This is a genomic window from Anabaena subtropica FACHB-260, from assembly GCF_014697105.1.
GTDB lineage: Bacteria > Cyanobacteriota > Cyanobacteriia > Cyanobacteriales > Nostocaceae > Trichormus > Trichormus subtropicus.
Genome location: NZ_JACJRF010000023.1, coordinates 1 through 57,671, shown reverse-complemented (window position 1 = coordinate 57,671; position 57,671 = coordinate 1). Strand labels below are relative to the sequence as shown.

The 57,671-nt window shown below is 39.8% G+C and carries 50 protein-coding genes (1 of these 50 running past the window's edge); 33 read left to right on the top strand and 17 right to left on the bottom strand.

What is annotated here, in order from left to right; genetic code table 11:
• The 8 genes from H6G18_RS14440 to lpxD form a co-directional block, all read left to right on the top strand.
• On the top strand, positions 1–1,210 hold the 3' portion of the coding sequence (locus H6G18_RS14440; RefSeq protein WP_190407797.1) for a lipopolysaccharide biosynthesis protein. It extends 62 nt beyond the left edge of the window; the window shows 1,210 of its 1,272 coding nt (coding positions 63–1,272); the start codon falls outside the window, past its left edge; it ends in the stop codon at positions 1,208–1,210.
• A gap of 47 nt (positions 1,211–1,257) precedes the next feature.
• Positions 1,258–2,454, top strand: coding sequence for a polysaccharide pyruvyl transferase family protein (locus tag H6G18_RS14435; protein ID WP_190407796.1), 1,197 nt, complete (start codon positions 1,258–1,260; stop codon positions 2,452–2,454).
• Positions 2,455–2,669: 215 nt separating this feature from the next.
• Positions 2,670–3,746, top strand: a complete 1,077-nt coding sequence (locus tag H6G18_RS14430) for an acyltransferase family protein (protein WP_190407795.1) — start codon at positions 2,670–2,672, stop codon at positions 3,744–3,746.
• 90 nt (positions 3,747–3,836) lie between these two features.
• A complete protein-coding gene (locus H6G18_RS14425) occupies positions 3,837–4,814 on the top strand; it encodes a glycosyltransferase family 2 protein (RefSeq protein WP_190407794.1) in 978 nt (325 codons plus the stop codon).
• A gap of 50 nt (positions 4,815–4,864) precedes the next feature.
• Complete coding sequence (locus tag H6G18_RS14420) at positions 4,865–5,827, top strand: glycosyltransferase family 2 protein (protein ID WP_190407793.1); 963 nt, start codon at positions 4,865–4,867, stop codon at positions 5,825–5,827.
• A gap of 65 nt (positions 5,828–5,892) precedes the next feature.
• Complete coding sequence (locus tag H6G18_RS14415) at positions 5,893–7,167, top strand: lipopolysaccharide biosynthesis protein (RefSeq protein ID WP_190407792.1); 1,275 nt, start codon at positions 5,893–5,895, stop codon at positions 7,165–7,167.
• A gap of 28 nt (positions 7,168–7,195) precedes the next feature.
• A complete protein-coding gene (locus H6G18_RS14410) occupies positions 7,196–8,317 on the top strand; it encodes a glycosyltransferase (protein WP_190407791.1) in 1,122 nt (373 codons plus the stop codon).
• Positions 8,318–8,405: 88 nt separating this feature from the next.
• Positions 8,406–9,461 carry a UDP-3-O-(3-hydroxymyristoyl)glucosamine N-acyltransferase gene (lpxD, locus tag H6G18_RS14405; protein WP_190407790.1) on the top strand — a complete coding sequence of 352 codons (1,056 nt, stop codon included), beginning with the start codon at positions 8,406–8,408 and terminating at the stop codon, positions 9,459–9,461.
• 99 nt (positions 9,462–9,560) lie between these two features.
• Here lpxD and H6G18_RS14400 read toward each other — a convergent pair whose 3' ends face one another.
• Both H6G18_RS14400 and psbP read right to left on the bottom strand, forming a co-directional pair.
• Positions 9,561–10,166, bottom strand: coding sequence for a nucleoside triphosphate pyrophosphatase (locus H6G18_RS14400; RefSeq protein WP_190407789.1), 606 nt, complete (start codon positions 10,164–10,166; stop codon positions 9,561–9,563).
• A gap of 203 nt (positions 10,167–10,369) precedes the next feature.
• Positions 10,370–10,915, bottom strand: a complete 546-nt coding sequence (gene psbP / locus H6G18_RS14395) for a photosystem II reaction center PsbP (protein WP_190407788.1) — start codon at positions 10,913–10,915, stop codon at positions 10,370–10,372.
• 110 nt (positions 10,916–11,025) lie between these two features.
• Here psbP and H6G18_RS14390 point away from each other — a divergent pair, with 110 nt between their 5' ends.
• The 4 genes from H6G18_RS14390 to H6G18_RS14375 all read left to right on the top strand — a co-directional run bounded on the left by H6G18_RS14390 (position 11,026) and on the right by H6G18_RS14375 (position 13,713).
• Positions 11,026–11,649, top strand: coding sequence for a hypothetical protein (locus H6G18_RS14390; protein WP_190407787.1), 624 nt, complete (start codon positions 11,026–11,028; stop codon positions 11,647–11,649).
• Positions 11,650–11,778: 129 nt separating this feature from the next.
• Positions 11,779–12,783, top strand: a complete 1,005-nt coding sequence (locus tag H6G18_RS14385) for a DUF2278 family protein (RefSeq protein WP_190407786.1) — start codon at positions 11,779–11,781, stop codon at positions 12,781–12,783.
• 150 nt (positions 12,784–12,933) lie between these two features.
• Positions 12,934–13,497, top strand: a complete 564-nt coding sequence (gene def / locus H6G18_RS14380) for a peptide deformylase (protein WP_190407785.1) — start codon at positions 12,934–12,936, stop codon at positions 13,495–13,497.
• A gap of 12 nt (positions 13,498–13,509) precedes the next feature.
• Positions 13,510–13,713: a hypothetical protein gene (locus H6G18_RS14375; protein ID WP_190407784.1), complete on the top strand. Its 204-nt coding sequence runs from the start codon at positions 13,510–13,512 to the stop codon at positions 13,711–13,713.
• Between the two features lie 184 nt (positions 13,714–13,897).
• Here the strand turns inward: H6G18_RS14375 and H6G18_RS14370 are convergent, their stop codons facing one another.
• From H6G18_RS14370 to H6G18_RS14355, 4 genes are all read right to left on the bottom strand, one after another.
• Positions 13,898–14,335, bottom strand: a complete 438-nt coding sequence (locus H6G18_RS14370; RefSeq protein ID WP_190407783.1) for a hypothetical protein — start codon at positions 14,333–14,335, stop codon at positions 13,898–13,900.
• Positions 14,336–14,905: 570 nt separating this feature from the next.
• Complete coding sequence (locus H6G18_RS14365; protein WP_190407782.1) at positions 14,906–16,762, bottom strand: alpha-amylase family glycosyl hydrolase; 1,857 nt, start codon at positions 16,760–16,762, stop codon at positions 14,906–14,908.
• A gap of 141 nt (positions 16,763–16,903) precedes the next feature.
• Complete coding sequence (locus H6G18_RS14360; protein WP_190407781.1) at positions 16,904–17,563, bottom strand: response regulator; 660 nt, start codon at positions 17,561–17,563, stop codon at positions 16,904–16,906.
• Entirely contained in the window at positions 17,560–18,765 is a 1,206-nt protein-coding gene (locus tag H6G18_RS14355) for a sensor histidine kinase (protein WP_190407780.1), read from the bottom strand. Before H6G18_RS14355 ends, H6G18_RS14360 begins: the two co-directional genes overlap by 4 nt.
• Before the next feature lie 557 nt (positions 18,766–19,322).
• Here H6G18_RS14355 and H6G18_RS14350 point away from each other — a divergent pair.
• The 4 genes from H6G18_RS14350 (at position 19,323) to H6G18_RS14335 (ending at position 21,080) form a co-directional block, all read left to right on the top strand.
• Positions 19,323–19,835 (top strand): Spy/CpxP family protein refolding chaperone, encoded by a 513-nt coding sequence (locus H6G18_RS14350; protein WP_190407779.1) that lies wholly within the window; start codon positions 19,323–19,325, stop codon positions 19,833–19,835.
• Positions 19,835–20,020, top strand: coding sequence for a hypothetical protein (locus H6G18_RS14345; RefSeq protein ID WP_190407778.1), 186 nt, complete (start codon positions 19,835–19,837; stop codon positions 20,018–20,020). Before H6G18_RS14350 ends, H6G18_RS14345 begins: the two co-directional genes overlap by 1 nt.
• Positions 20,021–20,213: 193 nt before the next feature.
• Positions 20,214–20,465, top strand: coding sequence for a regulatory protein SipA (gene sipA, locus H6G18_RS14340; RefSeq protein ID WP_190407777.1), 252 nt, complete (start codon positions 20,214–20,216; stop codon positions 20,463–20,465).
• Positions 20,466–20,522: 57 nt separating this feature from the next.
• Positions 20,523–21,080, top strand: coding sequence for a peroxiredoxin (locus tag H6G18_RS14335; protein WP_190407817.1), 558 nt, complete (start codon positions 20,523–20,525; stop codon positions 21,078–21,080).
• A gap of 94 nt (positions 21,081–21,174) precedes the next feature.
• Here H6G18_RS14335 and H6G18_RS14330 read toward each other — a convergent pair whose 3' ends face one another.
• Positions 21,175–22,413: a glycosyltransferase family 4 protein gene (locus H6G18_RS14330; RefSeq protein WP_190407776.1), complete on the bottom strand. Its 1,239-nt coding sequence runs from the start codon at positions 22,411–22,413 to the stop codon at positions 21,175–21,177.
• A gap of 174 nt (positions 22,414–22,587) precedes the next feature.
• On the opposite strand from H6G18_RS14330, the gene H6G18_RS14325 reads away from it, so the two are divergent.
• From H6G18_RS14325 to H6G18_RS14295, 7 genes are all read left to right on the top strand, one after another.
• Positions 22,588–23,556 carry a glycosyltransferase family 2 protein gene (locus tag H6G18_RS14325; protein ID WP_190407775.1) on the top strand — a complete coding sequence of 323 codons (969 nt, stop codon included), beginning with the start codon at positions 22,588–22,590 and terminating at the stop codon, positions 23,554–23,556.
• A gap of 210 nt (positions 23,557–23,766) precedes the next feature.
• Positions 23,767–24,612, top strand: a complete 846-nt coding sequence (locus H6G18_RS14320; RefSeq protein WP_190407774.1) for a transcription factor RcaD — start codon at positions 23,767–23,769, stop codon at positions 24,610–24,612.
• A 53-nt stretch (positions 24,613–24,665) separates the two neighbouring features.
• A complete protein-coding gene (locus H6G18_RS14315; RefSeq protein ID WP_190407773.1) occupies positions 24,666–26,786 on the top strand; it encodes an ATP-binding protein in 2,121 nt (706 codons plus the stop codon).
• Positions 26,787–26,813: 27 nt separating this feature from the next.
• A complete protein-coding gene (locus tag H6G18_RS14310; RefSeq protein ID WP_190407772.1) occupies positions 26,814–29,405 on the top strand; it encodes a DNA translocase FtsK in 2,592 nt (863 codons plus the stop codon).
• Between the two features lie 138 nt (positions 29,406–29,543).
• On the top strand, positions 29,544–29,801 hold the full coding sequence (locus tag H6G18_RS14305; protein ID WP_190407771.1) for a type II toxin-antitoxin system ParD family antitoxin: 258 nt from the start codon (positions 29,544–29,546) through the stop codon (positions 29,799–29,801).
• Positions 29,798–30,100, top strand: a complete 303-nt coding sequence (locus H6G18_RS14300; RefSeq protein WP_190407770.1) for a type II toxin-antitoxin system RelE/ParE family toxin — start codon at positions 29,798–29,800, stop codon at positions 30,098–30,100. Before H6G18_RS14305 ends, H6G18_RS14300 begins: the two co-directional genes overlap by 4 nt.
• 213 nt (positions 30,101–30,313) lie before the next feature.
• Positions 30,314–31,198, top strand: coding sequence for a ParA family protein (locus H6G18_RS14295; protein WP_190407769.1), 885 nt, complete (start codon positions 30,314–30,316; stop codon positions 31,196–31,198).
• Positions 31,199–31,480: 282 nt separating this feature from the next.
• Here the strand turns inward: H6G18_RS14295 and ileS are convergent, their stop codons facing one another.
• Positions 31,481–34,363, bottom strand: coding sequence for an isoleucine--tRNA ligase (ileS, locus tag H6G18_RS14290; protein ID WP_190407768.1), 2,883 nt, complete (start codon positions 34,361–34,363; stop codon positions 31,481–31,483).
• Positions 34,364–34,610: 247 nt separating this feature from the next.
• Between ileS and H6G18_RS14285 the strand changes: the two genes are divergently transcribed.
• From H6G18_RS14285 to H6G18_RS14275, 3 genes are all read left to right on the top strand, one after another.
• Entirely contained in the window at positions 34,611–35,330 is a 720-nt protein-coding gene (locus tag H6G18_RS14285) for a rhomboid family intramembrane serine protease (protein WP_190407767.1), read from the top strand.
• Positions 35,331–35,628: 298 nt separating this feature from the next.
• On the top strand, positions 35,629–39,255 hold the full coding sequence (gene smc, locus H6G18_RS14280) for a chromosome segregation protein SMC (RefSeq protein ID WP_190407766.1): 3,627 nt from the start codon (positions 35,629–35,631) through the stop codon (positions 39,253–39,255).
• Between the two features lie 58 nt (positions 39,256–39,313).
• Positions 39,314–40,294: a PRC-barrel domain-containing protein gene (locus tag H6G18_RS14275; RefSeq protein ID WP_190407765.1), complete on the top strand. Its 981-nt coding sequence runs from the start codon at positions 39,314–39,316 to the stop codon at positions 40,292–40,294.
• Positions 40,295–40,351: 57 nt separating this feature from the next.
• Here H6G18_RS14275 and H6G18_RS14270 read toward each other — a convergent pair whose 3' ends face one another.
• A complete protein-coding gene (locus H6G18_RS14270; protein ID WP_190407764.1) occupies positions 40,352–40,921 on the bottom strand; it encodes a hypothetical protein in 570 nt (189 codons plus the stop codon).
• A gap of 186 nt (positions 40,922–41,107) precedes the next feature.
• On the opposite strand from H6G18_RS14270, the gene H6G18_RS14265 reads away from it, so the two are divergent.
• The gene (locus tag H6G18_RS14265; RefSeq protein ID WP_190407763.1) at positions 41,108–41,341 is read left to right on the top strand and encodes an EF-hand domain-containing protein; all 234 of its coding nucleotides are present in this window, start codon (positions 41,108–41,110) and stop codon (positions 41,339–41,341) included.
• A 599-nt stretch (positions 41,342–41,940) separates the two neighbouring features.
• Positions 41,941–42,414, top strand: coding sequence for a hypothetical protein (locus H6G18_RS14260; protein ID WP_011321348.1), 474 nt, complete (start codon positions 41,941–41,943; stop codon positions 42,412–42,414).
• A 134-nt stretch (positions 42,415–42,548) separates the two neighbouring features.
• Here H6G18_RS14260 and H6G18_RS14255 read toward each other — a convergent pair whose 3' ends face one another.
• Positions 42,549–42,830, bottom strand: a complete 282-nt coding sequence (locus H6G18_RS14255) for a hypothetical protein (protein WP_190407762.1) — start codon at positions 42,828–42,830, stop codon at positions 42,549–42,551.
• 94 nt (positions 42,831–42,924) lie between these two features.
• Between H6G18_RS14255 and H6G18_RS14250 the strand changes: the two genes are divergently transcribed.
• A complete protein-coding gene (locus H6G18_RS14250; RefSeq protein ID WP_199311695.1) occupies positions 42,925–45,867 on the top strand; it encodes a pentapeptide repeat-containing protein in 2,943 nt (980 codons plus the stop codon).
• A gap of 100 nt (positions 45,868–45,967) precedes the next feature.
• Here the strand turns inward: H6G18_RS14250 and uvrB are convergent, their stop codons facing one another.
• Positions 45,968–47,965 carry an excinuclease ABC subunit UvrB gene (gene uvrB, locus H6G18_RS14245; RefSeq protein ID WP_190407760.1) on the bottom strand — a complete coding sequence of 666 codons (1,998 nt, stop codon included), beginning with the start codon at positions 47,963–47,965 and terminating at the stop codon, positions 45,968–45,970.
• 371 nt (positions 47,966–48,336) lie between these two features.
• On the opposite strand from uvrB, the gene H6G18_RS14240 reads away from it, so the two are divergent.
• From H6G18_RS14240 to H6G18_RS14225, 4 genes are all read left to right on the top strand, one after another.
• On the top strand, positions 48,337–48,825 hold the full coding sequence (locus H6G18_RS14240) for a hypothetical protein (RefSeq protein WP_190407759.1): 489 nt from the start codon (positions 48,337–48,339) through the stop codon (positions 48,823–48,825).
• Between the two features lie 294 nt (positions 48,826–49,119).
• Positions 49,120–49,302, top strand: coding sequence for a CsbD family protein (locus H6G18_RS14235; protein ID WP_190407758.1), 183 nt, complete (start codon positions 49,120–49,122; stop codon positions 49,300–49,302).
• Between the two features lie 248 nt (positions 49,303–49,550).
• Complete coding sequence (locus tag H6G18_RS14230; RefSeq protein ID WP_190407757.1) at positions 49,551–49,991, top strand: hypothetical protein; 441 nt, start codon at positions 49,551–49,553, stop codon at positions 49,989–49,991.
• Positions 49,992–50,025: 34 nt separating this feature from the next.
• Positions 50,026–50,547 (top strand): hypothetical protein, encoded by a 522-nt coding sequence (locus H6G18_RS14225; protein WP_190407756.1) that lies wholly within the window; start codon positions 50,026–50,028, stop codon positions 50,545–50,547.
• A gap of 249 nt (positions 50,548–50,796) precedes the next feature.
• Here the strand turns inward: H6G18_RS14225 and coaE are convergent, their stop codons facing one another.
• The 6 genes from coaE to ftsY form a co-directional block, all read right to left on the bottom strand.
• On the bottom strand, positions 50,797–51,390 hold the full coding sequence (gene coaE / locus H6G18_RS14220; protein ID WP_190407755.1) for a dephospho-CoA kinase: 594 nt from the start codon (positions 51,388–51,390) through the stop codon (positions 50,797–50,799).
• Positions 51,391–51,434: 44 nt separating this feature from the next.
• Positions 51,435–51,833 (bottom strand): hypothetical protein, encoded by a 399-nt coding sequence (locus H6G18_RS14215; RefSeq protein ID WP_190407754.1) that lies wholly within the window; start codon positions 51,831–51,833, stop codon positions 51,435–51,437.
• Positions 51,834–51,948: 115 nt separating this feature from the next.
• A complete protein-coding gene (locus H6G18_RS14210; RefSeq protein ID WP_190407753.1) occupies positions 51,949–52,764 on the bottom strand; it encodes a DUF3598 family protein in 816 nt (271 codons plus the stop codon).
• 182 nt (positions 52,765–52,946) lie between these two features.
• Positions 52,947–53,849, bottom strand: coding sequence for a cell division protein FtsX (locus tag H6G18_RS14205; RefSeq protein WP_190407752.1), 903 nt, complete (start codon positions 53,847–53,849; stop codon positions 52,947–52,949).
• 40 nt (positions 53,850–53,889) lie between these two features.
• A complete protein-coding gene (locus tag H6G18_RS14200) occupies positions 53,890–55,281 on the bottom strand; it encodes a PP2C family protein-serine/threonine phosphatase (protein WP_190407751.1) in 1,392 nt (463 codons plus the stop codon).
• Between the two features lie 563 nt (positions 55,282–55,844).
• The gene (ftsY, locus tag H6G18_RS14195) at positions 55,845–57,452 is read right to left on the bottom strand and encodes a signal recognition particle-docking protein FtsY (protein ID WP_190407750.1); all 1,608 of its coding nucleotides are present in this window, start codon (positions 57,450–57,452) and stop codon (positions 55,845–55,847) included.
• Positions 57,453–57,671 lie beyond the last annotated feature (219 nt).

The following is a 57,671-nucleotide window of genomic DNA, read 5'->3' as shown; positions in this document are numbered from 1 at the left end:
AGGAACAGCAGAACTAGTAAACCGTATTTTTCGCTTAGGAACAACTGTCACTCTATCTCGAATGTTTAGCTCCCAAGATTATGGAGCAATGGCGATAATTTATACAATCTTTGAATTTGCCAATGCTTTCACCTTAAGAGGGGGGATTGGTGCAAAAATTATTCAAGCAGATCAAGAATACCTCGCAACTATATGTAATACATCCTACTGGCTAAATTGGATATTGGGTATTTCCCTTTTCTGTATTCAATGTTTATTAGCTTTTCCTATTGCTAATTTTTATGAAAACAACAGTCTTGTTTTACCAATTTGTGTAACTGCTATATCCTACTTAACTTTACCTTTATTCACAGTTCATGCTGCTCTAATTGAAAGAGAAAATCGGCTAAAAATTATAGCAATTTGTAATGCTGTCCAGTCATTTTTAACAAACCTAATAACTGTATCCTTAGCATTGTTAGGTATGGGTATCTGGTCTATAGTCTTGGCAATAGTATTATCTAATGTACCTTGGATTATTATCACAAGAAAATATGAAAAATGGAAATTCCCCAAACAGTTTTCCCTCGAAAAATGGGAAATTATAGTGAATTTTGGTAGAAATATATTAGGTATAGAATTATTAAATAAAATCAGACTTAACTCTGATTATTTAATAATAGGAAAATTTTTAAGTATTGAACAATTAGGACTTTATTATTTCGCCTTTAATGCTGGATCTGGCATTACTTCTAATGTAGCCTATTCATTTATATCAGCTTTATTCCCTCAAATTTGTGCTGTGCGGCAAAATTATCATGAGATGAAAAAAACTTATATTCATGGTCTTAAATTAATGCTTTTTGTGATCACTTTTATTGTGACTCTACAAACATCCTTAGCACCATTTTATGTACCCATCATTTTTGGTGAAAAATGGATAAAAGCCATACCAATTTTAATTATTATATGTATTTCTGTTGTTCCTTTAACATTTAGATGGGCAAATTCTACCCTCCTAAAAGCTACAGATAGAACAAATTTACTATTGTCATTTGATATCATTTATACTTTCATTTTTGCTGCTTCTATACTTGTAGCCGTCCAATGGGGTATATTTGGTGTCGCTATAACTGTTCTCGTAGTTCACTCTGTAATGGCATTAGTTTTTGGTGTTTGGGCTGCTAGAAATGTTTTTGTGAAGGATGTATCTGTTTCCTATCTCAAGTAATTCGGAAAGTTAGCTAAAAATTTTGTAAACTCAATAAGGTGTTGAACATGAGAATTGTAGTTGAAAATGGTAGCCATCACCTCAAAAATATGGGCGATTTAGCTATGTTGCAGGTTGCTGTACAAAGGCTAAATAAAATTTTCCCCACAGCGCAAATTAAAGTATTCACAGATGTACCTGCGGAGGAATTAAACAAATATTGTCCAGGTGCAATTCCCATTGAAAACAAGTATCATGGTGACTATTTTTCAGCTATCAAAAGGAAAACAAGTGACTTTTTAGTAGGACACAAATATCAGTTTAACCAAGCAATCAAACAGATTATTGATGAAGCTGACCTGATTGTAACAGCAGGTGGTGGATATTTAGGTGTAGACGCATTTAAATATCACGCTATATCTGTTATAGACTTAGTGAAATTAGCTAATAATGCAGGAAAAACTACTGCTATTTTGGGTCATGGCTTTAGCCCAACAAAAGATCAATTGTTTCGTAAAAAATTAACAAACCTACTTTCTGAAGTAGATTTAATTGCAGTTCGAGAGCAAATTACTAGTGTTCCTTTACTGAAGTCTTTCGGTGTGACTAAGAACCAGATTGCTATCACGGGTGATGATGCAGTTGAACTTGCCTATCAAAATCGCAGAGATAAACAAGGAGATGCTATTGGTGTCAATATTAGAATGTCTAACTATTCAAATATTGAGCGCGAAGCATTTAATTGTATCAAAGAAGCATTAGTAGAAGCTTCAAAAGCTTTCAATACTAAGCTAATTTCTACACCAATTTCATTGGTTGATGAGGAATCAGATGTGGCTACAGCCAGAGCTTTGAATCTGGATGAAGATGGACAAGGATTAGATTCACCATTGAAAGTTATTCAACAAGTAGGGCGTTGCCGTGTAGTTGTTACTGGTAGTTATCATGCAGGTGTTTTTGCATTATCACAAGGTATACCTGTGGTGGCTTTAGCTAGCTCTAAATATTATCAAGAGAAGTTTTTAGGATTAGCAGATCAGTTTGAAGTCGGCTGTAAAGTTATTCTTTTTAGTAATTATCCAAATACCTTAAAAGAGGAAATTTCACAGAGTATTCAAGACGCTTGGGAAAAAGCAGAATATTTACAAATTCCACTTTTGAATTCAGCGCAAAAACAAATTGAATCCGGCTATCTTGCTTATGAGACACTTGCTGATTTAGTAGAAAGACAGAATAAGAGTAACTATATTTTACCTAAAGTTTGATTACCACTTATGGTAAATTTTTCGTAATATTAATCGGTGTGTTACGCTTTCAGTCTAACATACCTCTTATGGTATAACTTTTATTTTATTGCTTCACTTTACATAGCAGTAGCTGCTTGGATTAGTACCAAATACAAAACTCTAGATGACTGTACAGTCCTAAGAAATTGCCCAATCTTCATCACAGATAAACATTAATAAAATGAGGGGAACCAATGAATAATCATCCCAAATCCAAAAAAAGGCTTTATACTATCCAAGTTTTACGTGGAGTAGCCGCCATCTTAATAGTCCTAGTCCATTGCAACTTAATATTTAATCAAAACTATGAACAAGATTTTTTCTTTAGAATATTTAATTTTGGTGGCTCTGGGGTAGACTTCTTTTTTGTATTAAGTGGATTTATTATGTTGTATATTCACCAACATGACATTGGACATAAAAACAAAATTCAATCATTTTTATTTAAAAGGTTTACTAGAATATACCCTATATACTGGCTAATTCTATCACTCAAATTATCTTTAAATCTACTTCCCAGTTATGAAGCTGATATCAACCAAAGAAATATTGTTGAAGTAATTAAAGCTTTTTTATTATTGCCCCAAGATAGAAATATTCTTTCCGATAGTTTTTTAGGGGTTAGCTGGACTTTAAGCTTTGAATTGTTATTTTACCTAGTGTTTACTTTATTAATTATTTTGCCACGAAAATTTTCTTATCCAATAGTTTTTGCTTGGTTATTAATGACAATTAGTAATTTCATGGATGTGATTAATATACCAGAAGAAAGCTTGTTACTAAATTTTTTATTTAATTCTTATAACTTAGAATTTGCACTAGGTTGTTGTGCAGCATATTTATTTTCTACACGTAAAATTAATTTGGGAATGCCTCTGATTTTTCTAGGGGCTTTCTTATATACTTTTTCAGCAGTTAATTCTTACTACGGCATCATAAAATTATCAACAATAATTTCTTTTGGTATTCCGTCCACTTTCTTGGTACTAGGATGTGCATCCTGGGAAAATAGAAACAATATTCAAATTCCTAATTGGCTTGTTTACATTGGTGATGCCTCATATTCTATCTATTTAGTTCATGGATTTATTATTAATAATCTCACAAAAATTGTTTTGAAAATTTATCCAGCAATTACACAAGACATTTTAAGTTTGAATATTTTAGGATTTCTTCTTGTCTTTGTGGCTACCTTTATTGGATGTATTTTTTATACTTATATAGAAAAACCACTGTTCTTAATTTTTAAGCCTAAATTAGCTAAAGCCTAGAATCACAATTATTCCCAGTCATCATTTGTCTTTATAGGATTTGAGTGTTTTCATGATGTTACCAAATTTTAAACATTGAGATTAAAATCTATGCCACAAGTGTCTGTAGTCATTCCAGCATATAATGCCATTACTTATCTTCCCGAAACTATCAAATGTCTTGCCAAACAGACCTTTGATGACTTTGAAGTAATAATCGTTGATGATGGTAGTTTGGATGAAACTGCACAATGGGTATCTCAATTACAAGACCCACGTATTAAACTTATTACTCAAGTAAATCAAGGCTCGTCAGGAGCTAGAAATACAGGTATAAAACACTCACAAGGTGAGTTTATTGCATTTATGGATGCTGATGATTTTTGGCAACCAACTAAACTAGAAAAACAAGTAGAAGCTTTGCAAAAAAAACCAGAGGTAGCTTTAGTTTACACCTGGGTAGCTTACATAGATGAGGCTGGAAAACCAACAGGTAGAATTGTTAAACATAATGCAGAAGGCCAGGTATGGGAGAAATTTACAGAGCGTAACCTCATCGAATGTGGCAGTGTACCGATGATTCGTCGCCATTGTTTTGAAAATGTAGGTTTATTTGATACTAGTATTGATGCTGCACCAGATTGGGATATGTGGCTGCGTCTTGCAGCTTGTTATCCTTTTGCAGTTATTAAAGAGCCTTTAGTTAGTTATCGTCAGCACTCTAATAATAAGTCCAAAAATTATCCTAAGTTGCTGCACGACTTTCGCACAATTATCGAAAAAGCATTTCAATCTGCACCCTTTGAAGTTTTACACCTCAGAAACCGTAGTTATGGTAATCTGAACTTACTAATAGCCTGGAAATGTATACAGAGCAAAGATAAAGATTATAAAAAAGCAGACTTATTTCGTCGCCAAGCTCTTAAACATGATTTTAAAATAATCTTTTCTAAAGAGTATATTCGTCTAAGTGTAGCGATCGCTATCATGAAAAGGTTTAGTCCTAATGGATACAACCAGTTTGTCCAGTTAATGTATGCTCTACGTCGGCGTGTTTCATCTGTTTCACAACCCACCAACAAATCTTAAATTAGCTGTTTGATTGCTAAGTCAAAAATTTTGTATTTAAGAGATGTAATATGCCAAAAGTTTCTGTTGTTATTCCTGCCTATAATTCTGTAGCATATTTGCCAGAAACAATAAATAGTGTATTATCCCAATCATTTAAAGATTTTGAAGTCTTAGTTATTAATGATGGTAGTACAGATGCCACAGAAGAATGGTTTACTCAAAACGTAAAAGACCCGCGAGTAAAATTGATTTCACAAGAAAACCAAGGCTTATCCGGCGCACGTAACACAGGAATTCAATATGCTCAAGGTGATTACATAGCTTTATTAGATGCTGATGACCTTTGGGAACCGACTAAATTAGAAAAACAAGTGCTTTGTTTAGAGGCAAATCCAGAAGTTGGGTTAGTGTATACATGGACAGCATTAATAGATCAGTATAGTAAACCCACAGGTCGGATTGTTGCACACCATGCAGAAGGTAATGTTTGGCAAACCCTCTTAGAAGTTAATGTAGTTGCCAGTGGTAGTAATCCTCTAATTCGTCGTGATTGTTTTGATAATGTCGGATTATTTGATATAAATTTGTCTTCAAATGAAGACAGAGATATGTGGTTAAGAATTGCCTCTAAATATCTTTTTGCGGTAATTAAAGAACCTTTAGTACTTTATAGACAGCATCAAGGAAATATGTCTAAAGACTTTAGTGTGATGCTAAAAAATTGTCGCATAGTTATAGAGAGAGCTTTTGCTTCTGCTCCCACCGAAATACTACATTTAAGAAATCGTAGTTATGGCTCTCTAAATCTTTACTTAGCTTGGAAAGCAATTGATAGTAGAAACTATCAACAAGCAATTCATTTTAGACAACAAGCGATCGCACATCTTCCACAATTAGTATTTTCGCGCAATTATATCCGACTTTCCATAGCTATTTCATTAATACGGTTGTTTGGTTTTCAATTCTATAAAAATTGCATTAATTTATCTCATTTCATATCAGGCTCAATGCTCAGAAAAGTAGCAAAATAATTTCATCGATACAACCAGAATAATTATTCAATATCATCCACTGGGAAACACAGGGCTACAATCAGATGCTTATCGGTAAAGTAAAACAGAAATTATCTAGCCAATTTGTCCGTAACATTGGGTGGTTATGGATAGCAGAATTGGTTAATAGAATATTCCGACTAGGGACAACAGTTACACTAGCTCGGATGTTTAGTCCGCAAGACTACGGTCTAATGGCAATTGTTTATACAGTGTATGAATTTGCTATTGTTTTTACTCTCAGAGGTGGAATCGGTGCGAAAATTGTTCAAGCCGAAGAAAAAGATGTCAAAACTATCTGTGATACATCTTATTGGCTGAACTGGATTCTCTGCATATCTGTGTTTGTTGTACAATGTTTAGCTGCTTTTCCCGTAGCTTATTTTTATGGCAACCAACAGCTAGTTTTGCCAATTTGTACCTTGGCTTTAGTTTACTTGATGTATCCATTTTTTTTGGTTCAATCTGCCATGATTGAACGAGAAAATCGTTTAAAAATTAGAGCTTTGGGTAGTGCCATACAGTCATTTGTTAATAATCTTATTACCGTAGTTTTAGCCCTGTTGGGTATGGGCTTATGGTCTATAGTATGGGCTATGGTCTTATCTACCCCCATATTAATTATAATCAATCAAATAAATTATTCTTGGCAACCTCCTAAATCTTTTAAGTTAGAACAATGGCAACAAGTTTCTAGTTTCGGTACAAATATGCTTGGTGTTGAATTACTAAACAAACTTAGATTCAACATGGACTACTTAATAGTAGGAAAGTTCTTGAGTATTGAACAATTAGGAATTTATTATTTTGCATTTAATGCTGGTGTAGGAATTACATCTAATATTGTATATGCTTTTATGTCAGCTTTATATCCCCATATTTGTGCTGTCAAAGATGATTATCAACAATTGAAAAAGCGCTACTTCAGTAGTTTAAAATCACTAAGTATATTTGTAGTTATAATAGTTTCTCTACAGACATTTTTGGCTCCATTCTATGTGCCAATTATATTTGGAGAGAAATGGGTAAAAGCAACTCCCGTCTTGATGATAATTTGTGTTTCAGTTATTCCACTTAGTTTTAGATGGGCATCAAGTACTCTTTTTAAAGCAATAGATAAAACTCATCTCATGCTCTATTTTGATGTAATTTATACAGCAATATTTGGCATCGCTTTAATAGCAGCAGTGAAATGGGGTGTCTTGTGGGTAGCTATCACTGTGTTAGTTACTCATTCTCTAATGTCATTAGCATTTAATATCTGGGCTGTTAAATGTGTGTTTAGCAAGGATAAATTTTTCGCATTTTCCAAAAGTTAGTCAAAGTCAGTAACTGAGATTGCTAAATATGTCTAAATATCAGCCTCAAATTGCTTTTTATACCTACAATCTTCATGGTGGAGGCGCAGAAAGAATATATGTCAACTTAATGCAAGACTTTGTAAAACGGGGTATTAATGTTGATTTAGTGCTGAACAGTGTATCAGGTCCTTACCTATCTCAAGTGCCACCAGAAGTGAGGATTACTGATTTGAAAGCGAAACTACCATTTAAAAATGGAATTTTGCCATTAATCCGTTACTTAAGAAAAGAACGTCCTTCCGTATTAATGGCTACTGTGCATCCTCACGTTGAGGTTGCTTTACTAGCTAAATTATTAGCGTTTACTTCTACCCGAGTCTTTGTACGCGAAGATAACACTCTGTCTTTGCATTCAGCAAAAGCAACTGATAAATTACGTTGGATTCCTTATTTCTCTAAATTTTTGTATCCTTTAGTGGCTGATGGTATTGTTGCCATATCCCAAGGTGTAGCTCAAGATGTAATGCAAATAACTGGTTTAGATCAGCAAAGAGTATCAGTCATCTATAATCCTGCCATAACTTCTAGTATATGGGAGAAGTCTCAAGAACCGTTAAATCACCCTTGGTTCCAACCAGGTGAACCTCCAATAGTTTTAGGAGTGGGGAGATTAAAATTACAAAAAGATTTCCCTACTTTAATCAAAGCTTTTGCTCTTGTAAAACAAGTTCACCGATGCCGATTAGTTATTTTAGGTCAAGGTGATGAGGCGGATAAACTAAAGAATTTGATAACTGAGTTGGGACTAGAAGATGATGTAGCAATGCTTGGTTTTGCAGAAAATCCTTATGCTTATATGGCTAAAGCATCTGTGTTTGTTTTATCCTCGGCTTGGGAAGGTTTTGGCAATGTAGTTGTTGAAGCTTTAGCCGTGGGTACACCTGTAGTTTCTACCAATTGTCAAAGCGGCCCTGGGGAAATTCTTGATTATGGTAAGTATGGGCATTTAGTACCTGTGGGTAACTACAAAGAAATGGCTGTAGCAATTTCTAGTGTACTATCAGGTGATTTTAAAACTGTAGATGCAGATTGGTTGCAGAAATTCACCATAGAAACTGTTGCTCAACAATATCTTGATGTATTGGGAATCGGTGCAGTTGAAAATTAAACATAAGTTTTTACAGAAATTTGCTAATGAATGTGTTGCTTCCTACATCTCTATGTTTCAATCTTGTTAGATTAGAACACACTAAGCAATGAAATTCAGTAAAATAATAGGTCAATTAAACCCTACAACTAACGATCATAGCCTTACTTTTAACCCAGACTATGATCCAGAGATCACGGGAGTAGCTGCTATTGATGAAGCTACAAGTGGTACTCTTAGCTATGTAGAAGGTGGGAAATTTGCATTTTTGATAGGTGAGACTAGTGCTAGTGCTTTGATTTTGCCACGAGATGAAGCAATGCAAGCCCAAGCCCAAGAGCGGGGTATTGTTTGGATAGCGACATCAGAACCACGATTGTTGTTTGCTCAAACGATCGCCCTATTTTATCACCCATACATCCCAACCCCAGAAATTCACCCTACCGCCGTCATTCACCCCACCGCCAAAATTGGCAATGATGTTTATATCGGCCCTCACGTAGTAATTCAGTCAGGGGTAGAAGTTGGTGATGGTGTAATTATTTATCCCAACGTAGTCATTTATCCTGACGTGAAGATAGGCGATCGCACTATCTTACACGCTAACTGTACTATCCAGGAACGTAGCCAAATTGGTGCAGATTGCGTCATTCATAGTGGTGCTGTCATTGGTGCAGAAGGTTTTGGTTTTGTCCCTACTCGCACTGGTTGGTACAAAATGCAACAATCAGGCTACACAGTTTTAGAGGATGGTGTAGAAATAGGCTGCAATACCGCAGTTGATCGCCCATCGGTTGGTGAAACACGGATAGGACGCAATACTAAGATTGATAACCTCGTGCAGATCGGCCACGGTTGTCAAATCGGGGCTGGCTGTGCGATCGCTGGTCAAACTGGTATGGCTGGCGGTGTAAAATTAGGTAATCGCGTCATCTTAGCTGGACAAGTGGGAATTGCCAATCAAGCGAAAATGGGTGATGGAGCGATCGCATCTGCTCAAACAGGTATTCTGCACGATGTCAAGCCAGGCGAAATTGTCTCTGGGACTCCAGCTATCCCTCACAAAATCTATCTCAAAATGGCTGCTATTTATAGTCGATTACCAGAGATGTATCAAGCTTTTAAACAATTACAACGTCAATTAGGACAGGAAAAAAAAGAGTAAGAAACCGAAAAATTCTAGTTTTTGGCAAGATTTAAGTTATTACAATAAGAACTCCTGTAGAGACGTTGCATTTCAACGTCTCCACATCACCCATAATCCCTATTCCCTCGCGTTTTGCCAAAAATCAGTAACATCGTAATTTAATTCCTCCAGCATTTGCCGCAGCAAAGGTAAACTTAGACCAATAACATTGCTATGACAGCCGGCGATTTTTTCAATAAATAAACTACCAAAACCTTCTAAGGCAAAAGCACCCGCACATTTGAGGGGTTCACCTGTGGCAACATAAGCTTGAATGGTGCGATCGCTAATATCTGCAAAATAAACTTTTGTTACTTGGCACTTTACTAAAGTAGTATCTTGTGTATTATCAATCAAAACATGACCAGTGTAAAGGTTGCCAACCTGACCCCGCATCAATTTCCAACGAGCGATCGCTTCATCAGCATCTACTGGTTTACCGTGAATCTTACCATCAATAGCTAATACGGAATCACACCCCATCACCAACCCTGATGCAAACTGTGGGGCTACCGTCTCCGCCTTGCATTTAGCTAAAATTTGCACCAACTGTCCCGGTTCAGTTTCTTCAATTTGCGACTCATCAAAATCACTCGGACAAACTATTGGTTCAATACCCACAGTTTGTAGTAGACGACGACGCGCCGGGGAAGCAGAAGCGAGTACAAATTGAGGAGTTTTCATACGCTGTTAAGCATTTCACTTGTACATTTATCTGATAACTAATAACTGTCAACAGCCATTAGTCAACAGTTATCAGAAAACCGGGTTGAAAACCCCGTCGTTTTACGAAGGCTTTATAAGTAATAAGTAAATACTCATTACTCCTTACTCATTACTCCTTACTCATTACTCATTACTCCTTACTCAAATTCGTTTATTCTCCATCAATACACTGAAAAAGAACTTACAACATCTTCCATAGTTCGTTTAACCTTGCGCCAACGTTTTTCAGGAATCGACGCGTTAAAGGTAAAAAGTTTGCCACGACTAACAGCCACACTGGCAATGTTATGTCTTTCTTGCTGATTAGGCAACTTCACTAAATACTCAAGATTATAGTATGTTTTACCATCTACTTCTCGCTCTGAAGCGTTGACTAGTTCAGCCGAACGACCAGAATCAGGAGGTGCTAAAGCGGCTTTTCCCAATTTGTAGCCTACTTCTGTTGGTGTCCCCAGTTCTTTTAAAGTTTTGTCATCGGGAACGGGACTAATCACCACGGAGACATTTTCAGAAATTTCAATTAAATCGTGAAACACCACATCGGGGCCGTTAGCAACTTTTACCTGCAACCAGCCATTAGGGTATAAAAACTCATAGCCATCAGCAGTGTCTACAAAGCTCTTAAATCCCGCCGCCTTGGCTACATCAGGATTACTTAAGCTAAAGGTCAACACCAATAGCAACATCAATGCAATTCTTTTCCACATCTTTACAGATTCCTTTAGGCTGGAAGCAATATTAAGGTAAGTATGATTTCTCATGTTTATTCTCCCATCAACTGGCTCGCTTCGCATGACCAAAAAGAACTCACAATATTATGCTCACAAGTAACGAATTGCGCTGGTTTTATCCTGGTAGAATACCGGAAGATATAAAAGTTTGGTTTCAGCAGCATTGTTTAATTAACCAGGAGCAATCACCAGAAAAACGAGACGATGTGTATCTCTACGTCCCTGAATCTGATTTTTTGGGAATTAAACTCCGACAAGGTAACTTAGAAGTTAAATGGCGGACAGCAGAATTAGGTGTATTGAGTTTTGGGGAATTAGTAGCCGGAAAAGCCGAAAAATGGGCTAAATGGACTTGTAGCGATTCCACAGGAGAAATTTTTCAGCCTGCAACAGTTTTAGACAAATCTTCCTGGGTAACTATGCAGAAAGTTCGTTATTTACAGCCTTATCAAGTTTTACCTGATTTTTCAGTGCAACCAGTGGTTAGTGATGAAAATATTGATAATGGTTGCAGTCTGGAAATTACTGAGTTGCTTATTCAAAATAATACATGGTGGAGTCTAGCTTTAGAAGCAAATGGCGAGGATTTCCGGTTGATGACAAATCTTCAAGTGACCGCCGAATCGATATTCACTACTTATAGAGGCGCAAAATTATTAGCTATTAATTCTTATGCTTATCCTCATTGGTTAAGTATATTAGATTACTGATTCACTACCCAATCTACAAAAATCACCCTATCGGGTACTAGCCAATTCCAGTAATATCTAGTAATTATCTTAAATATCCAGCAACTATCCAGTTGTAGCATTTTGCACCTTGAAAACTAGGAGAAATAGATGCCCTTAAAGAATTACGGTGTACTGAAAAGTCGTGCTTTAAATCGTAAATTGGGCGAAGGCCCTAGTCCCCATTACCAAGTACTTGTCACCGACAACAAACAGAAACACCGGATTGCTATCAACGTTAAATCAAAGCAAAGCCCTTCAGAATTGCTTTATTTAGTGGATGAAAATTTCTCCCATCCCATTACTAAAGAATTGCTAGAGTTAGATTTCGGCTTTTATGAATTGCCCCGAAAACCAGGAGGGATTGCTTTAGATTATATTCGGGGGAATTTGTTTGACCCCAAACAGATGAAGCCATTGCCTTATGATGTACCAGGGCCTGACAACGACCTGAATGAATTGTTGGAATTATACATTGCCAGAGCGATCGCCTCTACTGACGCAATCCTCTATCCCTTTGGTGAAAGGTGGGGGCCAGAAATAGATATCAAAGACAAATATTTCGGTTTTCTCCCTGGTAACGGTATTCATGACATCCACATGAACCAGGGGAACGCCGCCCAATTTAAAAAAGATAACGGTGTTTGGCAAGATGGCGGACTGTTGATTCACTACCCAACACGGAATCAATGGGTGGGTATTTTCTTAGCCTTCCAGTCTCAAGCATTCCATACCGACGATATTACAGGTAACAGAATCGATGATACAGATACAATCACACCAATTGTCACAACTGGGGCAATTCGGATTATAGCTGCATTAGTAAATCCTCCAGGGGATGATGTAGGGAAAGAGACAGTTACTTTAATGAATATTTCACCCGAAAAAGTAGACTTGAATGGTTGGTCATTAGCAGATAAAGTCAAGCGCAAACAAAGCCTGAATGGGGTTATTCATCCTGGTGAAGTTCTCAGAGTAATTATTGATAGCGATAGTATTCAATTAGACAATAATGGTGGTATTATTACCCTCTTAGATGCCAAAGGCATCAAAATTGACGGTGTTGCTTATACCAGGAAAGAAGCTCAAAAACAAGGTTGGACAATTCTGTTTTGAGGGAGTAGAAGAATCAGGCGAAGAAAGCAGGGGAAGCAAAGAATAACTAATGACAACTGACAACTAACAACTAACAACTGACCACTGACTAATAACTAAATTGATAGAATTAGGTTAGTAGGAATTTGCACAATCTAGCCGACAAAAGTCATGCCTTCTGAAATTGCTGTTGAGAAAAAAAAGTTAAAAAATCCACCTTTGCAACTCCACTATTTAGGCGATCGCGTGCTGCGTCAACCGGCAAAGCGGATCACAAAAGTAGATGATGAAACGCGGCAATTGATCCGCGATATGCTACAAACTATGTACAGCAATGATGGCATTGGGTTGGCTGCACCCCAGGTAGGAATTAATAAACAACTAATCGTCATCGATTGCGAACCCGATAACCCAGCGAATCCACCACTGATATTAATTAACCCCACAATCAAACAGGTAAGCCGAGAAATTTGTACTGCTCAAGAAGGCTGTTTGAGCATTCCGGGGGTGTATATGGACGTTAAACGCCCGGAAGTCGTAGAAGTTGCCTATAAAGATGAAAATGGCCGTCCCCAGACATTAAAAGCTACTGACTTACTCGGACGCTGCATTCAACACGAGATGGATCACCTCAACGGTGTAGTATTTGTAGACCGTGTAGATAATTCCTTGACTTTGGCACAGGAGTTATCTAAAAATGGCTTCTCGTATCAGGCTGTGAAACCAGTAGCATAGGGTGGACTAGTAGTGTATTTAACTCCAAAAAGCGGTTTATTTCTCCTTGGCTCTTGCATAAGTGCGATCGCAGCTGTTGGCTCCGTGTTTGAACTCAGTTATGGACAACCAGATTTAGGCTTCCAAACCACAGCAATTATCCTGGGTTTGAGTATTCCTCTCACAGGATTATTTTTTCTTGCCGCAGTGAGGGACGCAAAGGCTAACATTAAATAAGCATCAGGTACATAAAAAAGGTGAAAGGATGAACCAAAAGGCAAAAGTCATTCTTTCACCTTTTATTTTTGGATGAATGTTTGATACTCGTGAATGAATCATCAAGTCATTGCAAGTGTTCGCGGTAGCGTCTCGGAGAGAAGCAATCCCAGTTGATCGTTTCTCTCTATGTGCTTTAAGACTACTAAAAATTTAGAGTGAAATTGTCACTTTTACATTTTCTGAAAAAACAAGCTTCTGCTTTACCTTCCATTCGCAATGGCTGAACTTTCATACAACCGCGAATTTGAGCGCGAGTACCAGCAAGATCCACTGTGCCGAAAGTGGCACAACCACCGTCTTTACCGATGTATTGCTTTTGGCTGGTAACAGGCCCTAACTTGGAGTAAATCTCATAGCCTTGTCCTCTAGACTCGGCACACACAGATACACCTTTAATTGTTTTCACACATCTTACAGTTCCAGCATTAGCCATACTATCGGTAGAAGTAACCGCCAAAAAGGGAAGGGTAGCAGCGATTAATGCAGTCACGATTTTTAAAGGTTTGCGAGCCATAAATTTCTTGGTTTGAGTTGCTTGGTTGGACTGAGAAGTTGATACTAAGTTTTGAGTAACTGACATAATTGAATCTCCTTAATAAATAGTTGAGAATTTCAGTCATATTTGTGAAAGAGCATGGCAATATCAGCCAAGTGAACCACGCTAGGCATAACTTGCATTTACAAGTCAGTGCATGGATTCAGTCGCTGCGATCGCAGATATCATGCTTGAGTTTTAGTTCAAGCTTTAATGAATGCTCTGTCCTGTTTGTCTGGTGCGAGTCCATCCGTTTTTCAGGACTCCTATACTTTATGCGTTAATCCCAGTCGGGTCGATTGGGATAAATTGAGGAAAGTTAAGGATCTAAATTAAGTAGAGTTCGACGGATACAAAAAACACCTCTCCCCTGCAAGGCTAAGGTGTACACACATCTCTGTGCTAGGTGAAAATGTGGTTTGATCCCCATTAAAAAGGGGGACTTTGATTCTAGTAGGCTGTCAAGTTAGTTTTGAAGGTTCGTAGTAAGGACTTTAGTCCTTACTACAAACTTACTTATCCATCAATTCAAACTTGATGATCTACTAGGGCGTAGGCGAGGGCGTCCTGCCATTTCCCCCCCTGCCCAATTCCTAATTCTTCCCCACTCCCCACTCAAACTAAAATCGCCATTCCAGAAGGTGGTAAATCAATCCTGACTGTTGCTCTGCCATCATCTTGATACTGCACTACTACAGTTTGCTCATCTGGTGGGTAGTGCAAGTTTTTCTCACTCCAATCGCTCTTATATAAAAAGCTCATGGTTGAGCCTTGAGGATGGATGGAAGCATCAACTGTCACTTCTGCACCACGGTCTTCTAAGCCGTGGGTATTGAGTGCCATCAATACTTCAGTGTTAAATAATATCTGTGACCAAGCAACTAACTCCCCTGGGCCGGGTATGGAGAATGGGTAGCCACAAAATGAAGTTTCACGCGGATAGTGATTTCCACGGCGCAAGGCTTTGCCAATTCTATCGTGACTATTACGGATGCGAGCGATCGCGGCTATTCGCAAATAGGTAGGATGTTCGTGATTGAAGAAATGACAGTCTGCGGTTTGGAATGCACCAAACGCACCGCCAAACATGGCTTCTCTGATATATCGGTCTTTCCCATTGTGTCCAGGTTCTACACTGTCATCGTGATAGCCTTCATTGCCATCAAAAGCTTGTTCTGTCCCATAGTAAATGCAGGGAATTCCTGGCATAGTTAACTGTATACCAACAACATGAGCTACCTGTTCATATAGGTTCGGGATGTTGTTATGTGCAGCAAACCTCTGTTTCCAGCCACGGGATATCATGTCATGGTCATCCAAAACTGAGACGTGATGTAGACCTATTTGCCGATATTTCCCCGCCAGTTGATGTTCGTTATACAGGTCAAAAAAGACGTTGGGATGTGCTAAACCCTTAGCCATTGAGGTCAAAGCATTAGGTGCGCTGACGATATCGAGTACAGAACTGAGGTTGCGACCAATAATATCTATGTAAGCTTCCGCCATCGTCTCTGAGGTGATTTCCCCAGCTAATAAGAAATTATCTTTACCTATAGATTGGGCATATTGACGAATGGCGCTACAGAATTTGCGGGAATGTTCTGGCGAAACGTGTTTGACTGCATCAATGCGAAATCCATCACAATCAGAAAGAGCTATCCAATATTGATAGACTTTCGCCAAAGCTGCAATTACTTGGTCATTTTCTAGATTTAAGTCTTTTAAATCATAGAAGTCACCCCGGCGAAATTCTGCATGGGGACTTAGTGGGTCTTGTTCTGGTGGGACATCCCAGTTACCAATCTCACCTGCACGAGTGTACCAGTCAAGGTTTTGAAATTCTTGCGGCCAAACACCATCTTCAGGGTTAGTGATTTCTGGAATCGATTCACCTGTTTGAGAGCGCCAACCATGAACGGGATAGTGAGGCCAGGAACGATAAGATAAGGTATTTCTGGGATTACCACTTTCATCAGAGTAAAACCAGTTGTTGCCGCTATGATTGTAAATCACATCGAGGATGACATACATCAGGCGATCGTGAGCAGCATCGATTAAATCTCTTAAATCTTGAAGCGTACCAAAGCGGGGGTCAATATCCAAGAAGTTTTGAATACCGTAGCCGTGGTAAGTTTCTAAATCTTTACGTTGTTTCCAAGGGGGGTTAATCCACAGTGTAGTTACTCCTAACCCTTGCAAATAATCCAACTTACTCCTGATACCCTTGAGAGTTCCACCTACAAATTTTTTACCGGCTCTCATCCAGCTAGCTTTGTCTTTAACTTGGAACCTTAAGGGGTTGGTGCGGTCAAAAAGTTCTCGTTGAGATTCATTACCATCACTAAATCTATCTGGTAGCAGTTGGTATAAAACTTGGTCTCGCCAACTGACTGGACTTAGCTGGATTCTACCTCGTGGTTTCAGGTCTGCATCAGAGAGGTATTGCGGTGCAAATTCTTCAACTTTAGCCATGAGGATTGACGCATCGATATTAATGCGAGAAGATGCACCTTTAATTTTGATACTACTTAAGTGATATTTTCATTTATCCACGGAGGTATTTGATGACCTTAGGTGACAAAAGGTTCAATATACAGGGAAACGCCATAGTTCTTATTCAGATTCATTTAAATGACTCAAATAGGTATTGGCAACAATAGCGGCTTGGGTGCGATCGCGCAAACTCAACCGATTTAAAATATTAGTAACATGATTCTTCACCGTCCCTTCAGAAATGTAGAGTTCCTGAGCAATTTCTCGGTTACTAGCACCTGTAGCGATTAATCGCAGAACTTCTTTTTCTCTGGGGGTAAGTTCAGCTAAATTAGGAGGAACAGGTGGTGTTTGGTTTGGTGTAGCCTGAAACTGCGTTAAGAGTTTTTTCACTATTCCTGGCCCTAATTGAGTATACCCCTTATAAACTGCCCGAATCGCCACAGCTAATTCTTCTGAGGGTGTATCTTTGAGTAAATAACCCATTGCTCCATGTTGCAAAGCGGCTTTTACATATTCATCATCATCAAAAGTTGTCAGGACTAAAACTTTAACACCAGGAAAACTTTTTTGAATTTCTCGTGTGGCTGCAACTCCATCCATAATCGGCATTCTGACATCCATCAACACTACATCTGGGTGGCATTGAGAAATCAAATCAATGGCGATTTTACCGTTTTCTGCTTCTCCAATAATTGTTAAATCTGCTTCTAGTTCTAATAATGCTTTTAATCCTTGACGGATCAGATTTTGATCATCTACCAATAGCACTTTAATCATGTTAATCTGCCTAAGGGAATATCAACTGTAATTTGACAACCGCAACCAATAGCGCTATTGATGAGGAATTTTCCTCCTAATGCTAAGGTGCGATCGCGCATACTTTGTAATCCAAAACCTGTAGTATTTTCTTGGATATCAAAACCTCTTCCATTATCCTGAATTATTAGATATAAGCTACCTCGATTAAGGGAAATTTCCAAATTAACTTCTGTCGCTATAGCGTGTTTAGAAATATTTGTTAATGATTCTTGAATAATGCGATATATAGCTGTATTAACTTCCATTGATAAGTGATAATTAATATGCAGATTGCGATGTAATAAAATCCCAGTATTGCGTTGAAAATCCTCAGCAATAATATCAACTGCTGCTTCTAAAGTTTTGTCTTGCAAGGGATGAGAACGCATAGTAGAAACAGAATTTCGTACATCTTGTAAAGCTTTAGAACCAAGTTCTTTGGCTCTAGCTAAAAAACTTTGTGCTTTATTGGGATTAGATTGTGCCAGTTTTAATGCAGTTTCTAATTGTAAATTTAAAGCCGTTAAAGAATGACCTAAAGAATCATGTATTTCCCTGGCAATACGATTACGTTCTTCTAGAGTCGCTTGATTTTCAATACGTAGAGCATACTGACGTAGTTTTTCATTAGCAACTGCTAACTCTTCTCGACTCCGCCTTTCAGATAATAAACTATTCATTAACAGTAATACGAAAATTAAGCTCAAGCCAAACACTAAGGTTAAGCTTAAAGTAAAAAAGCGGAAACGCTCTTGTGCTTGTATTGGTAATGTAGTACGGGGTAATCGATTTATGAGAGTGAATAAAAATAAACTAAACGAGATAAAAGTAACAGATAAACGTCCTGGTAACTGAAACATTAAACAACTACGAGTCACCAAGATAATGTAGAGAAAGGGAAACATTCGAGCTGCTCTACCTTCAAATAACCCAGTAATAAAAATCAATATGATTTCACAAGCGGCATAAATTATTTTAGTTATGTTGTTACTAGTGGGTAAACGCAAACCCATTAAGCCAAATATAGTGATACTAAGAATTGTGAGTTCGGGAAATCTACTAGAAAATCTTGGTGAAGGATATGGCAAGACAGATGTGATGATAGAAATTGCTAGTAGTATCCATTCTAAATAGAGTAGAAAAGGAAAAGGATGATTATGAATTTTAATATATTTAGCCATAGTTAATCCCGAAAAGAATAAGGATTGAAAATTCAAATTTATGAGGAAATTGAAAAATTATAGAAACTTTTACTGGGCTAATATTTTATTTTTTAAGATATACTGAGAGTAGGAATTAATCAATCTATGTTTAAAGCGTAAATATACGGTTTTCTTTTCAGCACAGGCTACGCTAAAAGAAATCAAACTAGACTGCTCTATTTTCATTCAAAGTTTTTTCATACTGGATTCTAAATTGTGCTTTGTTCTCTAAGTAAATCGGTACTAATATACAAGGGTGTGTTGTCACCAAGCGCCGCACCATCAAGAATTATAGGTGCATTAGCCTACGGCATAATACACCATACAGACAATTGATATTTCTTCATAGACATTGAATTTTTCTCGCCGACTTACTTAATATTTACTTTAATTAGTAGAAGATCACCAGTCACTTGAATCAGGATTAAAGTATGACAAAAGTCATGGATATATTCATGACTTTATCCTCATGTAAACAGCTGATCTGAGTTCCTAAGATAGTGACATCCCCACTGGAAAACAAATCAAGGTAATCCATGCAACTCAAGTCATTATCTCTGTTAGCTGGCGTTTTCGCTCTGACTCTAACTGCAACTCCCTTTGCTGTTCAAGCACAATCAGCCTCTTCTTCTCCGTTTTTAGTTGCACAATCTGCTAAGAGAGGCCCTTGGGAAGCTTTGGGACTCAGCAACGAACAAAAGACCAGAATCCAACAAATAATGAGTAACAGCCGCGCCCAAATGGAGGCAGTTTTTACTCCTGAACAAAAAGCTAAAATGGCAGCCGCGCGCCAAGCACGTCAGGCGCAGCGTCAACAAGGTCAACGTCCACAAGCAGGACAAAGAGGTCAACGTGGTGGCAAGAATTTTGCTGAGTTGAATTTGACAGAAGAGCAAAAAACCAGAATGCGGACAATCCGCCAAACATCACAACAACAAATTGAAGCAGTCTTAACTCCTGAACAACGTACAAAACTACAAGAAATGAAGGCTAATCGCCGTCAGCGTTGGCAGCAAAGACGCAATAATCAACCCGCACCTCAAAGCTAATGATGCAACCCCTTGCTACTTCCCCTGGCTCTACTCCTCGCCTACAGCAATTTTTAGATTTGGTTGATCGCCTGGCTGAAGCAAGGGGACAAAAATTTCCCCCAATTGTGGAAATAGAAAAACTGCGATCGCTTCCTCAATTGCAACCAGAATTATTTTGGCACTTACCCTTGACAGAAGTATAAGAGTTGTTGGCGATCGCCACCTCTGGTAGGGTTTAGGCCATCACTCACAGTTAACAGACTTCTTGCAGAAGACAGGAAAGGGGAAAAGTTCCCTCCCCTTCCCTTTACTTACTTCCCAACAAAACAGCATATTCAAGGCTTCAGAATCCCGGTATCTTTGAGATACTGGGATTCTCGTTTCTCACGAATCATTATGTCTGAAGAATTTATTGTTGGTAGTAAAGTCCGTGTTGTGGCATTACCGCCCTACATCAAAACCGCCGACCCTATGCCTATGTTACGTCCCCCAGATGTGATTCATCTAGGAGAAGAAGGTATAGTACTTGACCGTCGTCCTGGTGGATATTGGGGTGTCCGCTTTACTAAAGGAGCTTTTCTGATAGATAGTCAATACATTGAAAGTGTAGATAAACTGCCAGAAATTAATGATGCGGAGACTTTGTGATATCTTTCGTAGCCAAGAATTGTAAACTTGTGTAAAGTTATTATTCTTGTTTACATCATGATTTCCCGTCGCCATTTTCTCCACATCTTGCTTGTCAGCTGTTTTGCTGTCATGAGTTGGTTAAATTTTGCCCCTACTGCTGATGCACTTGGGGGTAAACTCCCCCCTATCAATCAACCTGCACCAGATTTTACCCTACCAACCAATACAGGTGACGGTAAGTTATCCCTGGCTGACTTGCGTGGTAAGTGGGTAGTCCTTTATTTTTACCCCAAGGACTTTACTGCGGGTTGTACGATTGAAGCCCGCCGTTTTCAGCAAGATTTACCAAAGTACCTAGATAAAAACGTCCAGATTATCGGTGTCAGTGCGGATGATATAGATTCCCATGCAGAGTTTTGTGATTCCGAGGGGCTAAAATTTCCGTTGTTAGCTGATACTACTGGCGCAGTTAGTAAGGCCTATGGTTCTTGGATCGGTTATGTATCTATGCGTCATAGCTTTATCATCGATCCTCAAGGCATCCTCCGCGATACTTTTGTCAAAGTTAATCCATCTGTTCACAGTACGGAAGTTCTAGCGCGACTTGAACAATTGCAGTCCGCAGCTTCTTAGTTTTTGATGCTTTAAGCACTCAAATACTGATTACAAAACATCAGCCAAATTTAGAACCCCGATCTCTCTGTGAAAATCGGGGTTTTCTCATCAGCTAAACACCGCTTTTTCCCAGACAAACTTGTTCATAACGCTTACCTGCGATATTCCAGGTAAATTCAGTTTCTACAAGTTGTCTACCATTTTGGGATAATTGCGATCGCATCTGTGGATTCTCGAACAATTGACTAATAGCATCAACATATTCTGCTGGTTGATTGGCTCTGAATGCTGCTAAAGGTGTATCATTACCATCAACGGCTAGTCCTTCTAAACCGCGATCGCTGGCTACTACTGGCACACCTGCGGCCATTGCTTCTAAAGTTTTATTTTTAATGCCAAAACCTGTACGTAGCGGCACTACACACACGGTAGATTGATGGAAATAATCTACCATTGAAGGTACACGACCAGTAACTATTACCCCTGGAATATTTTTTAGATTTAAAACTTCTGGTGTTGGTCTAGCGCCAACGATACTAAATGTAGCGTCAGGATAACGCTTTTGTAGTTGGGGTAAGACTTCCACTGCAAAGAAACGCGCTGCATCGATGTTATGAGAAGCATCCATAGCCCCAACAAAGATTAAACTATGTCCGCCTGGGTCTTGGGAACGATTGGGAAATAATTCTAAATCAACACCGTTGGGAATTACTTTAATATCAATATCGGGGCGGAGTTTGAGAAATTCCTGGCGATCGTCTTGTGTTGTCACCACAATCTGAGAGAATTTACTACAGTATCGCTGTTCGTAACGCTTCAAAACAAGAGAAAGATAAAGGCGATCGCGTAATACATTCTGTGCTGCACCCATTTCTAAATGGTCACGAATCCAACCGTAAACTGAACTATGGACATCTATAACTGTGTTCACACTGTTACGAAATTCTGGACGGATATAGATTTCATTTACACTATGCTCACAGGTAATCACATCATATTTCTTCGCCGCAACGCAACTATCCACTACAGCCTGAATTTCGGGAGAGTAGCGATAGAGAACATTAGGCGGTGTCGCTTTCCCCACCGACTCTAGAAACCGTCTAGTTTTCGCTAATAATTTAGTAATGACATTTTTAGACTGGGGTTCTGGTGGTAAGGGAAAAATCAGTAGTTCACTAACATAATTACGTAGTTCTGACACTTCAGCATCCGACACACCCTTGTTATACTGTGTCACTAAAGTCACATCATGATTTTGTTGGAGGTATTTGAGTAAATTAAAAGTTCTAATTTCCGTTCCCCCACGACTAGGCGGATAAGGGAACGTCGATGAAAGCATGAGAATACGCATATAATTGTTATACTCCTAAATGTAATAATTATGTTTTATAACTCATATACTATAGTTATAAAAACGTTATTATTCCAAAATAAAACTATTAGATTTACATATTATTTTTAACATAAAAAATTTATTTATATGTAAACATTATTTGCATCAATAAACGCCCACAAACATAAATAAATGAACAACAAACCTCTTTTAACAATTGTGACTGCGACACGCGGCAACTTTTCTGATTATTGGTTAGAACAATTATTAAAAATTAACGGTGATGTGCAGTTTATTTTAGTTTATCCGCCAGAAGCAACTATTAAAAATATCGATGACCCCAGAGTGCGTAATTTAAGAAGTCCATATAAAGGCGAAGTTATTCAAAGGTTTACAGGATTGCTTAATGTCGAAAGTGATTATGTTTTGGCATTAGATGATGATGATTTTGCTCATCCAGATATTGTAGATTTTACATCAAAATATTTCCAACTCTTTCCCGAAAGTTGGGTTTTAAGACTAAAAATTCAAAATATTCCCTATACTGATGAAGAACGAATTAAACAAGCATGGGAACCAAATCCAGATATCGAACAATTAGAAATATGTAAAAAAACACCAGATAATCCTTTTCCTTATCAAAAAGGTAATTACAAAGGTTTGCTAGAAGTTCCCATTGCGCCTTTAGATAAATCAATAGACATTCGCCATATAATTATTCCTTGGCATCAAAGAACAGACCAAAATGGCATTCATTTTGAAAACTTTAATAACAGAATTTGGCAAACTGCGCGGGTTAAGCCAGCCTTACAGGAATTATCAAATGCGATGAAGATTACAGGTGCATTAACTTGGCTACCTGCATGGAGTTTAGATAGATTATTAGGCTTATTCGTACAAGCTAAGTTTTATGAAAAAGATATCATAATTGGTCATGCACCACCAAAGCCAGAACAAATTAGATATATTGTCAGAGATGGTAGTTTAAAAGAATCTAGACCAATTTTATTAGCAGAATTATTGTTACTTAAATGTTATCCCCAGTATGGGTATTTATGGAATCTGATATTTTGGCAGATGCACACTATTCCTAAGTCTTGGGCTAGGAGTGTGAAAATAAAGTTAACGAAGTTGAAAAAAACAGAGATGAGTAAAATATAGAGTTTTCCAGCAATAAAATATTAAGTATAGACATTAATCTATACAGCACATTCTCTTTTATTTGGAAGACAAGTATGTTTACTTATCTTCCAGAAAACATTTTAGTTTATGGCAACTGGTAACAATTAGAGCTACTATATAAAAATGTGTGTAAATTGTTGCTCTTTAAGTTAAAGTAGTCCTGGTGTAGATACTATACAAGTTACCAGTATGGATACAAATGAATTAAAGTTTCTCTTAAAGTTATTGGGATTTCCGAATTATCGAACAGGACTAAGTGCAAGCGCCTTTAGTAGTTTTAAAGGTAAAGATAAAATTTGTCGAGACTTAAGCGATCGCGAACTGGTAGACTATTCCCGTGAGATTGCCACTGTTAAGATTTTACCAGCAGGTCAAGCTGTCCTAACACTCGAAGTAGGACAATTACCCATAACAGACAAAGAACTCAAGGTACTAGAGAAAATCAGTAAAGCTTCGGGTAAAATCGCACCCAGCAAAATTACCTCATTAAAGGCTGGTGAACGAGACACGATATTAAAAACCCTCAGTGAACGCGGGTTAATTGAAGCTGAACAACAACTCAAGAAAGCTAAAGGTGAGGTTTGGCTGACTGAAAGAGGGATTGAGTATTTGCGGGATGATTATAACCCCAATAAAAGCTCTAACCCTGTCATCAGTCAAGAACTCTTAGGAAATTACGTCCGTTTTTTACGCAAGACTTTAGCTGTTAAGTCAGAGACGATAAATACATTGCCTCCTGTGAAGGTTGAGTCATCAGTTGAAACAATTGATGATGAAGAAATTTTACTGATTATTGAGAAATTAGATCGGGAATTAGGTACAGAGAATTATTTACCAATTTTCCATCTAAGACAAAAATTACAACCCCCTCTATCACGCGATGAATTAGATCAGGCATTGTATCGTTTGCAAAAGAGTGATCAAATAGAGTTAAGTTCCTTACAAGAAGTAAGCGCCTATACCCCTGAACAAATAGATGCTGGTATACCTCAAAATATTGGTGGTTCTCTATTTTTTATTACAGTAGACAATTAATATTTCTAGTAATTTTTCCTCAAATTAGTTCCTCCTCTCACTCAATTTAAATCATGACAGAAATTAATGAAATCATTAAACGCGAAGTTAACCCTTTTGATCTAATCAACTTCAAGTCAATAAACTTTTGGGCTGAAAACCAAAACACAGCACTAACAGTTGAGTCAATTCATAAAGAGGCTTTAAATGAAATTGAGGAGCTACTTGATTTAGTAGCTATAGATCACCGCAGTCGCACAGCATTGTTACTTGGCGATTCTGGCTCTGGAAAAAGTTATTTATTAGGAAGAATTAAACGTACACTAAACACCAAAGCTTTTTTTGCTTATATTCAATGCAATTGGGCGGATAGTGGTAATATTTGGCGGCATATTTTACGCCATACTGTTGACAGTTTAGTCCAAATTCCTGAAGGGCAGCAAGATTCACAATTAATGTTGTGGCTCAAAAGTTTATCGGCATTCACCAAGCGCAATCTTAAAAATCAAATTTTTAATGATAGTATTTGGCAGCTTTTACAAAATGATCGTCAGAAATTTATCAAACATCTCAAGGAGACTTACAGAAAAGCCAATATTTATAATCCTGATATTTTCTTTGGAGTATTACACGATCTTACTGACCCAGAATTATATGATTTAGCTTGTGAATGGTTGCGTGGAGACGACCTCAGCGAAGAATCAATGCAAATGTTAAAAGTTAAAATCTGCATTGATACTGAAGATGCAGCTAAAAATATTCTAGCGAACTTCGGAAGGATTTCTACAGAAACTCAACCTATAGTTTTGTGCTTTGATAATTTGGATAGTATGCCCCCCTTGTCAGATGGTTATCTAGATATACAGCCTTTTTTTAATGTAAATACGACTATTCATAGTGATTATCTCAAAAATTTTCTAGTAATTATTAGTGTTATTACTAGTACATGGAAACGAAATATAGACCGAATTCAACCAGCTGACAGAGCCGGAATTCATCGATTAGTTAAGTTAAAAAATATTACCTTAGACCAAGCAGAAGCAATTTGGGCGTATAATCTTAAGCCTATACATCAAGAAGCTAGTATTCAGCCTGATTCGCCTATTTTTCCACTAACTCGACAAGTATTAGAACAACATTTTCCCGGTGGTAAGACTATGCCGAGGAATACTCTAATCTTAGGACGGCAGGAATATCAAAAATATAAAATTTCTATTAAACCACCTATATCTATAGATGTTATACCGCTAAAGAAAACAAAATTAGATCCCGAAAAAGTTAATATCTCAATAATTAGAGAGTCTGATGGTACAGTCAGCATCTCCCCGTTACAACCTCAAGAAGATACAGAGAAAATTGCCGCAGAATTTCAACTACTGTGGCAGAAAGAATATAGAAAAATTCAGGAGAAATATACCAAAATTACCCTGTTATCATCATCTGACTTGATACGGATGTTACAAGAGGCTTTAACTACATTCAAAATACATGAAATCAAGCCTAAACTCTTAAGTGGAAAGTATGCTAGTTATTCATTTAGCTATCATAATCCTGGCAAGCTCGAACGTATAGGAATAGTCTGGACAGAAGACTTGAGTATGAGGAATTTTTACAACGTAATGAGTGCTTGCCAAAATGTAATTCAAAAAAAATCATGTCAAATTCTATACTTAATTAGGATTGGAGGAGTGGGGACACCAAGACTTGCTGGTAATCAAATATATCAACAAATTTTTACACACACTAGTCATCATCATATTAAGCCAAACTTAAATTCTGTTCATTACCTGGCAACATACCAAAGTTTGGTAAATTCTGCATTATCTCAAGATTTAGTATTAACTAGCAAAGGGAAAGCAGTTAATTTGCAGGAACTACAATCTCTTATCAGAGATACAAAGATTTTGCATTCATGTACCTTATTGCAAGATTTAAAAATTGTCAATAAGCAAAAAACATCGAACGGTAAAGGTGAAGAAAATTTACAACCAGTCAAAGAATTTTTGTTAAATATAGTTAGAACTCAAGGGTTTATGGGACTACCTACTTTAGTTAAACAGTCTATCGGGCAGTTTCCTGATGTGAAAGAAACTGACGTTAAAAGTGTAATTCAGCTATTATGTCAAGACAAAGAAATACAAATAATTAACCCAGAAGCTGGGTTACAAGATCAGCTGATTTGTTTAGTTGCGTGATTATTATTAGTTGTGAAAAATTAGTCAATGCACTACCTGAAAGAAGCAACAGAAATTATAGATGTTATATCCAGATTAGCAACAGCTAAAACACTGTGGGTAGACACAGAAATTGCTCATTGGCATACCTCTCAACCAAAATTATCGCTGATTCAGGTATTGGCTGAACATACAGACACAACAGGCACATCTGCTTATATTCTTGATGTACTTGATAAACATGATTTAGCAACAGATTTTATTAACCAAATCATGCTTAACTCTAGCATTATCAAAGTCTTTCACAATGCTAGTTTTGACATTAAATATTTAGGTGGACAATTAGCTAAAAATGTCATTTGCACTTTACAAATAGCCAGAAAAATTACTCGCCAACGGTTACAAACTTCAAATTTAAAATTAAAGACTTTAGCAGTCGAACTTTGTCATTTTTCCAATGTAGATATAGCAGAACAATCAAGTGATTGGGGAAAGCGCCCCCTCAGCCAAAAACAGTTGGAATATGCGGCGATGGATACAGTTTATCTAGCGGCTGTACATCGTCGGTTACTTGAAATATCTAATCCCAATGCTGTCGGTAATATTTTTATAGAAAACGATGAATTAAATCAGTTAAGCAAAGAAATGGAAAACCCATCTTTAAGTGTTACTAAAGTCCGAGTTGCTTTTGAATGTCCTCGACTATTTTATCTAAATCATCAATTTGGCGACAAGGCAATATTTTTACCCAAAAATACAGCCATTGGTATCGGTAATCCATTTCATCATCTAGCAGATAACTTTGTTAAATTGGCTGTTATTGAACCACAATTTAAAAACCTATTTAAACCGAACCCTTCCCAAATAAATCTTGAAACAATTACATCACAAATTCAACAAATATTTTATCAAATAGAATTTTTTCCCTATTTACAAGCAGCAATTCAAAAAGATGCCAGCCAAGCACAAGCACTTTTACAAGTTTGGCAGGGATTACAAGGATTAATTAAACACTTTACAGAACTGCTATTAATTAATCGTCAATATTGTAATGCAGACACAGTTATTAGCAACACTTTTTTATCTACAGAACGCAGCATTGAAAATTACTTTATTCTACCTGATGGAAGCAAGCAAAGAGTTAGAGGTGAATTTGATTGTTTAGTATTTAATTTTGAACTAAATCGCCTATGTGTGGTGGAGTTTAAAACCTATCAACCTGTAGACCCTTCAGGACAATTGGCTCAGGTTTCACTTTATAGTTATATGCTTTACCAAAAGAAGAAAGTAGCCGTTGATTCAGCAGTTTATTGTGTATTACCTGAGTTTAAAGAGTATCGTTATTCTTGGGAACAGTTAGAAAATACAGTACATCAATTAATTCCCTACAAGTTGTTACAAATGCAGCAATGGTTGAATTGGGAATCGCCTAATCCCAACCCACCACCGCGAACAACTCAGCTTCATCTGTGCGAAATTTGCCCCCAGCAGCAAAAATGTCAGACTTTTTTTGGTGAAGTAATATCTGATCCCCCCCAACCCCCCTTAAAAAGGGGGGAGAAATCTATTGAGTCTGAGATTAGAGTTAAGGAACAAATACCTAATGCTGATGAAACGGGGGAAGCTTTGGTTAATACCTTGCAATCTTTTGGTGTTGGTGTTGACTACTTAGGTGCTGCTGTGGGGCCTAGTTTTATCAGGGTGAAGCTCAAACCTAATTTGGGCGTGAAAGTCAGCGCACTCCTAAGATTATCAAATGACTTGCAAGTGCAGTTGAGTTTAGCCGATAAACCCTTAATTACTCCCCAAGCTGGTTATGTCAGTATTGATTTACCCCGTCCAGATAGACAGGCTGCTAATTTTACAGAGTATATTCAACAGCAACCTTTACCTGCAACTGCACCCGTAAAAATTGCCATTGGTATAAATTTAGAGGGAAAATTAGTAGAAACTGATTTATCTGACCCCAATACTTGTCACTTTTTAGTTGGTGGGACAACTGGTAGCGGTAAAAGTGAGTTTTTGCGATCGCTCCTCCTCAGCTTACTATATCGTTATTCCCCGAAAAATCTCAAAATAGCCCTAGTTGATCCTAAGCGTGTTACCTTTCCAGAGTTTGAACGTATGGCGTGGTTATATTCACCAGTCGTCAAAGAAAGCGATCGCGCTACTGAACTTATGGAAGAATTAGTTTTAGAAATGGAGTTCCGTTATCAGCAGTTTGAAAAAGCTAGTTGTGCTGATTTAACTACCTACAATCAGCGTTCTCATCAACCTCTACCCCGCATTGTCTGTATATTTGATGAATATGCAGATTTTATGGCCGAAAAAGAGATTCGCAAAGCTTTAGAACAGAGCATTAAACGTTTAGGTGCAATGGCAAGGGCTGCGGGTATTCATCTAATTATTGCCACTCAACGCCCAGAAGCTAGTATTGTCACCCCAATTATCCGTTCAAATCTACCAGGAAGAGTTGCTTTACGAACTGCCAGTGAAGCCGACTCAAAAATTGTTCTAGGTGGAACCGAAACATCCGCCGCTTACCTTTTGGGTAAAGGTGATTTACTCTACCAACTTGGCCCCCAATTGCACCGCCTACAAAGCTTATTTGCTAAAACAATTCAGATACCATCAATTTAGACAATTAGCCTTAGTTCCCCTCTCTGCACCTCTGCCTGAGATAAATTCAAACTTCCTACACTGCTATAATTTGAAAGCCTCAATCGAGGCAATATTGCTAGGATGAGTTGTAGTACTAATTATTTCAAATTAGAAAGTATGTACATCCAAATTAAACCAGAGCTAGAGCAATTTATTCAGGCACAGCTTGCAAGTGGTAGATTTGCTTGCGCGGATGAAGTCATCAATGAAGCCTTTAAGCTGCTACAAGAAAGAGAACAGCGAATTGAAGAATTACGCCAAAAAATTGCTGTAGGAACTGAACAAATTGCTAAGGGAAAAGTAACTGATGGCGAATTTGTATTTGCTAAATTACAAGAGAAAATTCATCAAATTGCTGAGGACTCTTCTGAATGAGTAATTATTCATTTTCAGATGCAGCAATTCAAGACTTAAATGAAATTTGTGAATATATTGCTCACAGTAACCCAAAAGCAGCCAGTAAGCTTTTTGATGAAATTCGCCAGAAGTGTAAGTTAGTCGCTAGTTTTCCCAACATGGGTAAAAGTTATGGAAGACTTCTGCCGAATTTGCGCGGGTTTGTTGTGGATGATTACATTATTTTTTACTACCCTAACGAAGATGGAATTAGTGTTACTCATGTTGCCAGTGGTTATCGAGATTTAGAATCTTTATTTGCAGATCCCAATGAGTAGTAAAATTTGTATCAAATGAATATTAATAGATTTTAATTTCCCATAAATTGGGGAACAGGTTATATTTACGAACTGATGTGGACGATGATTTATCTTGCTTATGTGCGGAATGTGGGTTCGATTTACTGTAAATATTAAATTTACCAGAAGATTAAACTATTCAGAACGGGTGTACGCTACCAAATGGGAACGCGTCATCAGAGGAAATCACAAATGGGATATGTAATTGCTACAGCAAACATGAAAGGCGGTGTCGGGAAAACAACCCTCACCGTGAACTTAGCTACCTGTTTGGCGAAAAACTACGGTAAACGGGTGCTGGTGCTGGATTTAGATACACAAATCAGCGCCACACTTAGTTTGATGTCGCCTTTAGACTTTGCCAAGCGGCGCAAACAAAGACTAACATTTAGATATCTAATTGATGATGTTATTAATCCAGACCCCAACGGCAAGCTGACAATCAAGGATATTATTCAAAATAACGTCTGTAATCTCTCCGACCTAAATTTATTACCAGGAGATATAGACTTATATGATGAATTTGTCGTCTCAGAAATGCTGCATAGACAAACAGTTGCGTTAGGTGAACAAAACTTTGAAAATGTTTGGAATCGCTTTGAAAGAGTCTTGATTAATAACATCTTAAAACCAGTGCGCGACGAATATGATTTTATTCTTTTAGATTGCGCCCCTGGCTATAATTTAATGACTCGTAGCGCCTTGGCTGCTAGTGATTTCTATCTGTTACCTGCTAAACCTGAACCCTTATCTGTGGTGGGAATTCAACTGTTAGAAAGACGTATTGGGCAGTTAAAAGATAGTCATGAACAAGAAGCGAAGATAAATATAAAAATGCTGGGAATTGTCTTTAGTATGTGCAACACTAATCTACTTACTGGTAGATATTACAAACAAGTGATGCACCGAGTTGTGGAAGATTTTGGTGTAGAACAGATTTGTAAGGCACAAATTCCAGTTGATATTAATGTTGCTAAAGCTGTAGATAGTTTTATGCCGGTTGTGTTGAACGCACCCCAGTCAGCCGGTTCTAAGGCATTTTTGCAGTTAACTCAGGAGTTGTTGCAGAAGTTATAAATTTTCATCTTTGTGTCTTTGTGGTTAAAAATAATTTATTCACCACAGAGACGCAGAGAAATACTTGTTTTTAAAACTCACCAGAAATCACAATTATTTCTAGAAAAACACCATTCGCTTAAAGTCTGAATGCTACGATTAAGGAAGACATAAGCTGTCACTCTCTTCAGCTTCAGGTAGCTGTGAGACAACAGCAAACCATTCTTGCTTGCAAGAGATTATTCATAAGTTTTCTGCTGATAGTTGCGCTTTAGCGCTAAAGCGCAACTAGGAACAAACTTTCTAAAACTCTCCGGCTAGGGCTGGAACGCACCGTTCGCACAACAGGGGATGTTCTGCTGATTCTCCCACATGGGTGGAGTAGTTCCAACAGCGATCGCACTTTTGCCCTTCTGCATTGACTATCCCAATTCCCCAGCTATCAGACTGGGATGTATATTTCCCATCTTGCAGTTTGTCAGGAGAATCTAACAACTCTACTTGGGATGTCAGGAATAAATAACGCAGTTCATCGACACCGTTACCAACTTCAGGATTTAACGTGGCGATGGCGGTACGGGAGTTCGCATCTTTGACATAAATCAAGGCTTTTGCTTCTAGGGAAGAACCAATGATTTTTTCTACCCTGGCTTGTTCTAAGACCTTATTTACATCGTTACGCAATTGGCGCAGTTGTTGCCAAAATTCTGCCAGTTCTGGGTTATGCCATTTCTCCTCCACCTGCACCCAACCGGCTTGAAACACTGATTTATATGGTGTTTTGTAGGGGAGATATTGCCAGATATCTTCTGCTGTGTGACAGAGAACCGGTGCGATCGCTCGTGCTAAATTTTCTAAAGCAATATGTATCACTGTCTGACAACTGCGGCGACGGAAAGCATCGGTGGCGCTGATATATAGCCTATCCTTAGCCACATCTAAGTAGAAATTAGATAAATCCACCACACAGAAATTCTGCACCGTTTGGAAAAAGCGGAAGAATTGGAAACTTTCAAACGCTTCTGTCACTTCCTGAAACACCTCACGGATGCGATGCAGCATATATTTATCTAACTGCGGCATCTCTTCAAAGGGTACAGCATCTTTTTCTGGGTCAAAATCATGCAAACTACCAAGCAAGAACCGCGCCGTATTGCGAATCTTACCCCTGACATCGTTGAGTTGCTTGATGATATTGCCACCCAACCGCACATCACCGGTATAATCTACAGAAGATGCCCACAAGCGCAAAACATCAGCACCATAGGCGGGTTCCTTCTTCTGGTCTTTACCCCCAGAAATCAGAATTTTTGGGTCAACCACATTCCCCACAGATTTGCTCATCTTCCGTCCCTGTTCATCGAGAACAAAGCCGTGAGTCAAGACAGTTTTGTAAGGTGCAATGTCATTCACCGCCACACTAGTCAGCAAACTCGACTGGAACCAGCCGCGATGCTGGTCAGAACCCTCCAGATAAATATCAGCCGGGTAGCGTAACTCTGGACGTTGCTTAACTACGGATGCCCAAGAAGAACCAGAATCAAACCACACATCCATAGTGTCAGTACCCTTACGGTAAGACCGACCATTATTTCTGTAAGATGCTGGTAATAATTCCCCTACCGATAATTCCCACCAAGCATCAGACCCTTTCTCGGCAATGATGGCTTGCACATAGTTGATGGTTTCTTCGTTTAGTAGAGGTTCGCCGGTTTCCTCATCGTAGAATACCGGAATTGGTACACCCCAGGAGCGCTGACGAGAGATACACCAATCAGAACGTTCTGCAACCATCGGCGTGATGCGATTTTCACCTTGGGCTGGTATCCATTTTACAGCAGCGATCGCCTTTAGTGCCTCATCCCGAAAACCTGCCACTGAAGCAAACCATTGTTCAGTCGCCCGGAAAATCGTTGGCTTTTTCGTCCGCCAATCATAAGGATACTTGTGTGCATAAGCTTCCTCCTTCAACAGTGAACCCGCCGCCGCCAGCGCATCAATTACCGCCTGATTCCCATCACCCAACACATTCAACCCAGCAAACTGTCCCGCCTCCTGGGTAAAGTTGCCATTATCATCCACTGGTGCAAGGATAGGCAAACCATAACGCATACCCACAATGTAGTCTTCTTGACCATGACCAGGTGCAGTATGTACCAATCCAGTACCCGACTCAGTTGTGATGTAATCACCACCCACAACCACGGGACTTTCCCGGTCAAATAGCGGATGACGGTAAGTAGTATGTTCTAACTCCTTACCCTTAAAAGTAGCCTTCACCGTCAACTGTGCCGAGATAGTAGCAGCCAAACGTTCCACCAAATCCGCCGCGACGATAAGATATTGGAAATTACTTTGCGTCTGTGCGTCTGGGCGTAACACTTCTACTACAGCGTAGTTAAGATCCCCATTCACCGCCACCGCCAAATTCCCCGGAATTGTCCAAGGTGTAGTCGTCCAGATAGCCACACCCAAATCAGGCAAATAATCACCCAAAAGAGGTTTTACCGCCTCAGAAAGACCAGTCACAGGGAAAGCTGCATAGATACTCCGAGAAGTGTGACCTTCTGGATATTCCAACTCCGCCTCAGCCAAAGCCGTCTTAGAACTCGGACTCCAGTGAACAGGCTTCAACCCCCGATAAATGTATCCTTTCAACACCATCTGCCCAAACACACCGATTTGAGCCGCTTCATATTCCGGCTTCAACGTCAGATATGGGTTATCCCAGTCACCCCAAACACCGTAACGTTTAAAATTTTGGCGTTGGTCATCAACAGTAGCCAAGGCAAACTCCTTAGCCTTTTGTCGCAATTGCAGAGGTGTTAAATTTTGCCGTTCTGCTGACTTCATGTTTTGCAAAACTTTCAACTCAATTGGTAAGCCGTGACAGTCCCAACCAGGCACATAACGCACCTTACGACCTTGCAGCAGTTGGTAGCGATTAATAATATCTTTGAGAATTTTATTTAAGGCATGACCAATATGAAGTGAGCCATTAGCGTAGGGAGGCCCATCGTGCAGTATAAATAATTCGCCTGGGTTATTTTGCGACAGACTCTCAAAAATTTGATTGTCTTCCCAAAACTTCTGTATCTCAGGTTCCCGCTTGATGGCGTTCGCCCGCATATCAAAATTAGTCTTCGGTAAATTTACGGTATCTTTGTAGCTTCCAGGTTCTGTCACAGCTTCATGCCTAAGTTTTATGTGTACAGGTTCTATCAATTATAGAAGATGCCATGAATCCCAGAATTTCCTCTTTTCCTCACCCCTGATCCATCCAATTTGCCCTAGTTGGCGATCACCTACGGTGGGCGGAACGCCATCGCATCTATTCCCATAGTCTTAATCATCCCCAATCCACTAGATAGAAGAAAATACTAGTAAAATTTAGTACCCTAAGGCAAGTAACCCCAAAAGGAGGAAAACGCTAGTGGTTCCCATTCGAGATAATAATCCTGTATCAATTACGCCTTATGTTACTTATGGGCTGATTGCTGCTAACGTCCTGGCATTTCTTTATGAAGCTAATCTTCCTCCACAAGCATTAGACGGTTTTCTACATTTAGCGGCTGTGGTTCCACGGGAACTTAGCTTAAGCTTTGCTGGTGTTTCTGTGCATCAACCAGTACCAGAGTGGGCAACATTAATTACTTCCCAATTTCTGCACGGCGGTTTTCTACACCTAGCGGGGAATATGTTGTTCCTGTGGATTTTTGGTAACAACGTAGAAGAAAAGTTAGGTCATGCCAAATATTTACTATTTTATTTAGCCTGCGGTGTTTTAGCGTCTTTGAGCCAATGGTATTTCTCACAAGATTCTAGCATCCCTTCCTTGGGAGCAAGTGGGGCGATCGCTGGTGTTATGGGTGCATACATTCTGCGTTTTCCCAACGCCGAAATTCTTGGTGTTGTTCCCTTAGGCTTCTTCTTCCCGACTTTCCGCGTTCCTGCATACTTCTTTCTCGGCTTTTGGTTCCTCCAACAGTCTTTTTATGGGCTTGCTGGTTTACAAACCCGCACTAACATCGGCATGGAAAGCGGCGGTATCGCCTACTGGGCCCATGCTGGCGGTTTTATTTTCGGCGCACTCCTTGGCCCTTTGTTGGGTTTGTTTAGTGATAAAGCTAAAGAAGAATCTTGGTACAGTTAGGGAACACCAAAAAATAAGTTATTCCAAATTGATGGTTAGTAAGGTGCGTCAGTGCAAGAAAACCTAACTGTACTAAGAAATGACTAATATTGACGCACCCTACCTACTAAGATTTATTTTGAATTTTCAATGTCAGTATTGATTGAGAAAATAAGTGATCAACATACTACGTAAATGTTGCTTATTTCCTTCTCTGGGTGAGACATTCTTAAATTCTTAGCGCTAACCTGTTGCTAATTTTTAATTAATTGATACACTTGTTCTTCATTAGCCTATTAGCTCAGTTAACCGGCACTGCATGGTGCATATTAAGCGCGTAGAACTTACCAATTTTAAATCCTTCGGCGGTACTACATCAGTCCCATTATTGCCGGGGTTCACTGTCATATCTGGGCCTAATGGTTCAGGTAAGTCTAATATTTTGGATGCGCTGCTGTTTTGCTTAGGACTAGCCAGTTCTAAGGGGATGCGGGCCGATCGCTTGCCCGATTTGGTTAATAATAATCAAACGGCTAAAAGTCGTGCGGCGGTGGAAGCTGTGGTGACGGTGACGTTTGATTTATCTGATTTGGTAGATGCTAGTGATCAGTTTTCAGTTGTCAGTGGTGATGAAGAATTATTACAAAATGAAGCGCCTAGTGTAAATGGGAATGGTCATAAAGCCACAGAATGGAGTGTGACTCGGAAGCTGCGGGTAACGCATCAGGGTAGTTATACGTCGAATTACTACATCAATGGGGTATCGGCGACGCAGACGGAGTTACATGAGGAGTTGGAACGCCTGCGGATTTATCCTGAAGGTTATAACGTGGTGCTGCAAGGGGATGTCACCAGCATTATCTCCATGAAGGGGAAGGAACGGCGGGAAATTATTGATGAGTTGGCTGGTGTGGCGGCGTTTGATAGGAAGATTCATCAAGCCAAGGGAACTTTGGATGAGGTAAAAGATAAGGAAGACAGTTGTCGGATTATTGAGTCTGAGTTAACTTTACAACGCGATCGCCTCTCCCAAGACCGAGCGAAGGCGGAGAAGTATCAAAAGTTACGCACGGAATTTTTAGAAAAGCAATGTTGGGAAGCGGTGTTATCTTGGCGTTCTTTGCAAGCACAGCAAGAGAAGTTAGTTACAGATATTCAAGCAGGCGATCGCCATTATGGGGAACTGACAACCCAACTTGCAAGCTTAAATACAGAAATTAACCAAAAAACGGCTGAACTGGAACAGTTAAATGCTCATGTGAAAGCAATGGGGGAGGAGGAACTGTTAGCGGTACAATCTACCCTAGCTACCCAGGAAGCAGAACGGAAGCAACTCCAGCGTCAACAAACAGAATTAGAAGCGGCTTTGCAAGAAAGTACTAGGCGTTTGGCGCAAACTCAGCAAGATATTCAACAGCATCAACAAGGTTTGGGTGAACTGGCGCAAGCACAGGATTTAGAAAAACAATCGATTGTCTATTGTCAGCAGCAACGGGATGAAGCACAACAAGCTGTGGAAAAGTCCCGCGAAGCCGCAGCAGAAATCGCCTCAGCGTCGGAAGCATGGGTACAGCAACAAACGGCGTTAAATCGGCAAATTGAGGCTGTGTTGCAAACTTTGGAACCACAACGCACAGAACAAGCGCAACTGCGGGAAAGGAACAACCAGTTACAGCAGTCAATCCAAGAACAAACCGAATTAATTGCCAGTTTAGAACCGCAATTGCTAGAAAAACAAGCTGATTGTGAGCGAATCGAAACACAATTCAATACCTCCAGCGAACCAATCCAAGATTTAGCCCAAAATCTTGCAGCCACAGAACAGGAATTACAAATCCAGCAAGATACTCAAAAGCGGCTATTGCAAGAACAACGAGATAAGCAACGCCAACTGGATAGAATTGAGGCGCAAGCACAAGCACAGCAAGAGGTACAAGGAACCCAAGCCAGTAAAGTCATCATCCAATCGGGAATGCCTGGTGTCTGCGGCTTGGTGGTACATTTGGGACGAGTAGAACCCAAGTTTCAATTAGCGTTAGAAATTGCGGCTGGGGCGCGTCTGGGACACATTGTGGTGGAAGATGATGGTATAGCAGCAGCCGGGATTGAACTACTTAAACAAAAACGGGCTGGGAGAGCGACGTTTTTACCGTTAAATAAAATTCAGACTTCTAGATTTACCCAAGATGCGACGCTGCGTTTAGCTAACGGTTTTGTTAACTATGCTGTGAATTTGGTAGACTGCGATCGCCGTTATAAAGACATCTTCAATTACGTTTTTGGTAACACGGTAGTATTTGCCAACTTGGAAGCGGCGCGAAGAAATCTCGGCTTATATCGCATCGTCACCTTGGATGGGGAACTACTAGAAACCAGTGGCGCGATGACTGGCGGTAGTAGTAATCAGCGTTCCTCCTTGCGGTTTGGAAACACAGAAGCAGCAGAATCAGATGAAGCGATTGCACTAAAACAGCGTTTGGCAGATATTGATCGGATTTTAAACCGTTGTGGTGATGCGATCGCTAATTTATCTATCAAAACCAAACAACTATCCCAAGAACTCACCGAAACTCGACAAGCACGACGAGAACAGCAGTTACAGTTGGAACAATTGCAAAAAGATATCAAGAGTTTAACAGCCCAGTTGACAGGAACGCGATCGCAACTCACCCAAAACACCGAAAAATTTACCACAGCTCAATCTCGTCTGGAAATTCTCGATAGGGAATTACCAGGACAAGAAAGCCAATTGCAACAACTACGCCACACCCTAGCCGAGTTGGAAGCCTCCCAAACCCCCAGCGAATGGCAACAAATTCAGGCGACAATTAAAACCCAAGAACAACAGCTACAACAACGGGAAACCGCCTTTAGGGAAGCCGAACAAAGACTAAAAAACCTGGAAAATCAACAACAGCGTTTACAAGAACGCATCCAAGAAGGTGAACAACGGATTACTCAATCTCAGCAACAACAACAAACCCAACAAACCCAACTCTCTACACTCACAACTCAACACTCAGCACTCAGCACACAAATCACCGAAACCCGCGCCAAACTGACGGAGATGGAACAACACCTGGGTGTAGAAAAACAAAAACGCGACACAATAGAACAAGAAGTGCGATCGCATCTCCTGCGTCAGCAACAATTAGAATGGGAAATTCAAAAGCTCCAAGAAAGCCAACTCAAACGCCGGGAAGATTTAACCACCTTACAAAGCCAGTTACAGGAACTAGTACCAGAACTGCCCAACCCTTTGCCAGAAGTCCCAGACAAGGTTGACTTAGAAGAATTACAGAAAGAATTGCGATCGCTCGCCAAACGTCTCCAAGCAATGGAACCTGTGAATATGCTGGCGTTGGAAGAATACGAACGCACCCAAAAACGCCTGGAAGAATTAACCCAAAAATTACAGACATTAGAAGGAGAACGCACCGAACTACTCCTCCGCATTGAAAACTTCACCACCTTACGCCAAATCGCCTTTAAAGAAGCCTTCGACGCTGTAAATGAAAATTTTCAATCAATCTTCGCCACCCTTTCCGACGGCGACGGCTACCTGCAACTAGATAACCCTGAAGACCCCTTTAACAGTGGCTTAAATTTAGTCGCCCACCCCAAAGGAAAACCAGTCCAAAGACTCGCTTCCATGTCTGGGGGTGAAAAATCCCTCACCGCCTTAAGCTTCATCTTTGCCCTACAACGCTATCGCCCCTCACCCTTTTACGCCTTTGATGAAGTAGATATGTTTCTCGACGGGTCAAACGTAGAGCGATTATCAAGAATGATTAAACAACAAGCGCAGCAAGCCCAGTTTATAGTTGTGAGTTTGCGCCGTCCGATGATAGAATCAGCCGAACGCACAATTGGCGTTACTCAGGCACGGGGAGCTTATACTCAAGTTTTGGGAATTAAGTTATCATCCTCGAATACATCCGCTTGAGTTTTTGTTAATAATAGTGTATAGATAAACCGGATTCGAGATCAGGACTCCGTATAGAATGACCTCTGAACAAATAATTAGGCGTTCCGACATATTAAATACCCAGGTAATCACCCGCGACAATGGCAAACGCTTAGGCATCGTCAGTCAAGTCTGGGTAGATATTGATCAAAGAGAGGTTGTGGCTCTTGGTTTGCGAGACAGCCTGATCTCTATCTCTGGTCTGCCGCGCTATATGTACCTGAGTAGCATCCACCAATATGGTGATGTCATCTTAGTTGATAACGAAGATGTCATCGAAGATATTGAAGTGGAAGCCCTCAGTAACCTGATGAACTGGGAAGTAATTACCGAAACAGGCGAAGTTTTAGGTAGAGTACGCGGTTTCAAATTTGAAGCAGAAACAGGTAAACTCAACTCCATCATCATCGCCTCCTTGGGCGTTCCCCAAATCCCTGACCAATTCTTAAGTACTTACGAAATATCCATAGAAGAAGTCGTCAGCACTGGCCCCAACAGATTGATTGTCTTTGAAGGAGCCGAAGAACGGGTAAATCAGTTAACCGTGGGTGTTTTAGAACGCTTGGGAATTGGTAAAGCACCTTGGGAACGCGACGCAGATGAAGAATATGGCTATTCTGCACCCCGCGCCGTTGCACCATCAAATCAGCTACCTAGCGGCGTACCATTGCAGCCACCAAGACCAAAAGTCCGCACCCCCGAACCCGTAGCCGAGGAAGAATGGACTGAAGACTACATCGAAGAAGAAAGACCACAGCGCCAAGTCATGAGAGCGCGACAATACGAGTCGATTCAATACGAAGAAGACGAAGAAGATAACTGGAGTGAAGCCACAGGTAGAGACAGATATCAACAGCCTCCGTCTCAACCCTACAGCAAACCATACACTGAAGATTACGACGATTATGACGATGATGTAGAAAGTGACGCTTGGGACGACACACCACCGCAACCAGTGAATATTCCCAAAAAAGTCAAAGAAAGACAGCCAGAATACGAAGAAGAAGGCGGATATTAATTATTCGTAATTCATGATTAAACCTCTCCTACAAATAGGAGAGGTTTAATTTTTTGGTTAAGGATTGATAGCAGAATTAGCCATTTTGATGAGAGAATTGCGATCGCCTGCCTTCAACCCAAAACTATACTGCACCCCTTGTTGTCGCCATCTCAAAGTCGCATCAGAACAATTAGCACCACAACGAAAATCCACAAAATAGCCAGTAATACCCTTAGCTAAAGTCACCCTTCTTCCCGTGAGGCGCGGTGTTTTGCGGGTGACAGCCTCCGCCGAAACCACACCCAAACGACAAGCCGTCCCACCAGTACAGTCAGGACTGAAACCCAACAAAATGTCATATTTCTTCGGTGTAGAAGTTTCTACAATGGCGTAAATTGGGTTTGTCCCATCCGACTCAGGAATATACTTAGGTAATAAAATCTTAATTTGAGTCTTTTGCTTTAATTTAGGAAGAATAGATTTAAAAACCCGATGCGGCTGAAAAATAGTTGTTTTAGCTGGTCGTTGTGCTAATAGTTGCGTTTGATTATTCGTATTAGCTATAGCTGACGAATTAAGATTATTAATACCGACCAATATCAGTAATATAGATAAATTAGTGAGACTTTTTAAACCAAAAATCATAAAGTAAGACCTATTTCAATGGGTGTATTTAAGTTATATTTCCCGTTTTTTAGACCAAACAGTGTTTCATGCTCACATTCCCATTTTACTAATCTCAGCCCCAGCGATACCTATTTCTACTTCTCAGGATATAAGTTTATTTAATTCTGAAATATTAAAGTGAAACATTAATTCAGATAAAAACTTATGGCAACCGAGCAAGAGCTTCAATCTCTTTTTAATACCTTAGATCGTGATCAAGACGGCAAAATCTCCATTAATGAGCTTTTTTTAAGTCCTGGTTTAAGTGCAGTCATCTCATCAGAAACGAATACCAATAGCCCCCAAGAGTTGCTAGTACAGTATGATTCAGACGAAGACGGTAGCATTACCTTTGAAGAGTTAAAGAAAGCAGTTGAGAAAGCAAGTAATTTAACCTAGCAGTGATTAGAGTCAATGCAATACGGTTCGGTTAACAGAGTTATCTGTTGAGGCGAGCAGGGGGTGCAGGGGGAGAATAGAAGCAGGGGAAGAGAAATTGCTTAATAATAACTCTCTTCCCTCCCCTGCCTCCCCTGCCTCCCCTGCACCTCCTGCACCTCCTGCTTATCCGAACCGTATTGAGAGTCGATGCCTAAATTGCTCTAGGACACCTCTTTTTCGGAACCTACGGTTGTACACACAAGTATTAAAATTCCCCCTAGTACTTGGTTTCGTTATCTAGCTTTAGGTTGTGCGATGGCGTGCCTCTCTGCCGGAGGCGATTAGTACTTGTGTATACAACGTAGCTACAAGGGATTGGGGGTTTCAAAGCCTATCGACCTTTCGGGGAGAGGTACTCTACGAGAAGCGCTCCGCGCTATGGAGAGAGGTCTTTAGTATCCTTCATGACTTTTCAAACCTCCCCTAAGTCTGGTCACAAGCAAAATGCTGTGTTTTCATTAGTATAAATAATTTTCCTTAATTGCTTAAAACTAACTATAGCTGCCTAACTGACTTGGGGAATACTGAAATGAACAGTATACAAGATTGTAGTAAATATGCCAGAAAATCGTATCAGTGCCAACCTATCCGCAGCAGATAGGGATGCAGTTATGCAGGCGATCGCTACTATCCGCGAAAAATTACCGTTTTTAATTGATTTGACAACAGAAGATCGTCGCACAATAGTCAAAATGGGGGATAAAAGTCGAGCATTTGTGAGCAAAGCTTTGGAAGTAGCCACACAAAACCCCAACTTTTTACCCCGTTCTTTTGATATAGAAGAAATGCGTCGGGATTTAACACTGTATGAAGCGTTGTATCCAGTGCTATTGTCTTTAACCCAACTGCAAGAACTCGTGGATGATACCTGTATGGCATCTGGTAGCGAAGCATACACAGCAGCATTAGCAGTTTATAACTATGCCAAAGCTAGTGGTGATGTCGCTGGTTTAGATGCAGTGATTGATGAGATGGGACGTAGGTTTACCCGCCGTTCTAAGAAAAAGAAAGCCGAAGTTGTCGCTGGATAAGATTTAAGATAGGCGATCGCACCAATAATTGAGATAAGGACACAAAATTTTTGTGTCCCTCTTATATATACTCCCTAAAAATTTTTTCAGCCCACACGGGCGAATTTTGTTTTTATAGTTCCAACTTCCCATCGTCAAGAGATTTTTGAGGCTTTGAGGCTGACAATTGAGCTTCTGAGGCTGACAGTTGAGGCTCTGATGCTGACGATTGAGCTTTTGAGGCTGACAGTTGAGCCTTTGATGTTGACGGTTGAGGCTTTGAGGCTGACGGTTGAGGCTTTGAGGCTGACGGTTGAACCTTTGAGGCTGACAGTTGAGGCTTTGAGGCTGACGGTTGAGCCTTTGAGGCTGACAGTTGAGCCTTTGATACTGACGGTTGAACCTTTGAGGCTGACAGTTGAGCCTTTTACAGACAAATTATTAATTTTTAACGTGGATTTTGAGAATGTTAGTATAAAGTGCTGCTTAATTTTTTGTTAAAGCAGTATTTTTTACCAAATTGCTATGAGCATGAGCAGTGAATCTGGAAAGCTAATTAGTAAGCCTATTCCATTTTGGAAAAAACCACCAAAGTTAGATTTTACAGAACTGTTTAAATCTCTTAGTAAAGCTGCTATAGATGGGGCTTTGCAAAATTGGACAGAGGTAGCAAAAGATGCGGTAGAAGCATTAGCAGCAATTGGTTTGGCAGAAACACCAGAGGAAATTGGCTGGTTACTTGTCTACCGTTCTTTAATTCAAGCAATGCTCAGTTTGGTAGAAGAGAATCGAGCTTTACTCTGGGAAACGCCCAATTCCAGTGACCTTGAGTTATTGTATAGTCACCTTAAGGAATCCTTAGAAAGCCAAGAGTTACGTATTGACCAGGATTTTTTTAACAATCCTAAAGATTTACCCATTCTCACAACAATTAAAAGTGCTTTTGGTGATTGGCTGCAATATTTTAGCTTAAATGCAGTTCAAGCCCAGACAATTGGCGATCGCTTACCTACTTATTTTATATTTGCTTTACATCAAGAGTGGGCAGAACATCCAGATAAATATGCTTGTCTAAACGCAGAAGTTGATACTCCCTTTACTCAAGCTAACGAACAAGAGCGCTTATGGATGCGTTATGCAGCTTGGCTACAAAAACAAGTAGCAGAGCCAATATTTGATGAAACTTTTGGCTTAGAAAAAATTTATATGCCCTTGCGGGCTTACTATAAAATCCCAATTAAAACTCCAAAGAATAGTTATTCTGATCGTCAACGTCAAGAAGCAAAAAAAGTTGAGCAAGTTGTCGTTGATTTAAAAACTGAACTAGAAGCTTGGCTAAACAAAGCCTCATCTCAAGATGCTATTCGGGTAATTAGTGGCGGCCCTGGTAGTGGTAAATCTTCTTTTGCTAAAATCTTTGCTGCTGAACAAGCTGCAAAAGGAGAAATACAAGTTTTATTTATTCCCTTGCATCGTTTTGAGGTCGAAGATAATTTAGTTAATGCAGTTGGTGAGTTTGTTAAGGCGAATAAATTCTTTGAGCATAACCCCTTAGAAGATAATCAGCCATCACGGTTACTAATTATCTTTGATGGTTTAGATGAACTTGCTATGCAGGGTAAACTGGGTGCAGAAGTAGCGAAAGAATTTATTCAAAAAGTAGAAAGAAAAATAAATAACTCTAATCAACAGAAAACTTACTTACAAGTTTTAATTACTGGACGTGAATTAGTAGTACAAGCCAATACAAATCAATTTGATAAATCTCCACAAGAAATATTACATATCCTGCCTTATTTCCTGCCTGAAGATGAGAAGTCTAATTACGCAGACGAAAATAATTTGCTTGAGGCAGATCAACGGCAATCTTGGTGGCAAAAATATTCGGTAGCCAAGGATAAGCAATATAATGGTTTACCCGCAGCTTTAGACCAAGGAAAGCTGATAGAAATTACTGCTCAACCTCTGTTAAATTATTTAGTGGCTTTGAGTTATGACCGGGGCGAAGTAGAATTTTCAGAAAATAGCAACTTAAATACTATCTATGCAGACTTACTCAAAGCTGTTTATGAACGCCGTTGGGGAGATAGACAAAAGCATCCCATCACTCAAGAGTTCACCATAGCAGATGATGAAGACTTTGCCCTCATTCTAGAAGAAATTGCCCTAGCTTGTTGGCATGGCAATGGTAGAACTACAACAGTGAGGGAAATTGAAAAGAAATGCAGTGGTAACTATCATATCAAGGAACTTTTTATTAAATATCAGCAAGCAGCAGAAGCGGGTGTAACTCGTCTGTTAACAGCATTTTATTTCCGGCAGAGTGGAGTTAGAGAAGAAGAAAAAACGTTTGAATTCACTCACAAGAGTTTTGGTGAATATCTCACAGCAAGGCGCATAGTGCATGAACTGAGTTGGATTCACGAACAGTTAGAAGAACGTCAAAAAGACAAATATCATCGTAAAGGATGGGATGAAACTGAGGCTTTAAAAAACTGGGCAATTCTTTGTGGTACATCCCCAATTGATCAGTATTTGTTCGACTTCATTTGCGACGAAATACGTTTACAAAATCCCTCAGATGTTGAAAATTGGCAACAAACCTTGTGTCACTTAATTGGTTTTATGCTCAATCACGGAATGCCGATGGAACTTTTGCCTGAGATTAAGAACTTTCATCAAGCTAATCAACAAGCACGTAATGCCGAAGAAGCTTTGTTAGTTGTTTTAAATGCTTGTGCTAGGGTGACGCAAAAGATTTCTAAAATTGAATGGCCTACTCCTGAAGCTTTTGGTACTTGGATTTCCCGCTTGCAAGGGCAAAGAGTTGGTTTTGACGCTGATATATTGTGCCTGAATTACATGAGTTTTTTAGATTTACAAGACTGTCTTTTAATTGTGAAAGACTTCTTTAGGGCGAATCTTCAAGGGGCGAATCTTCAACGGGCGAATCTTGAAGGGGCGAATCTTCAAGGGGCGAATCTTCAAGGGGCGATTCTTCAAGGGGCGATTCTTCAACGGGCGAATCTTCAAGGGACGATTCTTGAAGGGGCGAATCTTGTAGGGGCGAATCTTCAACGGGCGAATCTTCAACGGGCGAATCTTGTAGGGGCGAATCTTGTAGGGGCGAATCTTGTAGGGGCGAATCTTGAAGGGGCGAATCTTGAAGGGGCGAATCTTCAACGGGCGAATCTTCAAGGGGTGATTCTTGAAGGGGCGAATCTTCAACGGGCGAATCTTCAACGGGCGAATCTTCAAGGAGCGAATCTTGAATGGGCGAATCTTCAACGGGCGAATCTTGAATGGGCGAATCTTGAATGGGCGAATCTTCAACGGGCGAATCTTCAACGGGCGAATCTTGAATGGGCGAATCTTCAACGGGCGAATCTTCAACGGGCGAATCTTCAACGGGCGAATCTTGAATGGCCTAGAATTTTACCAGCAAACTTTGAAAGAGCAAGCTTCTCAGAATGACCAGTCAGCAAATTTCTCTACCTGTTTTCACCGACTACATTTAAGCATAAAAGCAGGTTGGGTTAAGAGCAGCACAACCCAACCATTCTTGAATTACAAATTATCTTCCTACTAATTTATCTCGCAATTGCTTGATGCGATCGCGCAATTTTGCTGCTTCTTCAAATTCCAGTTTTTTCGATGCTTCTTTCATCTGTGCTTCTAATTTGTCAATCAAATTAGGAATCTCTTCTAAAGGCAATTCATCGATATGTTCTTCGACAATTTTTAAGTCTGTTGCATTCAACCGTCGAGACACTTCTAAGAAAGACAAAATCGCATTACCCGATTTTTTAATAATTGGTTGCGGTGTAATTCCATGCAGCTTATTATATGCCATTTGAATATTGCGCCGTCTGTCTGTTTCTTCAATGGCTTTAATCATGCTGTCTGTCAAATTATCAGCATACAGAATTGCTTGTCCTCTAATGTGTCTTGCTGCTCTACCAATAGTTTGAATCAAAGAACGTTCAGCGCGTAAGAAACCTTCTTTATCGGCATCCATAATTACCACTAGGGAAACTTCTGGTAAATCTAATCCTTCCCGCAGTAGGTTCACTCCCACCAATACATCAAAGCTACCTTGGCGCAAATCTTGTAATATTTCAATCCGTTGAATGGAATTAATTTCTGAGTGTAAATAACGCACTTTCACACTGTGTTCTTGCAGATATTCAGTCAAATCTTCCGCCATACGCTTGGTTAAAGTGGTAATCAATACCCTTTCATGGAGGTCGATTCTATCTTTAATTTCTCCTAATAAATCATCAATTTGTCCATCTGTAGGACGCACGGAAATTTCTGGATCAATTACGCCTGTGGGGCGAATTACTTGCTCAACTATCCGGTTTTCGGAAATTTCTAATTCCCAATTTCCAGGGGTAGCAGAAACAAAAATACACTGGTTGACTTTTTGCCAAAATTCTTCTGCTTTTAAAGGACGATTATCAGCAGCACTAGGAAGCCTAAATCCATGTTCAATTAAAACTTTCTTCCTAGCTTGGTCACCGTTATACATCCCCCGAATTTGCGGAACTGTAACGTGAGATTCATCAATTACTAACAGCCAATCTTTAGGGAAATAATCAATTAAACTTTCTGGTGGTTCCCCTGCTTGTCTTCCTGCTAAATGGCGAGAATAGTTTTCTACGCCGTTGCAATAACCCACTTCCCGCAACATTTCTAAGTCGTAACGTGTGCGTTGGTCGATGCGTTGCGCTTCTAATAATTTACCAGTTTCTTCTAGTTCAACTTTGCGCTGTTTTAATTCGGCGGCGATATCTTCACAAGCGATTTCTAAACGTTCTTCTGGAGTGACAAAGTGACGTGCAGGATAAATATTTACTGCTTCTAAACTGTTGATAATTTCCCCTGTTACTGGGTCAATGTAGCGAATTGCGTCAATCTCATCGCCAAAAAATTCTACCCGAATTATTCTATCTTCGTAAGCCGGGCCGATTTCTAACACATCACCCCGGACACGGAAACGTCCTCGTCCCATTTCCACATCGTTACGACTGTACTGTACAGAGGCTAAATCCCGCAAAATCTCACGCTGATTTACTTCCATCCCAATTTGCAGAGGGATAGCCGCTTTGAGATATTCGGCGGGGATTCCCAAACCGTAGATACAGCTAATAGAAGCGACAACAATCACATCACGACGCTCAAATAGCGATCGCGTGGCTGAATGTCGTAACATATCAATCTCATCGTTAATCGCCGCCGTTTTTTCAATATACGTGTCGGTAACGGGAATATAGGCTTCTGGCTGATAGTAATCGTAATAACTGACGAAATACTCAACGGCGTTCTTAGGAAAGAACTCTCGCAATTCATTACAAAGTTGCGCCGCCAAGGTTTTGTTATGCGCCAATACTAAAGTCGGTCTGCCAATTTTTTCAATCACTGCGGCTATGGAAAATGTCTTACCTGTTCCCGTAGCGCCTAGTAAGGTTTGGTAACGGTTATTACCCTTAATACTATCAACTAACTGGGCGATCGCGTGCGGTTGATCACCTGTCGGACTAAAGGGAGCTTGCAGACAAAATTCCGTCATACATTTGTACTAAAGATACCCTATCTCATGGTAGCGATATTGCTCTGTATTTGCGGGAAAGAGGTTAAAAGTTAGAATCTGGTTTTTTTCATGAGCAAAGTAAGCACTGCTTTGAGTTAATTACTAAATTAGTACATAAGCAAAAATCAAAATATCTCATCTCTTTCCCCTAGTCTCTAGCTCCTAGCCCTCATTTCAACTCAGCAATCTTATTTTACAAATTTTCAGAATTTAAGTTTACTTATATGTCACTTTTGAAGATACTTATATATATGCAAGGTTCTTTAAGGGTAAACTCATACATATAGGAAATAATCTCATTTTTCCTTAAGTATTGTAAAGTTAAGTTAATAACCCAGAGGTGTTTAATTATGACCATCAGCAGTACTGGCAAAGCGGTCAGTCCTCGGCAAAAAAGCGCCAAGCTCAAAGGAGAAACAACAGTGGAAGTGGAAAATAATCAGGGTCAGAGCTTGAATAAAGAGCAAGTGGAGCCAAGTACTGAACTGTCAGCAGAAGTGGAAGCATCAGGTCAAACAGAGGTTCACGGAACACTCGCCGTTGCTGGGATGCGTCCCATTGCCAGTAGTGACTTGCAAGTAGCGGAAACAATCTCAGTTGCTGGATTACGTCCCATCGGCATCAGTCATTTACAAGTAATTGAAACAATGGATGTAATGGGAATTCGTCCCATTACTGCCCATACATTCCATATCGTTGATAGTATTAACCTTTCTGGAATTCGTCCAATTGGTGCTAGTACGCTGGTATTGGCTAGTAGCTACTCAGTGATGGGTAATCGTCCGGTAGCATCAAATACTATTGATGATTCTGATACTCTAATGGGTTTTATGGATTAGACCAGAAAATAATTTCATTAATTTATATAACTCGACTAACCCAGTTGCTTGATGTAACTGGGTTTTTAATTTATTGGTGAGACAACATATCCTAGATTTTGAAAAAATCGGGAATATGTTGCCTCAATGGAATAGATTTGTTGATTTTGTCTCTCTTTTTGCATAGGTAATGAATATATCTTGTGGCAGAAGGCTTTTATAAAAATTTTAAGTTACGTTGTAAATGTAATAACAAACAATTCAAAGTTAACTGAAAAGCTTTGAAACTAAATTCTATAAAATTAGGAGTGCAAAATGAGTACAGAAGATAGAGCAAAAGCCACTGGTAAAAATATTGAAGGTAAAGCTCAAGAAGCTTGGGGTAATATAACTGGTGATCCTCAAGATAAAGCCGAAGGCAAAGCTAAACAAGCCGAAAGCGAAGTTCGTCATGGCATTGAAGATGTCAAAGACAATGTAAAGAAAAATCTTGACTAAATCTGATTTAGCCATAATCTCAGGTGATCACAAATGGATGAAATACTCTTTTGATTACCTGTTAGTGAATGGTTTGATTTGGGAGATGGAGGCTTATTTGCAAGGTGTTTGTAGAGGTATGATCAATCATATCTCTACATTTATTAGGTTAATTTATTAAATTTCATTAGGTTGAAAAATTAAAAATATAACCTCAATATCCCAAATAAAAAAGCTGTTAATCAATAGATTTATATGGGAGGCAAAAGATGATTTTGGTTCAGCAGGGTCGGAAAATCTTGACTACTGTTGTCTTGGTTTTAGTGTTGATGCTTACTACCGCTTGTGGTGGTGGAAATGTGGCTCAACTTGATCGCCCAAGCACACCATCAGCAACTGGTAGTGATGTAGCTTATTCTCAATTAGAGAGAGGTAATTCCCCATCTGGACAAAGTTTTGGCGACTGGGTTGTACAAAACTCTCAAGGATTGGTTCAAGATGCTTATGTCCGCGATAACAACAAACTAGGAGTTGTGATTTCGCGTCAAGTGCGTCCTAATGAAGTGCGACCTTTAGCAAAATCTTTAGCACAAGGTTTCCGCAAAAACTTTCCTAATCAAGATTTAACTGTTCTCGTATACGGGCCTGACAAAAAGTTGATTTTGACGGCTAAGTACGATGTTCAGTCTAACCAAATTCAGTACACCTAATTTCTGAATTGGTATTAACAAGGAGAAGAGAAAAGTGACAAGTAGTGAAGAATACAGACGGCAAATAATGAAAGATTTGGCACAAGGAAATGTCGAATCTTTGGATACCCCAACAGGTGAGCCTGCGACTGAATACGAAACCTTTGACGATTTCGCGCAACGGACAACCCCAGATCAGCGTCGTCAATTGTTCGGTAGGTCTTTTCAACCAAACCAAATTCCTTCCAGTCAAATGGAACCAGAATTGCAAAAAGCGATCGCCCAAATCAAGCCCAACGAACGGGATGATGTCGCCCGCGCCTTTTTCAAACATTTGAAACAACGGGGATTGGATGATAAACATCTAGAACAACAACTAGGTCTTTCCACCCGTCATCCCAATCGCATGAATGCAGATGACGTAAGCAAACTTGCATCCTTCGCTTACCACAACCACCCCGATATTTTCCGCGAAGTTCTAGCAGAACAACCAGGAATTATCAAATTCCTCAGCAATCCTGTAGTTGCAGGGATTATCGGAATTGCAGCCGCTAAGTGGTTGGGTAGCCGTAAATAGGTTTTAAATCCAGAAACCATAACAAAAAGGCGGGTATTATCCGCCTTTTTGTCATTTAGCCAAAAAAGTTTGCCATTAAAGCAAAACCTATCAGGTAAGCAAACTGCTCTATAGATGAGGTTGAGATACTTAAAAATCTTTGTTGCTATAAAAAATTACACAGTAAGGCAACGCATAATAATATCATTATAGTAAAAATTTAACTTCATTCCTGGTTATGAGTATAGTTTTCGACTTTTCAAACATCCTCTAAGTGGGAACAAAATTAAGAGCAGTATCTACTTGTTTGATCAAGGCTTCTAAAGATGAGGAGTTGTCTAGAACTATATCTGCGATCGCTGCTTTTTCTGCAAGGGATAATTGGCTATTGATTCGGGCTTGTGCTTGTTCTGGAGTTAAATGATTGCGCTCAATTAACCTTTGCAATTGCTGTGATTCGGAACAGATTACTACCCAAATTTCTGTAACTAAATTAGTCATTTGGGCTTCAATTAGTAAGGGTATGACTAATACTAATGTGGTGGAGGTGGATTCAGCAATTGCTTTCAGGAAGCGATCGCGCACGTAAGGATGTATGATACTTTCTATCCAATGGCGTTCTGTTTGCTGCTGAAAGATAATTTCTCCCAGCTTTTGACGGTTGAGGCTACCATCTGGTAATAATATTTCGTTACCGTAACGACTGGCGATCGCATCCAAAATTGGCGAACCTGGAGATACTGCGTCTCTAGCATAAATATCTGCATCGAAAACAGGCAAACTATAAGCACTAGCTAAATAATTAGCGACAGTAGTTTTACCAGTCGCAATACCTCCAGTTAAGCCGATGATGCGTTTATTCATTTATCTTACTTAGGCGTAACGTAATTACAAATTACGAATTAATCTTACACATCACCACAATAATTTGTATCAATTAATCGGTTATTTCTGTAAACTAACACTTTGCCATAACCACTATCTTGCACAGCCGCATACAGATGATTTCCGTTTCTAAATCTGTAAACTGTATCTCCATTTTGATTACGTCCAACTGTACCATTATTTAATAACAGATCAGGACGTTTTAGTGTAGTAGGAATATTATATGCTGCATAACGTAGTTTTCCATTATTGAGGCGAGATACTTCAATAAACACATTCCTTGCGCTACAGCTAAATACAGCTTGAGAAGCAAAGGCAGCAGTTGGTAATCCTACTGTAGCTGTTAGTATAGAAACTGCTCCTGTAAGTGTAGCTAAAACTCCCAACAGAGATTTTGCGGGTTGGCGATTTAAGACTTTCATAGTTAATTCCTGTAAGTTTGTATAGCTTGGTCTACAAACTTATATTTCCCTTCAGTTTGTATAATCTTATCTACAAAATCAAATTTTCCTTTTTCGGATTTTAATACATTCACAACTAATAAGTTTTGACTCGCTGTTCCGTCACTAAAGTTAAACTTACCCATTCGCCTTTATCGCTGTAACTACGAATCATCCGTTGGCGTAAGTTTGGTTGAATTAACCAACCCACTTCTAAAATAAAACTCTGGCGTACCTCTACTTTGAGTGGAGAAGTTGCAGAAGTACCGTTGGGTAATAGTAATACTTGTACTTGTTTGGCTGGGTTTTGATCAAAGAGGATAATTGAATTTTGAATTTTAGCACTTGTGGTGATAGTGCGTCCGGCAAAATTCAAGGTTTGAATTAAGCGTCCATTGTCATCTAGCTGCAATTTCAGATTTGTAGAAATAGTATCAGGCGATCGCCAATCAGGATAGATGGTTGTGGCTTCACCTTGCCATTCACCCAGCAAATCATCTACTTGTAAGGGTGGATTCTCTTTTGTTTGTGTACCTGCTAAATGTTCACGAATTAAAGTAATCTGGTCTAACTGACCATTTTTGTTAAATAACTGCACTAGACGCAGGCGGCGATTTTCATGAATTAAACCCAGTTCTGCACCAAATTCCGAAAATGGGCCGAACTGAATTGAACCTTGAGAAAAAGCGCCATTGGCAAAAAACAGGACACTTTTCGCCAGGGAACTGTATTCTAGAACTTTTTCTGTGTCTGCTTGACGAATAATCTGGCGGATTGTCTGATTGTTATTCAATCCTTCCAAAGAAACAACGGTCGGAATATCATTTAAAAGTTGACCTTGGGGTGAAAATCGTGTGAATGAACCTTGCCATTCACCGAGATTAAGTAATAAACGTTCCCATTGAGATGACATAGTAATAATAGTGCCGAGTAGGATTTCAGTTTTGAGGGTTTGTAGTCAGCTCTTTAGTGACTTCCAGATAAAAAAATATCCAAAATGTAGGGTGCGTCAGTGCGAGAAAATTTAGCTGTACCAAGAAATTATTCATACTGACGCACCCTAATAACTGAAATTGAGAACTAAAGTCCTTACTACTAACTTTTTGCAAAGCGGCGGACTGCAAATAAGCTACCCATTAATCCTACGATTGCACCGAAGCTTAAAAGGATGAGAGGTAATAGTAAAATTTGGGTGTGAGTAAGTTGCAATCCATTGGTAATAAATTGAATAAATTCTGGTTGATTGCTGAGTAGCTTACCGATAAACTGTTGAATTACAGAAATAAAACTCCAAGCGATCGCACCACCAAATAAACCAAAAGCTATTCCTTGTAGAATAAATGGTAGATAAATCCAAGCGGAAGTTGCACCCACTAACTGCATAATTTCAATTTCCCGACGGCGCGCCATGACAATTAGACGAATGGTTGTTGTTGTCACAGCGATCGCCGTTAATGTCAAAATAATTGTAATTGTTAAAGTAATCCAATTTAGCCCTCGATGCAACTGGGCAATACGTTTGACGGCTTCATCGATATATTGCACCCTCTCGACCCCTTGTAACTTAGCCAATTGGGTTGCCAAAATCGGTACAGCCTGAGAGTTACGGGCTTTAACTTTAATCTCATCAACCAGAGGATTTTCCCCTAGCTGTTGTGTAGCACCTTCAATATCAGAAATTCCTAGTTCTTTAACTAACTTAGTCCAAGCTTGCTCTTTAGTAATTACTTCCATTCCTACCACATCTGGCATTTGCGCGACAAATGGTTCAAGAGTTTGGGCTGTCCTACCAGCATCGAGATACACTGATACTTCTAACTGGCTACCAAACTGATTCAGGAGCTTTTCCACTTGCCAAGAGGTTTGCAAACTCAAGCCAAACAAAAATAGTAACACTGTCACAGTACTGACAGCAGCCCAATTCATCCAACCACCACGCAGCAAACCCAGGAAGGTTTCTTTCAGCAGATAGTCAAGTTTCGTGAGAAATTTAAACACAACTCACCCTAATAGTCTGCTCCCTTTTATACTCGATCAATTATTCAATTTGTAAGACAACTAAAGTCATATCATCGTTATTTTGTCTGTCAGCACCGATAAATTGCTGGACTCTATCGAATAGGTAATCAACAATTTCCTCTGGCCCATTACAATACCTACAAGCAGTATTAAAAGCAGCAACAAAGTTTTCTTCATCGAAGCGATCGCCGCTAGCAGCCGCCGCATCGGTCAATCCATCTGTATAATAAATAACTGTATCACCAGGCTCTAACTGTGCATGAGCATCTTCATACTGGCTATTAGCATCCAAGCCAATTAACATTCCCAAGGTATCTAAGCGGCTGACAGTTTTTGTAGCTGCGTGCCACCACAAAGGGGGATTATGTGCAGCATTACTGTAAGACAAAATACGCTTGTGGGGATTATATTCTGAGTAAAACAGCGTGATGAAGCGGTGGGAATTTTCCAAATCCGCATACATGACTCGATTCAAGTTTTGCAAAATACCAGCCGGAGAGTTACCGTGTAAAACTTCTCCCCTCAGCATTCCCCGCATCATGGTCATAATTAACCCCGCAGGTACACCCTTACCCATAACATCACCAATCACCAAACCCCAACGACCGGAATCGTGACCAATTTTTGTAAGTGGGTGAATTTGGTTTTCATTGGTGGGAATAAAATCATAGTAATCTCCACCAACCCGATTGGCAGGTCTACAGCGTGCTGCTAGGCTAACACCGGGAATGTAAGGACACTGACGCGGTAGTAGTCGTCTTTGAATCTCCGCACCAATTTCTAGTTCTTGGTCTAGGCGTTCTTTTTTCCTTAGTTCTACTGCTAATTCATCGTTTTCAATGGCGACTGCGGTTTGGTCTGCTACTAACCGCACCAACTTTTGTCTAGTTTCTGTCCAACTATATTCAGGATCGCGGCTTAAAACATATAGCCAACCCCGTTCTGTATGCTTCACCAAAATTGCTGTGCCAAATATTTGCACATCCGGCCCCAGATAGCGGTGCATCTGGTCATCTAACATTCCTGTGGCGGCGGATAGAGGCGCAGTGTTAGGCAAAAGTGTGATTTGACTACTAGCTGTTTCCAGCGCTTTGCGGATGTTTTTACGCTGGCGACTGTCCTGCCAGTGTAGTTGTTCTAATCTGACTTGGCCATTGGGTTTGTAGAGGAAGAGGGCGCTACCATCAGCATCTGTCACTCTTGTTGCCATCAAGGGAATCAGTTCCAAAAACTGATTCAAATTATTGAAACTTCTGAGGGCAAATCCTAAAGAACTCAGCAAATCTTGGATTTTGTTCTGTTCCCGGTGCAGTCGTGACACAAGTTCTTTGAGTGCTACGACTGGTGTGACATCTGTCGTAGCACTATTATTGTTGTCCGTGGGTTGGGAGGGAAATGGAGGCACAGGCACAGGTTATTGCACTGGAAAAGGGTGAATTTTAGGTGAACAATGGATAAATTTTCTGTTTGGCGATCGCTAAACCATATTGGGTTAAACTTTAGCGCTTTTGCAAGAGTAAAAAGACGTAAGACTTAAATTGACGTAAGTATTGATTTGCCCAGAAATTTTCTATTTCCAGAGTGGAATATCAATTAATGTACTTCAATCTACTGATACTACATGAAATTTTATTGAACATTACTATGAACCGTTAAGTGAATGTAGCTTCAGGAAAGTTTCCTGTCACTACCGAAAAGCTCAATGCTGCACCTAATAACTTCGTATGGTCGCTACCAAGAAATCATTAGAGTGAAATTTTAGCAAATAACATCCGTAATGTTATAGAAAATTAATTAAATTGGCAAAAATCAACAATTACACACAGTGGAAACTGGAGAGTAAGCTTGCCCTGAGCGCAGTCGAAGGGGAGTAGGAAGTGGTTATAGGGGGCGGGTGCAGGGGAAAAAGGGAAAGATTTTTGTAAGTTTCGCCCCCTTATTCCCTGCGCCCTGACCTTATAAGCCTCATCTCCTCTAGCCACTCAAAAGGGCTTCCACAAATTCATAGCTGGAAAAGGGACGTAGGTCTTCAATACCTTCGCCTGCACCAATAAAGCGGATGGGTAAACCTAGCTGCTGCACTACAGCTAGAGCCACACCACCTTTGGCTGTACCATCTAGCTTGGTTAAGACTACGCCACTGAGTTGGGCTGCTTGGGAGAAGACTTCGGCTTGTCGCAATCCATTTTGCCCTAGAGTAGCATCTAACACCAAGAGAGACTCTATTTTGGCATCAGGGGCTTTTTTGTCGATAATTCTCCGGATTTTGCTGAGTTCATCCATTAAGTTTTTCTTATTTTGCAGTCGTCCAGCTGTGTCTACTAGTAGTAATTCGGTATTTCGTGACTGGGCTGCGGCGATCGCATCAAAGACTACGGCGGCTGGATCTGTATTCTTGCCAGGATTGGCGATTACTTCTACACCGCTTCTTGTACCCCAAACTTTCACCTGTTCCACCGCCGCCGCCCGGAAGGTATCGGCTGCACCAATCAAACATCGATAACCTGATTGTTGAGCTAAGTGGGAGATTTTACCGATGGTGGTAGTTTTACCAGCACCATTGACTCCGGTAATTAACCAAATATTTAAGCTGTCTTTGTCTGGAGCAAAACTGGCTTTGTGGGATGTCTTGAGGGGTGCATCTAGCATATCCCGCAAGATTTTCTTGAGGTAGGCGATCGCTTCTTCTGGTGGGGTGACTTCTTCCCGCAATTTTTTCTGGAGCGCACTAATAATGTAATCGGTGGCTTCTACACCCACGTCGGCTTGCAGAAGTAAAGCTTCAATTTCCGTTACAGCCTCTTGGTTGAGAGGCCCTTGTCCGACAATTGCCTTTAGTTGGTTCAGGATATTCCGGCGAGTTTTATCTAATCCTTGCCGTAGCTTTTTGAGCCAAGTAATTTCTTCAATAGATATATCTTCTGCCCGTCTACCTTGGGCGGCCAATACTTCTGCTGACCAAACAAATCCTTCATCAAAGGAAATTCCATCAATTTCTGAGGCTGTTTCTGATGTAGTAGCTGCTACTGGCTGTACTACTTCTGGTTCTGGTACTTCAATGGCACTGGCTATTAGCCGTTCTTGTTTGGCTTCTCGTTCTGCGGCTGCTCTTTCTAAGAAAGATAATGTAGTCGGTGATGTTGTTTCCGATTCTACTGGTTCTGGCTCGCTTTCTACATCTTGTTGTGTAGTAGCAATGATTTCCTGTACTTCTTCATTAGCTACTTCTATCTCTGGAGTTGGGATAGTTTCTAAAACTTCAGTTACAGTAGTTCCTACTACTGGTGATTGTATAGTTTCTGCCTCAGCAGTGACCTCTTCTTCTACTTCAGTTGTTTCTACTGGTAATTGGACATCTGCCAATTCAGTTGTAGCTTCTGCTTCTTGGGGTTTTTGTTTTTCCTGAATATTTTTGTAAGCAGCTTTCGCAAACGCCAACAAGTCGGCTGTCGAGTCTGAGACAGTGGGAGAAGGAGTTGACGTTGCGTCTGGCTCTGGTTGTGATTCTGTGACTGGGGGTGTTTCTTGTTGTTGTGTGTCGGAGGAATCGTTATTTTGACGACGGAACCAATTAAAGACCATTGCAGGTAGCGGTGATAGTTGTTATGAGAGTGATGAGTTATAAGTTATGAGTTTAATTTAACTCGTGACTCCTACTTAGGGTGAAAACCTCTCGGTTATCCTCACCTCTAGGGCTACGGTGTACACACAAGTTTGCCCAGAGCGAGTTTCCAGCCAAAAAAAGTGGATTCAAATTGCTCAAGACCGCGAACCAAAGTAGTAATACCAGGAGGTTTTTGA

Coding starts and splice junctions, on each gene's coding strand:
- uvrB (WP_190407760.1), bottom strand. CDS start 47,965: ATGACGGAATTTTGTCTGCAAGCTCCCTTTAGTCCGACAGGTGATCAA.
- H6G18_RS14335 (WP_190407817.1), top strand. CDS start 20,523: ATGATTTCCCGTCGCCATTTTCTCCACATCTTGCTTGTCAGCTGTTTT.
- H6G18_RS14260 (WP_011321348.1), top strand. CDS start 41,941: ATGCCAGAAAATCGTATCAGTGCCAACCTATCCGCAGCAGATAGGGAT.
- H6G18_RS14415 (WP_190407792.1), top strand. CDS start 5,893: ATGCTTATCGGTAAAGTAAAACAGAAATTATCTAGCCAATTTGTCCGT.
- H6G18_RS14435 (WP_190407796.1), top strand. CDS start 1,258: ATGAGAATTGTAGTTGAAAATGGTAGCCATCACCTCAAAAATATGGGC.
- H6G18_RS14355 (WP_190407780.1), bottom strand. CDS start 18,765: ATGGCTAAATATATTAAAATTCATAATCATCCTTTTCCTTTTCTACTC.
- coaE (WP_190407755.1), bottom strand. CDS start 51,390: ATGAATAAACGCATCATCGGCTTAACTGGAGGTATTGCGACTGGTAAA.
- psbP (WP_190407788.1), bottom strand. CDS start 10,915: ATGTGGAAAAGAATTGCATTGATGTTGCTATTGGTGTTGACCTTTAGC.
- H6G18_RS14365 (WP_190407782.1), bottom strand. CDS start 16,762: ATGGCTAAAGTTGAAGAATTTGCACCGCAATACCTCTCTGATGCAGAC.
- H6G18_RS14215 (WP_190407754.1), bottom strand. CDS start 51,833: ATGAAAGTCTTAAATCGCCAACCCGCAAAATCTCTGTTGGGAGTTTTA.
- H6G18_RS14345 (WP_190407778.1), top strand. CDS start 19,835: ATGATGCAACCCCTTGCTACTTCCCCTGGCTCTACTCCTCGCCTACAG.
- H6G18_RS14305 (WP_190407771.1), top strand. CDS start 29,544: ATGTACATCCAAATTAAACCAGAGCTAGAGCAATTTATTCAGGCACAG.
- H6G18_RS14350 (WP_190407779.1), top strand. CDS start 19,323: ATGCAACTCAAGTCATTATCTCTGTTAGCTGGCGTTTTCGCTCTGACT.
- def (WP_190407785.1), top strand. CDS start 12,934: ATGCCTTCTGAAATTGCTGTTGAGAAAAAAAAGTTAAAAAATCCACCT.
- H6G18_RS14430 (WP_190407795.1), top strand. CDS start 2,670: ATGAATAATCATCCCAAATCCAAAAAAAGGCTTTATACTATCCAAGTT.
- H6G18_RS14410 (WP_190407791.1), top strand. CDS start 7,196: ATGTCTAAATATCAGCCTCAAATTGCTTTTTATACCTACAATCTTCAT.
- H6G18_RS14210 (WP_190407753.1), bottom strand. CDS start 52,764: ATGTCATCTCAATGGGAACGTTTATTACTTAATCTCGGTGAATGGCAA.
- H6G18_RS14315 (WP_190407773.1), top strand. CDS start 24,666: ATGACAGAAATTAATGAAATCATTAAACGCGAAGTTAACCCTTTTGAT.
- sipA (WP_190407777.1), top strand. CDS start 20,214: ATGTCTGAAGAATTTATTGTTGGTAGTAAAGTCCGTGTTGTGGCATTA.
- H6G18_RS14400 (WP_190407789.1), bottom strand. CDS start 10,166: ATGAAAACTCCTCAATTTGTACTCGCTTCTGCTTCCCCGGCGCGTCGT.
- H6G18_RS14420 (WP_190407793.1), top strand. CDS start 4,865: ATGCCAAAAGTTTCTGTTGTTATTCCTGCCTATAATTCTGTAGCATAT.
- H6G18_RS14360 (WP_190407781.1), bottom strand. CDS start 17,563: ATGATTAAAGTGCTATTGGTAGATGATCAAAATCTGATCCGTCAAGGA.
- lpxD (WP_190407790.1), top strand. CDS start 8,406: ATGAAATTCAGTAAAATAATAGGTCAATTAAACCCTACAACTAACGAT.
- H6G18_RS14325 (WP_190407775.1), top strand. CDS start 22,588: ATGAACAACAAACCTCTTTTAACAATTGTGACTGCGACACGCGGCAAC.
- H6G18_RS14425 (WP_190407794.1), top strand. CDS start 3,837: ATGCCACAAGTGTCTGTAGTCATTCCAGCATATAATGCCATTACTTAT.
- H6G18_RS14240 (WP_190407759.1), top strand. CDS start 48,337: ATGACCATCAGCAGTACTGGCAAAGCGGTCAGTCCTCGGCAAAAAAGC.
- H6G18_RS14275 (WP_190407765.1), top strand. CDS start 39,314: ATGACCTCTGAACAAATAATTAGGCGTTCCGACATATTAAATACCCAG.
- H6G18_RS14370 (WP_190407783.1), bottom strand. CDS start 14,335: ATGTCAGTTACTCAAAACTTAGTATCAACTTCTCAGTCCAACCAAGCA.
- H6G18_RS14250 (WP_199311695.1), top strand. CDS start 42,925: ATGAGCAGTGAATCTGGAAAGCTAATTAGTAAGCCTATTCCATTTTGG.
- smc (WP_190407766.1), top strand. CDS start 35,629: ATGGTGCATATTAAGCGCGTAGAACTTACCAATTTTAAATCCTTCGGC.
- H6G18_RS14265 (WP_190407763.1), top strand. CDS start 41,108: ATGGCAACCGAGCAAGAGCTTCAATCTCTTTTTAATACCTTAGATCGT.
- H6G18_RS14390 (WP_190407787.1), top strand. CDS start 11,026: ATGCTCACAAGTAACGAATTGCGCTGGTTTTATCCTGGTAGAATACCG.
- H6G18_RS14235 (WP_190407758.1), top strand. CDS start 49,120: ATGAGTACAGAAGATAGAGCAAAAGCCACTGGTAAAAATATTGAAGGT.
- H6G18_RS14310 (WP_190407772.1), top strand. CDS start 26,814: ATGCACTACCTGAAAGAAGCAACAGAAATTATAGATGTTATATCCAGA.
- H6G18_RS14295 (WP_190407769.1), top strand. CDS start 30,314: ATGGGATATGTAATTGCTACAGCAAACATGAAAGGCGGTGTCGGGAAA.
- H6G18_RS14330 (WP_190407776.1), bottom strand. CDS start 22,413: ATGCGTATTCTCATGCTTTCATCGACGTTCCCTTATCCGCCTAGTCGT.
- ftsY (WP_190407750.1), bottom strand. CDS start 57,452: ATGGTCTTTAATTGGTTCCGTCGTCAAAATAACGATTCCTCCGACACA.
- H6G18_RS14270 (WP_190407764.1), bottom strand. CDS start 40,921: ATGATTTTTGGTTTAAAAAGTCTCACTAATTTATCTATATTACTGATA.
- H6G18_RS14230 (WP_190407757.1), top strand. CDS start 49,551: ATGATTTTGGTTCAGCAGGGTCGGAAAATCTTGACTACTGTTGTCTTG.
- H6G18_RS14300 (WP_190407770.1), top strand. CDS start 29,798: ATGAGTAATTATTCATTTTCAGATGCAGCAATTCAAGACTTAAATGAA.
- H6G18_RS14385 (WP_190407786.1), top strand. CDS start 11,779: ATGCCCTTAAAGAATTACGGTGTACTGAAAAGTCGTGCTTTAAATCGT.
- H6G18_RS14320 (WP_190407774.1), top strand. CDS start 23,767: ATGGATACAAATGAATTAAAGTTTCTCTTAAAGTTATTGGGATTTCCG.